The sequence below is a fragment of the Mesorhizobium sp. M2A.F.Ca.ET.043.02.1.1 genome (genome assembly GCF_003952405.1).
GTDB lineage: Bacteria > Pseudomonadota > Alphaproteobacteria > Rhizobiales > Rhizobiaceae > Mesorhizobium.
This window is the reverse complement of the sequence record NZ_CP034445.1, coordinates 57493-113115: the sequence shown is the minus strand read 5'-3', so window position 1 is coordinate 113115 and position 55623 is coordinate 57493. Positions and strand designations below refer to the sequence as shown.

The following is a 55623-nucleotide window of genomic DNA, read 5'->3' as shown; positions in this document are numbered from 1 at the left end:
AGCGTCGCGCGGTTCTGCGACAACTGGTCGGCATGGGTCTGCATGAGGCCGCTGGCATTGGCCATATCGACGTCGAGCGCGCGCGAGAGTTCGGCGCGATGGCCGGTGATCTTCTGCGAATGATCGACGATCGCGCCCTGGATCGTGTTGAGATCGGCTTCCAGCGCGCGCTTGAGGATATCGCGGCCTTCGGCCAGCTTCTCGACCTGGCCGGCGACCAGCCCGTCGATGCTGGAGCGGCTCTCCGCCAGCTTGGCGAGATCGTCTTCGAGCGACTTGGACAGCACCGAACGGTCCTGAACGAGCCGGTTCTGATGTTCGGCAACGGCGCCGCTGACATTCTGAAGGTCATCCTCCAGGGCTCTCGATAGGGCCGAGCGGTCTTGCGCCAGCTTGTTCTGATGATCGGCAATGGCGCCGCTGACGGCCTGCAGATCGGCTTCGAGGGCCTTCGACAGTTGCGAGCGATCCTCCAGCACCTTGTCTGAGTGTCCCGCAATGGCACCCTTGATGGTGTTGAGGTCGGCCTCCAGGGCGCGCTTGAGGATATCGCGGCCTTCGGCAAGCTTCTCGACCTGGCCGGCGACGAGGCCGTCGATCGAGGCACGGCTTTCAGCCAGCTTGGCGAGGTCGGCTTCCAGCGTCTGCGACAGCAGGCCGCGATCCTCGGCGAGCTTGCCGGCGTGGCTGTCGATCAGGCCGCGGATGCCGCTCAGATCGCTTTCTAGCGCGCGGCTCAACTCGCCGCGGTCCTCGGCGAGCTTGGTCGAATGGGTCTCGACCAGGTTCCTGATGCCGATGATGTCGGTTTCGAGCGCCTTGGCCAGCACGGCGCGGCCCTCGGCGATCTTCTCGACCTGGCTGGCGACGAGGCCGTCGATCGAGGCGCGGCTGTCCTGCAGCTTGCCGAGATCGGCTTCCAGGGCGCGCGCCAGGATATTGCGGCCCTCGGCCAGCTTCCCGACATGGCCGGCGACCATTTCGTCAATCATCGTGCGGGCTTGAACGAGTCTGCCGGAGTCTTCGTTCAAAGCCTGGGACAGCCGGTTGCGACCCTCTTCGAGCTGCTCCAGATGGCTGCCAAGCGATGCATCGATGGCGGCGCGCGACTCGTTCACCTTGCGCAGATCTTCTTCCAGCGCCCGCGAGATCAAGCCGCGGCCTTCCGCCAGCTTCTGCACCTGGTTGGTGACGGCCGCATCGATTGCCGCGCGGCCCTCGGCGAATTTCGCCAAGTCCTCCTGCATGGCGGCAGCCATGCGTTCGCGGCTCTCGGAAAGCGAGCGGCTGTGGTTCTCGACGGCTTCCTCGATGCCGACACGGGCATCGGCAAGCCGCTGGATATCGGAATCGAAGGAGCGCGACACCACATGCCGGGCGGCCTCCATGCGGCCGGCGAAGTCGGTGGCGCGGGCTTCGAGCATGGAGGAGGTGGACGAGATGATGTCGGCCATATCGGCGCCGATCTGGGTCTTGCCCTGATCGATCATCGCCGACAGCGTGTCCTTGCTCTCCGCGAAGGCATGGGCGATTTCCTTCGCGCGTTCCACCATCGTCTCGTTGATCTGGCGGGCGCGCGCTTCGAGGGCGGCGTTGAGCTTCTGCGTGCCGGTGTCGAGCGCTTCGGCGCGGGTCTGGAATTCGCTGATCAGCGCCTGGCCGCGTTCGGCCAGTGTCCGTTCGATGCCGCTAAGGCTCGCCTCGAATTCGGAGTTCAGCGTGCGGGCGGCGCCGCCGAGCAGCGAGACCATGCCATTCGTGCGGTCGTCGAGCAGGTCGGTCAGCGAGCGGGTAAGGCCGTCCGTGGTGTCGGTAAGCTTGGCGATACGGGTATCGAGCAGGCTGGCGAAGGCCTCGCCGGAGGTCGAAAGCCGATCGGTGATGTTGTCCAGGCGCGATTCGACGGAATCGAAGATCGACGTCGAGCTTTCATTGATGCGATCGATCAGCGTGTCGCCGGAATTGTTGATCGTCATCGACAGCTTGGTCGACGCGTTGAGGATCGAATCGCGGATGATGTCGCTGGCCGCGCCGATCTCGTCGCGCAGCGTCTCGTGGGCGCTGGCGATGGAGGCGCGCACGCGCTCGGCATGGGTGACGACCGCCTCGCGCTCGCTGCCCAGACCGTCGACGAGAGACCGGATGCGGGCCTCGTTTTCGGAATAGGAGCGTTCGATCTGGGTGACTTCGCCATGGACCAGCGTCTCGAGCTCGACGGCGCGGGCCAGAGTGCGCTCGATGCCTTCGCCCATCGCCGCCACCTCGCGGCGAACGGCCTGGCCGATCATCATGACGCGGTCCTGGGCAAGGTTTTCAGGCTCCGCCAGGCGGAAGGCGACCTCGGTCATCGACTGCGCGGCGATGCGCATTTCCTGTGCGCGCCGAATCATGGCGGCGAAAGCCCAGAACAGGATGACCGGAACGATCGCGGCCACCGCCAGGCCGATCAACTCGGGACGGGCGAAGAACTGGTCGAAGGTGCGGATCTTCCAGATGCCAGGACCGAACAGGAGGTTGGCCAAGCCGCCGGCGCCGGCGATCCAGGCCAGCGAGATAAAGGCGATCACCCAGTAGACGGTGCTCGATGCACGCCGGTTGAGGCTGTGCAGCAGCGTCTTGTAGTCCTTCTGGCGGTCGTCATTGGCGGGCGTGAAGCCGGCCGGCTGTCCGTTGCGCGGCTCGACCGGGCGCAGGTCGGCCGGCTTAGCCGCGGGCGCCCTCGGAGGCTGGGGGGCGGCGGGCTGAGGGTTGTTCGCGGGCTCTGTCCGCTGGCTGCGGCCTTCGCGCGCCAGCTCGTCGGCAGCTGCCGATATCTGCGCTTCGAGATCCTCCATCGACGCCGCCATGTCGAGCCCGCCTTCGTCGCCGGCCAGGTCAAGGTCGAGCGCCTTTTCCAGTTCCGCGGCTACGTCATTCTCGAGAGACTTGGTCGTCGTTGGTTTCTTAGCCATGCCTTCGCTACCCTGTACTAGCTGCCGCGGGACTTATGATTTTGGCCGGATTCTGGCCCGATTCTAGCTTGTCTATCCCGAGCAGGAGGCTGAAAAATGGACCTTCGTATCGTAATGACACACAGGGGTAAAGAAAACATGCATTCCCGGCGATACGTAAAACTTTAAATATAAGGTTAACGGAAGCGTGATCCGGCCGCCTCCCTGACAACATTTTTCCCCTCCAATCGTTAACCCGTTGGCGACCGGAAACGCCTATTTTCTCGGGCTCGTCTGCCCGCTTGATGGAGTTGCAGTGCGTATGCGTGGCGAAAGTGGTATTGCGTTTTCCATGCCGGGGGGAGATGCCTCCGGAACGGCTCGAGCCCGACCTGTGGATCTCGGCCATCTGGCGCGCCAGACAATGGGCGACCGCGACCTCGAACGGGAGGTGCTGGCGCTGTTCGTGCAGCAGTCGCTCAATGTTCGTGACCAGATCGCGGACGCCGACACCAGGCAGAGGGTACTTCTGGCGCACGGCTTGAAGGGCTCGGCGCGCGGCATCGGCGCGTTCGCGGTCGCCGAATGCGCGGCGATCATCGAGAAGCAGCCGGAAGACGTCCGGGCGCTCAAGCGGCTCGGCATGCTGATCGAGGAAGTGCGCGACTTCATCGCGGGCATCAGCCGCTAGCACTATCTTTCTGAAAAACGTCATTTCGTGGCGCTTTCGCGCCGCAGTTGACTTGTCCGGTGGAGTGATTATCTCCGTCGCGACTCCTCAGGTGACTTAATGACCAAGCTGACTTACATCGCCCATGACGGGACCCGATTTGACGTGGAGGCCGAAAACGGCTCGACCGTCATGGAAAACGCCATCCGCAACGCGGTGCCCGGCATCGAGGCCGAATGCGGCGGCGCCTGCGCCTGCGCGACCTGCCATGTCTATGTCGACGAGGCATGGACGGCCGAGGTCGGCGAGCCGGAGGCGATGGAAGAGGACATGCTGGACTTCGCCTACGACGTCCAGCCGAATTCTCGCCTCTCTTGCCAGATCAAGGTGCGCGACGCGCTGGACGGGCTGATCGTGCGCGTGCCCGAACGCCAGGGCTGAAGCCAGCTTCCAGTTTTCTTCGTGCTGGCTGCTTGGCAGCAGGCAATAGCTCATGCAGTCTCGCTCCATTCCCAGAAGGGGCGCAGCGCATGAGCAATACCACCAAGACGGACGTTCTCATTGTCGGCGCAGGGCCGGTCGGCCTTTTCGCCGTGTTCGAGCTCGGCCTGCTCGACATGAAATGCCATCTCATCGACATTCTCGACCGTCCCGGCGGCCAGTGTGCCGAGCTCTATCCGGAAAAACCGATCTACGACATTCCGGGCTGGCCAACGATCTCCGCGCAAGGCCTGGTCGACAAGCTGATGGAGCAGATCCATCCGTTCAAGCCGGAGTTCACTTTCAACCGCATGGTCTCCAACCTGGAAAAGCTCGACGACGGCAGCTTCCGCGTCGCTACCGACGAGGGCGAGCTGTTCGAGGCCAAGGTGGTGGTAATCGCCGCCGGCGGTGGCTCGTTCCAGCCCAAGCGCCCGCCCATTCCGGGCATCGAGGCCTATGAAGGCAAGAGCGTCTTTTATTCGGTCCGGCGCATGGAGGAATTCCGCGGCCACGATCTCGTCATCGTCGGCGGCGGCGATTCGGCGCTCGACTGGACGCTTAACCTGCAACCGATCGCCAACAGCGTGACGCTGGTGCATCGCCGCCCGGAATTCCGGGCGGCACCCGACAGCGTCAACAAGATGTATGCCTTGCAGGAGATGAAGCAGCTCAAATTCCTGGTCGGTCAGGTCAGCGGGCTTGCCGGGACCGACGGCCAGTTGTCATCGGCGACCATCAAGGGCGGTCCGGACGGCGACGTTGAGGTGCCATGCACCCGCATGCTGCCCTTCTTCGGCCTCACCATGAAGCTCGGACCGATCGCCGAATGGGGCCTCAACCTCAACGAGAACCTGATCCCGGTGGACACCGAGAAGTTCCAGACCTCGATCCCGGGCATCTTTGCCGTGGGCGACATCAACTGGTATCCCGGCAAGCTCAAGCTGATCCTGTCAGGCTTCCACGAGGTGGCGCTGATGGCACAGGCCGCCAAGCGCATCGTCAGCCCGGGCGAGCGCATCGTCTTCCAATATACGACCTCATCGACCAGCTTGCAGAAGAAGCTCGGCGTCCAAGACTGAGTATGTTGAATTCAGGCGATGCCGGCCGGACCTGAATCTCAACGCACCTCGGAGAGATTACTCCGCAAGCACCGGCGCGGCGTGCTCGTCGCGGCCGCGCAGTTCCTTTTCCGGCATGAGCGCCAGCACGATCAGCGCAGGGACAAGCGTGATCCCGGTGGTGAGGAAAATCATCACGAACGGCAGCGCCGATGACAATTCGATACGCGTCGCGGCGCCTTCGGACGACAGCGGCAAGCCGTAGCCGAGCGCCACCGCGCCAAGGATTGCCACGCCGAGCGCGCCGCCCAGCGTGCGCAGGAAGGTCAGCACGCCGGTCGCCACGCCCAGGTGAGCGCGGTCGACGGCGTTCTGGACCGAGACGGTGGCGACCGGGAAGGTCGTTCCGCTGCCCAGGCCCGTGAGCGTGGTCAGGATCAGGACTTCGAGCAGCGAGGCGTGTCCCGCAATGGCACTGAGCACGCCAACGCAGACGATGGCAAGGCTGACGCCGATCATGGCGATGCGCTTGTAATGGACAAAACGCGGGATCAAACGGCCGCTGAGGGTGGCGCCGGCGACCGTGCCGAGCAGCAGGCCCAGCATGGCCATGCCGGATTCGCTGACCGAAAGCCCGACGATCGACTGCAGGTAGACCGGCAGGTAAACCGACGCGCCGATGTTTGCCGCCTGCAACAGGAACATCGACAGCGTGCCGGCGAGCACGATCGGGTTGCCCAGCACGTCGAGGGAGATCAAGGGCTCGGCCGCTTTCAGCAGCCTCAGCGCGAAGAAAGCCCAGAACACGGCCGAGCAGGCCACCAGCGCAAGGATTTCGCGGGAGAACCAGGGATAGGCGCTGCCGCCCCAGTTCAGCGCCAGGAGCAGCAGCGACGTAGCGATGACCAGCAGCACGGCGCCGAGCCCGTCGATGCGATGGTTCTTGGCCGCGATCGGCAGCTTCTTCAGCGGGTTGTTGATGATGGCCATGGCAAGGAAGCCGATCGGCAGGTTGATCCAGAAGATCAGCGACCAGTGCAAATGCTCGGCAAAGACGCCGCCGAGCAGAGGGCCGGCGACGCTGGCCACCGCCCATGTGCCGGAGATCCAGGCCGAGTAGCGGGCGCGCTCGCGCGGCGGCACGAGATCGCCTATGACCGTCTGGGCCAGCGCGAAGAGACCGCCGCCGCCGGCGCCCTGGATGGCGCGGCCGATGACCAGCACCAGCATGTTGGGCGCGAGCGCGCTGACCAGCGACCCGAGCAGAAAGACCATAATGGCGGCGTAGATGACGGAACGGCGACCATAGACATCCGAGATCCTGCCGTAGAGCGGCGCCATCGCGGTCGCAGTCAAAAGATAACCGGTGACAATCCACGGCAGATACTCGGCATAGCCAAGCGCGAGCGCGATCGTCGGCAGCGCGGGGGCGACGATTGTCTGGTCAAGGGCTGCCAGCAGCATCGACAACAGCACGCCACCGATGATGGCGTTCTTCTCGCTCTCGCTCATCGGCGCGGCTTTCTGCGCCATCGTCTCGACGGTCTGGTCCATGCATCATTTCTTTCAAAGGCAGGTGCTTGGCGCGCCAAGGTGGCTTTGGCTGGTCGCGCCTGTCATTTCCCATCGTGGATAGGGGGTGTTTCGAACCCGCTATATGTCGTTCGATATAGGCCGTTTTCGACCGTCCTTCGAAAGTTTTCCCCGTCGGGCACCATGCTTGGGCGAAATTGGCCTCGGATGCGGCTTGCTTCGGGTCAAGGCGGCGGCAGCTGGCCGGCTTCAATGCGCTGCATCCGATAGCGCATCAGCCGAAGGATGCGGCTTTCGAAATTGGCGCCCTCGACCCGGTCGAAGCGCACCTGGTCCTGATCGTGCCTGGCGAGCTCGGCTGCCTGGATCGACGCGGCCTCCGCTTTTGCCTGTTCGCACGTCTTTTGCGTGGGGCTGGCCTTCAGCGCGTCCTCGAGCGAGCGCGCATGGTTCTTGGCGATCTCGACATGGCGTTCCTCATGCCGTTTGATGTCGGCCGAGAGCGTGTCCCAGAACAGCCTAACGTCGGGATCGGCTTTGCGCGGGCGCCGCCACTCGGGGAGGATCACCTTGACCTTCACGGTGACGGCCGCATCGGCGATGCGGCAGGACTGCGCGCTCTGGGCGTAGCTGATACGGGTCGTAAAGGCCATCTGCGTGGCGCCTGGATGTCGCGATCCGGTGCTCTTCACTTCGGGGCCGTTTCTCGACAGCTGGTTCTGGATATCGTCGAGCGTGCGGCCGCCGACGCTGAAATAGCTGTAGGTCTTCACCAGATTCGCGGCGACCGCCGGCGTGGCGGCGAGCGCGAGCATCAGGGCGCAGAGCAGGGGACGCTTCATCATATTGCCTCTTCACGCACCTTGCTTTAGGGCCGTCGCCAGCGCAACGGAATTGATTTCCGGCGGATCACGCATGGTTGATGGACAATGACGACAAGGCGATGGCAGTTGGCGCATGGGCGCTATCTCGACCTCGGTCCGAAGGCGGTCGTCGTCGGCATCCTCAACGTGACGCCTGACAGTTTTTCGGACGGCGGTTTGTTCATCGCGCCGGGAAAGGCGCTGGAGCAGGCGCGCCGGATGGTGAAAGAGGGCGCTGCCGTGATCGATGTCGGCGGGGAATCGACGCGGCCGGGTTTCGCTCCGATCACGGCTGAAGAAGAGCAGGGTCGCGTGCTGCCGGTCATCGCGGCGCTCGCCGCTTCCGGCGAGGCGCTGATCTCGGTCGACACCTATCGCGAGGACACCGCGCGGCGCGCAGTCGCCGCCGGCGCCCATATCGTCAACGATGTCTGGGGGCTGCAGCGGGAGCCCGGCATCGCGCGCGTCGCCGCCGAAACCGGCGCCGGGCTCATCATCATGCACACCGGCCGCGAGCGGCAGAAACTGCCTGATGTGATCGACGACCAGTTCCTGTTCCTGCGCAAATCGCTCGAGATCGCGCGTGCGGCCAACGTCGCCGACAGTCAGATCGTGCTCGATGCAGGCTTCGGCTTCGCCAAGGAAACGGCGGCGGAGAACCTCGACCTGATGGCGCGGTTTTCGGAGCTTCAGGCGCTCGGCTACCCGCTGATGGCGGGAACCTCGCGCAAGCGCTTCATCGGCACCGCGACCGGGCGCGAGCCTGGCGATCGGGCCGCCGGCACGGCGGCGACGAGCGTCATCCTGCGCTTGAAGGGGGCCGACCTGTTTCGCGTCCACGATGTCGCAATCAACGTGGACGCGCTGGCGCTGACCGATGCTATGCTTGCCCGCGAAACCGAGCCTCCCCCCGGACCCTGATCATGTACGTCATCCGTATGAAGAATTGCGCCTTCTTCGCCCGCCACGGCGTGCTTGACGAGGAGGAGACGCTTGGCCAACGTTTCTATGTCGATGCCGAGCTGACCGTCGAACCCAGCCGTCCGCTGACGGAGGATTCCATCGAGGATACCGTCAACTACGGCGTCGCCTTCGCGGTCATCGAGAAGATCGTGACCGGACATCGCCGCTTCCTGATCGAGGCGCTGGCGCTGGAGGTCGCAAAGGCGCTGACAGCGCGCTTCTCGCAGATCAGGAAGGCCGCGATCACCGTGCGCAAGCCGAACGCCCCGGTGCCCGGCGTGCTCGATTATGTCGAGGTGACCGTTGTCTGGCCAGAATAGCGTCGTCTATCTCAGCCTCGGCGGCAATCTCGGCGATCCGGCGAGGTCCATGGGCGCGGCATTGCGCATACTGGATGGCGACGACGCGACGCGCGTCACCGCGGTCTCGTCGCTCTACCGCACGCCGCCCTGGGGCAAGCTCGACCAACCCGATTTCCTCAACGCCGCCGCGGCGATCGAGACGGCGCTCTCGCCGCGCGCGCTGCTCGACCTTTGCCTCGACGTCGAGAGGCGATTGAAGCGCGTGCGCGAGGAGCGCTGGGGGCCGCGCCTGATCGACATCGACATCCTAGTGTTCGGCGACCGGGTTATTCACGAGACCGGGCTCGAAGTGCCGCATCCGCGCATGCTGGAGCGCGCCTTCGTGCTGGCGCCGCTGGCCGAGATCGCGCCGGGGCTTTCGATCGGCGGCAGGAGCGTCTCGGAACGGCTCGGCGCCGTCGACACATCAGGGATCGAGCGGCTTCCGTCCGGCCGGGAGTGGTGGTTGGCTTAACGTCGCCTAGTTCTCGACAACGAAAGTGCCGCCGGCGTCTTGGTAGACGAACAATTCGACAGCGTCGTACTTTTGGCGGTCAGTCGATATCGCCAGGAAATCATACTCGCCCAAATGCAAGATGACCTCTTGTTTGGTCGATGTAACGCGCTCGATTCTTGCCGCTGTATCGCTCATGCGCAGAGACACCTCCGTATGGATAGCGAGCCCAGTGCCGTCGGTGAAAAGAACGCTGATCCCAAACCCCGGTTCGTTCTTTTCGACAGAGCGGATTGACTTGCCAATCATTCGCGCTTCGAAGCTTCTCACAATACGATTCCCAATTTGTGGTTAACCGGCATCAACCGGAAAAACCGCCGCCGTCGAGAAATGTCTGTTCCTCGGGCGTCGTCTCTCGACCGAGCAACCTGTTTCGATGCGGAAAGCGACCGAAGCGCTCGATGATTTCCAGATGCTCCTCGGCATATTTAAGATCGTTCGCGGCTCGCGCGGCGGTGAGTTCCACTGAACGCTTCTGATCGCCAAGCGATTCCGAATGCTCGAATGGAAGGTAGAGGAAGACGCGCAGAGCCTCGTCGAGTTCCAGATCCTGTCCGGCGGCGATCGCCCGGTCGGCAAAATGCCTTGCCAGCGGGTCGGTCGCGTACATGTGGCCGGTGCCGCGGAAGCAGTTGCGCGGGAACTGATCGAGCAGGATCATCAGCGCCAGCGATCCTTCAGCATGGGCGTTCCAGTCGTCGCATTCGCGCCGCGCGGCTGCGTAATGCAACTCAAGGAAGCGGCTGCGGAAATCGGTGTCGAAGGCGTCGTTCTTCTCGAACCAGGCGTCCTCGCCGGCGTCACGCCAGAATTTGGTGACCGAAAGCGCCCGCGCGTCGAGCTCTGCCATGCCTTGCCCCTCAGTTGTTGGTCTCTGCCTCGTTCAGCACAACGGCTGTTTCTTGGTTCAGCGCGCGGCCGGCCCGGCGCGGTTGCGTGAGCGGCGTCGGGATCGGCGTGCCGATGTTGCCCTTGAGGAAACGCTGGCCGGCGCGGATGCCCTCGGCAAGCTGCGTTTCGAAGCGAGCGGTATCGCGACGGCGCACGTCCTCGATGACCTCGGCAACCTCCTCCGGATCGACGCCCAATGCCTCCAGCGCCGAGCCGCCGAAGACGAGCGCCGATTCGAAGGTTTCGCGCAATTGGTAGTCGACGCCGGCTCGAATGAGCTGCAGCGCCGTGCCGCGGTCGTAGGCGCGCGCCAGCATGGTGACCAGCGGGAATTCGGCCTTGATCAGCTGCGCGATGCGCACGGCGGCGTCCGGCTTGTCGACGCAGATCAGCACCGCGTGGGCCCGCCCGGCGCCGGCCGCATGCAGGATATCGAGCCTCGTGCCGTCGCCATAATAGACCTTGAAGCCGAAATTGGCCGCCGCCTGGATCATCTCCACCTCGTTGTCGATGATCGAGACGTCCAGCCCCCGCAATAGCAGCGGCTGGCTTGCGATCTGGCCGAAGCGGCCGAAACCGATGATCAGCACGCTGCCGGTGAGGCCCTCGGCGATGTCGACGCCGTCGAGCGACTGCTCGTCGCGCGGGGTGAGGTAGCGCAGCGCCAGGATCGCGAGCGGCGTCAGCACCATCGAGATGATGACGATGGCGGTGAGCGTGGCGTTGGCCTGGCCGTCGATGATGCCGACCGCGGCAGCGGACGAATAAAGCACGAAGGCGAACTCGCCGCCCTGCGCCATGAAGACGGCGCGTTCTAGCGCCTCGCGATGGCCGCTCTTCAGGATGCGCGCGACGATGTAGATGCCGAGCGCCTTCATGACCATGTAGGCGACGACATAGATGGCGACGAGCCGCCAGTTATGGGCAACGACGCTCAGGTCGAGCGACATGCCGACGGCGAGGAAGAACAGGCCGAGCAGGATGCCGCGAAACGGCTCGATATCGGCTTCGAGCTGGTGACGGAAGGTCGATTCCGACAGGAGCACGCCGGCGAGGAAGGCGCCCATCGCCATCGACAGGCCGGAGAGCTGCATGGCGAGAGCCGATCCCAGCACCACTAGGAGGGCCGCGGCGGTCATGACCTCGCGGGCACGCGCGTCCGCCAGGACGCGGAAGAGCGGATTGAGCAGGTAACGGCCGGCCACGACCAGTCCGATGATCGCGGCGATGCCGATGCCGACTTCGCTCAGCCGCTCCGAAATACTGGTTTCGGCGCCGCCCGGCGCGAGGAAGGCGACCAGCGCCAGCAGCGGCACGATCATCAGGTCCTCGAGCAGTAGGATGGAGACGATGCGCTGGCCTTTCGGCGTGGCGATCTCGCCGCGCTCTTCCAGCAGTTGCATGACGATCGCCGTCGAGGTCAGCACGAAGCCGGCGCCGGCAACGAAGGACTGGGCGATGGGGAAGCCTCCGGCCAGTCCGACGAGGGTGAGCAGGACCGCGCAGACGCCGACCTGGAGGGCACCCAATCCAAAGATCTCGCGACGCAGGCCCCAGAGCCGCGACGGCTGCATTTCCAGCCCGATGATGAACAGGAACATGACGACGCCGAGCTCGGCGACGTGGAGGATCGATCCCGATTCGGAAAAGACGCGCAGGCCGAACGGGCCGATGACCACGCCGGCGGCAAGGTAGCCGAGGATCGAGCCCAGCCCCATGCGCTTGAAGATCGGCACGGCGATGACGCCGGCCGCGAGCAACGCCACCACCTGCACCAGATCGCTGCTCGACGCTTCAGCTGCCATGGCTGTCATCCTGTTGCTGAAAAGCGCGTTCGCCTGGAAAACATTCAGGTGGACGCGCTTCAGGTCTTTGCTTGATGCATGTCGTTATCCCAGAACCGCTGCGCACTTCTGGGCGACATGCATTAGAAGCACTCCTTGCATGCACCGGGAGGGAGAGGCAAGGGCGGGAGGCCTGCCAGCAAGGGTAGGCGCCGTCGGAGGGACCTTCGCTTGCCTGTCGGACGTTCGGCATCTATAATGGCGAAATGTCTGACTATTCGTCCCACCCGCTTCCGGATATCCCGATGGATGCGCTTAGCGAGGTCCTGCAAGACTTTCGCTTGAGTGGCGTCAACTATGGCCGCTGCGAGCTGCGACATCCGTGGAGCATCGCCTTTCCGGAACAGAAGCTGCTTCGTTTTCACTTTGTCGGCCAGGGTCCGTGCTGGATCTATACCGAAGCGGAAGGGTGGCAGGAGTTGCGTGATGGCGATCTGGTGCTGCTGCCGCAAGGCATAGCCCATCGGCTGGCCAGTGCGCCGGACGTTGTCGGCGACTCGCTCGAGGGATGCCAGGTGACCAAGTTGGGCGGCAATGTCTGCGAAGTGGTCAGGCAGGGAACGGGCGCGACATGCACCCTTTTCTGCGGCTCGATGGCATTGGGTTCCTGCGCGCTCAATCCATTGATCACGTTGATGCCGCCGATCATCAAAGGCTGCGACGTGGCCGGCAATGACCCGGTCATGCGTCCTTTGCTGGCGGCCATGACGGCCGAGGCCGCGCAACCGCAGATGGGCAGCGCCACGATTCTGTCGCGCATGGCGGACTTGCTGACAGCCCGGCTCATCCGCTGCTGGGTCAATTGCACGGGAGCCGCGACCACCGGTTGGCTTGCCGCTATCCGCGACCCCCATATCGGGCGTGCGCTGGCGGCCATGCACCGAGACCCCGGCCATAACTGGACCTTGGAAAGCCTTGCCGGCCTGGCAGGCCAATCGCGCTCGATTTTCGCCGAACGCTTCAGCGCCGTGCTAGGGGAGGGCGCTGCCCACTATCTCGCTCGTCTGCGTATGCAGCTTGCCCGCGAGTTGCTGGGGCAAAACGGCTTGTCGGTTGCCGAAGTCGCTACCCGTTTGGGCTATGACAGCGAAGCGTCCTTCGCCCGCGCGTTCAAACGCATCACCAATGTCTCGCCTGGCGTTGTGCGTCGCACAATTTCCGGACGAACGGATATGAATTTCGGATTTTAGGATACATATAATCCGAAAGGACTCGTCTATTGAAGGCCTCCATTCCTTGGAGATACTTCCGGTGACAGACACAACATTACAGCTTGAAGACGAGGCATTAGACCTCGATACCGCCGCGCCAACCACGTGGAACGCAGCCACCTGGTTCTCGGTCATTTCATTGGCGGCAACCAGCTTTGCCCTAGTGTCAGCCGAATTCCTGCCGGCAGGTCTGCTGACGCCAATGGCGCGCGATCTCGGCATCAGCGAAGGAACGGCCGGACAGGTCGTCACCGCCACCGCTTCCGTCGGCGCCGTGACGGCCATGTTGAGCAATGTTCTCATCGGCCGATTGAACCGCAAGACGGTGCTGGTTGGCCTCAGCGCCTTGGCGGTCGGTTCCAACCTCCTTGCGGCGCTGGCGCCCAATTTCTGGTTGCTGCTGTTGGGCCGGGCAGGGCTCGGAATTGCTCTCAGCGCCTTCTGGGCACTCTCGGTTGCCGTCGTGGCCCGGCTGGTTGGCGCCAATGCCACAGGTCGGGGCATGGGCATCGTCACCCTCGGCGTCTCGCTTGCCACCATTGCCGCGCCATCGGCGGGTGCGTTGATCAGCGACTGGCTGGGATGGCGCAGCGCCATGGCCTTGACGGCGGGGCTGGCCGTGATTGCCCTGCTGCTGCAGTTGCTTAGCCTGCCGACCCTGCCTGCCACAGCCAGCAACAGTCTTGCGGATGTATTTCGGCTGACACGGCGGCGTGGCATTCAACTCGGCATGCTGGCCATCCTTTTGCTGATGACAGGGCATTTTGCCGGCTCGGTCTATGTGCGCCCCTTCCTCGAACATGTGACGCTCCTGGCAACCGGGCCAATTGCCATGGCCCTGCTCGGATTTGGCATCGCCGCTGTCATCGGCAATATTGCTGGCGGCCGCATGGCCGACGCCAATATCCACATGGCTCTCGTGGGCACCGCGGCGCTGATGGGGTTTGCGGCTCTGGCATTGGTGATTTGGGGCGTGCACGTCGTCGTTGCCTTCGGATTCGTTACGCTTTGGGGCCTGGCATTCGGCATGGCGCCGGTGGTGCTGCCGACCAATCTGTCGCGCGCGGCGCCTGATGCGCTGGAAGCGGCCGGTAGCCTGATGGTCGTCTCTTTCCAGGTTGCCATCACCATCGGCGCGGTTGTCGGCGGCTATGTCGTGGACACCTATGGCGCCTCAGGACCTTTGACTCTTACCGTCGTCCTTGCCGCATCGACAGTCGTGCTGGCGCTGTTGCAGCCTCGCGGGTGACCTTGTTCCAGTTGACGTAGAGCGTCTTACCGTTTCATGAAAACGGTGAGACGCTCTATCTCTTTGTTTTTTGGATGGAAAACCGCTTCACGCCTTTCCTGGAATTGCCCTGAAGCGCGTCGCGCCTGAACGGCTTGGTGCGACGCGCTTTAGATTGTTGTTTTACATGCATTGGGCGGCCTGAATTCGGGACGCCGCGATATTGCAGCCTGGTTACACAAGTTTACGCAGCCCGGTTGTTGCGCGCCGCCACAATCAGCGGTTATGGCACGCTCGGCTTCGGCCATTGGAGGCAGCCGCGATGGGCGGCTGCCTTTTTTGAGGAGATGATTGACATGAAGAAGTTTTTGCTCGTCGCCGTAGGTGTTGCGGCGTTGGCCGCCTCGGCTTGCTCCAAGGGGCCGGAATGCACTCAGGAAATAGCCGCCAAGAAGGCGCAGGACATGGCTGCCGCCCTCCAGGAAGCCATCACCCAGGATCCGAGCAAGGCGGCCGATCTGACCGCCAAGGTGCAGGCTGTGACCGCCAAGTATCAGGGCGCGACGACGCTTGACGAAGCCTGCAAGGCCTATGACGAGCTGACGGCCACCATCAAGGGTTGATCTCAGCTATCGATGAACACGAAGGCGGTGGCCAAGCGGCCGCCGCCTTTTTTTGCGGAGGTCGGCGCGTCGGGTCAGTTCTTGGTGATGGCGCCGACTTCGACCGAGTCGACCCGCTTCAGGCTCATGCCGATCACCGGCACCAGCTGTTTGTCGACACGCACGGCCACCGTCACGGTCATCGAATTGTCGTCGGGCACGCGGGCCTGCATGACGCCGTTCAACTGGTTGCGGTTGATGGTGAAGACGACCTTCTGGGCGTCGACGACGTTGCCGCCGACAATATCCATGCCGTTGCCGGTCGAGCCGCCCATGAAGGCGCCCCGGTAGCCGTCGCGACCCTTGCGCTCGACGGTCGCGGACATCTTCTGCGTGAAGACGCCGACCCGGCAGTTGCCGTCCAACGTCATGCCGACCTTGCCGTCAGGCGTCGAGCCGTTGAAATCGCAGGTGAATTTGGTGCCCTTGTACTTGCCGGCGATGATCTCGCCAGGGCCTACCCATCGGCCCTCGACGGACCGGAAGAACTGCTTGTCCGGCTCGGCGCCAAAGGCTTTTTCGACCAATCCGAGCGGCGCGGCAATAGCAACGGTCGCAGGCAGCACGCAGGACAGGATTACGCTTCTCATGGACGACACCCGGCACGACAGAGTCTATTCTTGGGACCTGATCGACCATGGCGAAGATTGGTTAATGCTTCGTCACTGGAGGTGGCTTTCGCGTTTACCCTGTTACTCCGCCTGACCGTCTTTTTTGGCCGCGAACGAGGTCAGCGCCGAGAGGAAATCGCCAAGGCCCGGGCGCTTCACGGCAATGAACGGCAAGGGGCGGGCGGTTTCCATCGCCGCGATGCCGATGCGCGCCGTCATCATTCCGTTGACGACCCCTTCGCCGAGCTTCGCAGAGAGTTTTGCGGCAAGCCCATGGCCGACGATCTGCTGCACGAAACTGTCGCCCACTGCGATCGAGCCAGTCACCGCCAGATGCGCGAGCACGCCACGCGCCAGCCGGAAGAAGCCGAGCGTGCCCGGGCGTCCGCCATAGAGTTCGGAAAGGCGCCGGATCAGGCGGCCCGCCTCGAACACGACATAGGCGATGTCGACCAGCGCGCGGGGGCTGACCGCCGTGATCAGGGAGACGCGCTTGGCGGCCTCAAGGATCATGATCTTGGCGCGGGCATCGAGCGGCGACAGGATCTCGGTCTCGGCAAGCCGCACCAGATTGGCGCCGTCAATGATCTCGCCGCGCAATTCGGCGAGCGAACGGCGTCCGGCGGCGGTCTCGGGTTTTGCGGCGACGAAGGCCGAGAGCTCATCAACGAGGGCGCGCGCGGCCTTGGGATCGTCGCGTGCCACGGCATCCAGGGCCCGCTTCTGCATCTTCTCGACTTCGGCAAGGCGAGCAATGGCCAGGAATTCGCGGATAAGGATGACGAGCAGCGAGAGTAGCGCGATCGTCGCCATGCCGGCCGCCAGCCAGCCCAGCCATTCGGCGCGCGCGAACAGGTCGCGGATCAGCTGGTCCGCCCACAGGCCGACCGCCAGCGAGACGAGCACGCCAAGGGCGCCGAAGAACAGCCGCGCCAGCAGCGAACGCTTTCGCGGCGCTGTCGCCGGTGGCGGGGCCGCGGCCTCGATATCCGGCTCGTCGAAAACGTCGACCTCCGAGGGGATCACGACCGCCACGTCGGCCCGCGCGGCGCGCGGCCTGCGCGCCGGCTGCTCCGCGGCGACGCGGCTCTGGGTGACTTGCGACTTCGGCTCGGTCTCGGGCTCGATGCGGAAGGCCGCCGGTTTGCGGGGCGCGGTCATGCCAGATGATCTCCGATCAGGAACTGCAGCGCGCGATCGAGCCGGATATGCGGCAAGGACAGCGTGACGCCTTCGGCGGTACGCTCGAGCTTCGGCGGGCGGAAACGCACGAAGCGGATCGCCGGCTCGGCGTTGTCGGGCGATGATCCGGAAACGTCGAACACCGCATTGACCTTTTCCGGCAAATCGCCCGGGAATATGGCGGTTTCGGTCTTTCCGTCGAACGTCTCGCCGTTGATTGTCTCGCCCTTCAGCGGCGTGCCGATGATGACCGGCAGCGTCTCGCGGCCTTGCTTCACCGTGCCCTCGCGGGTCGAGCGGACCGCGGCCATGGCGACGACATCGACGGCGGCGCCGCTGAAGTTCGCCCGCGCCACGGCGCGGTCGGTCAGCCGGCGTACGATCGCCTGCAGCCGGTCGTGGCTTTCGTGGTGCAGATGGTCTGCCTTGGTCGCGGCGACCAGGATGCGATCGATGCGACGCGAGAAGAAATCGGTGAGGAAGTTGCCGCGTCCGGGCCGGAAGCAGGACAGGATCTCGGTGACGGCGCGTTCCAGATCGGCCATGGCGGCCTGGCCGGCATTGAGCGCCTGCATGGCGTCGATCAGCACGATCTGCCGGTCCAGGCGGGTGATGTGCTCGCGAAAGAACGGCTTGACGACATGCGTCTTGTAGGCCTCGTAGCGGCGCTCCATCATCGCCTGCAGCGATCCGGAGCGCGTCTGGCCCTGGGACAGTGTCATCAACGGCGCGAAGGTGAGCGCCGGCGAGCCTTCGAGGTCGCCCGGCATCAGGAAGCGGCCGGGCGGCAGCGTCGACAGGGCGCGTTCGTCGAGCTTGCAGGCCTTGAGATAGGTGGCAAAGCTCTCGGCCAGGCGCCGCACCGTCATCTCGTCGGCATCGGCATCGGGATTGACGGTGGAAGCCAGCTCGCGCCAGGCCTGAGACAGGTCGGAGCGGACGGGCAGGGTAGCCAGCTCGACCGACTCGCGCGAAAAATCGGCGAAGGATTTGCCGAGCAGCGGCAGGTCGAGCAGCCATTCGCCGGGATAGTCGACGATATCGATGGACAGTTTTCCGGCTGAGAACAACCGGTTCCAGCCGGAAGCCGACTCATATTCGATGGTGAGCCGCAGTTCCGAGATGGCGCGCGTGGAGTCCGGCCAGACGCGGTCGTTCACCAAAGCCGCGACATGGTCCTCGTACTGGAAACGCGGAACGGCATCGTCCGGCTGCTCCTCAAGGAAGGCGCGGGCGATGCGGCCGGATTTCTGCGCTTCGAAGAGCGGTAGGCGTCCGCCATGAATAAGGTTGTGGACGAGGGCTGAGATGAACACCGTCTTGCCGGCGCGGGAAAGTCCGGTGACGCCAAGACGCAATGACGGCGAGAAGAGCCCGGCGGCACGGCCCGACAGCGTGTCGAGCGCAATCCTTGCCTCGTCGGTGAAAGTCGTCAGCGATGATGCCAAATCAGGCCTCTGGTTGCGCGTCCGCGCCCGATATAGGCGCTGGGCCGGGCGTTTGAAATGGCCTCAGAGATCGGCGGGCGTGAGAAAGGCTTCGAGGTAGCCGCTCCCCTGCGCCGCTTCGGCAAGATTGCCGGGAAAGCGCACCACGGCGAGGCCGGAGGTTGGAAAACCGTGGTTCATCATGCCGCGCGCCGCCTCGTCGCCGTCGCCCGACACCGCCATGGCCAGATCCTCGGTCATGGGATTGTGGCCGATCACCAGAAGCTGGTCGGCGCCGGCGTTCTTGCGGATGATGTCGAGATAGCCGGCCGCATCCTCGCTGTAGAGCGTGTCGAAGAACAGCACCCGGCCGGTGTCGGTGCGCCCCGCCAGGCCTTCCAGCGTCTGCCTTGCCCGTTTGGCATTGGAGCAAAGCGTGACGTCAGGCACGTAGTTGCGGGCCCGCATGGCCTCTCCCATCGCTTCGGCGTCAGCCTTGCCTGATTCGTCGAGCGGGCGGTCGAAATCGCGCACGCCGGGCAGCGCCCAGCCGGCCTTGGCATGCCGCAACAGATAAAGTCTGCTCAACCGTTTCCCCCATGGCGCTGCCTGACAGGCAAAGCGCGATTAGTCACCAGAACCACGTCATGCACAATGGCCGGCGCGAGCACCTGCAACGAATCATATGCGAATTCGTTTTATGCCGTTGAAACAACGTCGTTGCCGGAGCTGCCGATGCGAGACTAACAATTGCGTGAAACTGTCGTCGATACCGCTTGTGCGGGCTCTTGTCCCCGAATATATAGGCGCCAAATTTGGGGTTGTTGGGTGAGTCGAATGAACGACATCGTTACCGCCGATTACGTACCCTCCGAAGACGAGCCGTTCATGAACGAACGGCAAAAATCGTACTTCCGCCAAAAGCTTATCACCTGGAAGAACGACATTCTGCGCGAAGCGCGCGAGACCCTAGAAATCCTGCAGCAGGAAAACGCCAACCACCCAGATCTTGCCGATCGCGCCTCCTCCGAAACCGACCGCGCCATCGAATTGCGCGCCCGCGACCGCCAACGCAAGCTCATCTCGAAGATCGACTCCGCGCTCCAGCGCATCGACGAAGGCACCTACGGCTATTGCGAGGAAACCGGGGAGCCGATCGCGCTGAAGCGGCTCGACGCGCGTCCGATCGCGACGCTGTCGATCGAAGCGCAGGAACGCCACGAGCGCCGCGAAAAGGTGTATCGCGACGACTGACGCGAGCTGAAAGCAAAAACGTCAAAAATGGCCGGTTTTCCGGCCATTTTTGTTTTCAGCTCCTGAGCTGCGGAGAGTTCGCGCGTTCCGGCAAGCTGCCGCTAAAGCGCGTCGCGATCTTTCAGATTCGCGCCATGCGCTTTTAGGTTTTGATTTTACGCATGTCTTTATCCCGAAACCGGTTCCCACTTCGGGAGACATGCTTTAGGTCAGCGCTTGTGGTTGCCCAGTTCGCCAAGCAGCTTGGCCATCTCATCATCGAGCGAGGGCTTGGGTGCGGGTTTGCTTGGCGCTGCCGGCTGGGAGGGCGTCTCGTCGAGAGAGGTCTCGAGCTCGTGCATCAATGTGTCGTCGACGGAATCGTTTGAGGGCGGCGGCGTGTATCTGGCGCTGCCGTTGGTCGTTCCGTTGCTCGGCAGGGGCGTGACCTTGGCGGTCGGCTGACTCGGTGCCGCCGGCGCGCGCGGGCGTGCGGCGGCAACTGGCTGGGCGGCAGGCGGCGGTTGCCTGACGGGGCCGGGGGCGGGCGGAGGTGCCGGTTGCGGCGCGCGCGGGCGCGCGGCGGCGGTTGCCTGTGGCTGGCCGCTGTCGCCGGTAAGCGCCGGCCGGCGCGGCGCCGCCAGCCTGATATCGCGCTCGACCACGACATCGGTCGGCCCGCCGATCAGGATCAGATGCTCGATGTCGTCACGGCGCACCAGCACCAGCCTGCGATGGCTGTCGACGGCGGTCGCGTCCATGACCGCGAGGCGCGTCTTGCGGTTCCTGCCGCCGGCCACGAAAGTGCCGAAGGTAAGATTGCGGACAACCTTGATGACGAGCAGGATGACGACGAGCAAAATGAGTGCTGCAAACGTCCACAGGATTGCGGCGACATAACCCGGACCCGCCACGCTATCCAGCCACTGCAGCATCGGTGCACCCAATCGCCTCTTGAGGTCAGGCGACACTAGACCGCGGTGGCGGCCCGCCGCAAGTTCACATCACCCATCGTGAACAGTTTGAAACATGAATCATTGATTTTATCGGACATTTGCCGCCGGGGCCTTTTCCGTTACAGGAGAATGTGATTCAACCGGCCGTCCGCGCCCGTCGGACACCGGAATCACGAGCAGGGGGAACATGGCCAAGGAAGCGCGCGGCGATTTCTATCCGGTACCGATCGTCGACCAGAACACGCGTCCGGGCGCCGTCACCAGGCTCATCGTCTTCATCGTCGTGTTGACCGGCGCCGCGATCGTCTTCGGACTTTTCCGCGAGCGGCTCGGCGATCCTTTTCTGCTCGGCATGCTCGGCGTGCTCGCCATGATCGGCGTCGGCTTCCTGTTCGCGACCGCGATCGGCTTCGTGCAGATCGCGCCGCGGTCGACCGGTGACGAACTGTCGAAAGCCTTTGTCGACTCGATGTCGCAGGGCCTGCTGGTGACCGACACCAAGGGCCGCGTCGTTTATGCCAATCGCGCCTATGCCGACATGACGGGCGCCGCCTCGGCGGCCGATCTCAAGACCGTCGAAGGTCTCTTGTCTGATGTTCCCGAGGCCTCTATGACGATCTACAGGCTGGCGTCGGGCCTGCGCGACGGCCAGGCGGGCGACGGCGAGTTCCGGCTGGCGCAGTCGATCAAGCCCGGCGCCGAGCCCGGCGCGCGCTGGTACCGGGCCCGCGCCCGCGCCTTCAGCATGCCCGGGCAAAGGCTGCCGATGCTGGCCTGGCAGCTTGCCGACATCTCGCAGGAACGGGCGGAGCAGGAGCGTTTCTTCCTCGACCTGCAAAAGGCCATCGACCATCTCGACCATGCGCCGGCCGGGTTCTTCTCGGCCGACCAGGAAGGCCGCGTCACCTATATCAACGCCACGCTCGCCGAGTGGCTGGGCATCGACCTTGCCTCCTTCACGCCGGGCGCCATCACGCTGCCGGAAATCATCGCCGGCGACGGCATGGCGCTGGTCCGCTCGGTCAAGGCCGATCCCGGCACGACCCGCAATGCCGTCATCGACCTCGACCTCACCACCATGAGCGGCCAGGCGCTGCCGGTGCGCTTCATGCACCGGGTTTCGGCAAGCCGCGAGGGCGTGAACGGCCCGACCCGCACCATCGTGCTCAACCGTACCCAGGGCGAGGACGCTTCGGCGGAACTGCGGGCCTCCGAGGTTCGCTTCACCCGTTTCTTCAACTCGACTCCCATGGCTATCGCGGGCGTCGATGCGAGCGGGCGCATCCTGCGCACCAACGCGCCGTTCCTGCAGCTGTTTTCATCCGTGGTCGACCGCGACGCCGTCGACCGGCGGGTGCGGTTCGAGACCATCGTCCACGAACGCGACCGGCCGGCCTTCGCCGCCGCCTTCGAGAAGGCCAGGCAGCGGCAGGCCAATATCGAGCCGATCGACTCCGTGCTGCCCGGCAATGAGGAGCGCCATATCCGCTTCTACGTCAACGCCGTCGCCGACAGCGCGGGCAGCGAGGGCGCCGAGGAATCGGCCATCGTCTATGCGGTCGAGACCACCGAGCAGAAGGCGCTCGAGGGCCAGATGGCGCAGAGTCAGAAGATGCAGGCGGTCGGTCAGCTTGCCGGCGGTATCGCGCATGACTTCAACAACGTGCTCACCGCCATCATCATGGCGTCCGACCTTCTGTTGACCAACCACCGTCCGTCGGATCCGTCCTTCCCCGACATCATGAACATCAAGCAGAACGCCAATCGGGCGGCTTCGCTCGTGCGGCAATTGCTGGCCTTCTCGCGCAAGCAGACGCTGCGGCCGGAAGTGCTCAACCTGACCGATGTCCTGGCCGATCTCCGGATGCTGCTCGCCCGCCTTGTCGGCAACGACATCAAGCTGAAGATCGACCACGGGCGCGACCTGTGGCCGGTGAAGGTCGACATCGGCCAATTCGAGCAGGTGGTGGTCAACCTCGCCGTCAACGCCCGCGACGCCATGCCGAGCGGCGGTGATCTTACCGTGCGCACCCGCAACGTCACGACGGAAGAATGCAAATCCTTCGCCTATCGCGAATTGACGCCGGCCGACTATGTGCTCGTCGATGTCGAGGACACCGGCAGCGGCATTGCGCCCGACGTTCTCAAGAAGATCTTCGAGCCGTTCTTCACGACCAAGGAAGTGGGCAAGGGCACCGGCCTCGGCCTGTCGATGGTCTACGGCATCATCAAGCAGACCGGCGGCTTCATCTTCTGCGATTCCGAGGTCGGCAAGGGCACGGTGTTCCGCATCTTCCTGCCGCGCCACATCGCCGAGATGAAGAAGCAGGCCGAGCCCGGCGCGGCGCCGGCAGCCGTGGCGGCGGCTCCGGCCAAGCCGGCCGATACGGCCAAGGACCTGTCCGGTTCGGCCACCGTGCTTCTGGTCGAGGACGAGGACGCCGTGCGCATGGGCGGTGTGCGGGCGCTGACGTCGCGCGGCTACACCGTGCATGAAGCGTCGTCCGGCGTCGAGGCGCTGGAAGTGTTCGAGGCGCTCGGCGGCAAGGTCGATATCGTGGTGTCCGACGTGGTGATGCCGGAGATGGACGGGCCGACATTGCTCGGCGAGCTGCGCAAGCGTCAGCCGGACATCAAGTTCGTGTTCGTTTCGGGTTATGCCGAGGACGCCTTTGCCAAGAACCTGCCGGCCGACGCCCATTTCGGCTTCCTGCCGAAGCCGTTCTCGCTGAAGCAATTGGCGACGATCGTCAAGGACGTGCTGGAATCCTAGAGCACTGACGCAATTGGGACGGACGACGCAAGGCGAAGGCGCTGGTGCCTGACCGCCTTACAGCTCGCTGGAATTGCTTCCAAATGAGCTATCGCTTGCACATTGCGACGGCCCTGCCATGATGGTCGCCGGATGGGTCTATCGGAGGGTAGTAGCGCGTGACGCCGCATATCGAGGCGGACAGGGGCGATTATACCGAAACGGTGCTGTTGCCGGGCGACCCCGAGCGCGCCCAATGGATGGCGGAGACCTTTCTCGAGGCGCCTCGCTGCGTCAACCGCCGAAGGGGCGCGCTGGGCTTCACCGGCCGGTTCCGCGGCAAGCCGGTCAGCATCCAGGCGACCGGCATCGGCGTTTCATCCTTCCTGATCTACGCGCACGAATTGCTCGACTATCATGGCGTGAAGACGCTGATACGCACCGGCACCAGTGGCGGCTTGTCAGACGATGTGCCCTTGCGCGGGCTCGTCGTCTCCAGCGAAGTGCGGGCGGAGAGCGCGATTAGCGGACAGGTGTTCGGGCTGTACCAGCCGGCGGGACCGGATCCGGCGCTGCATGCGCTGGCGCTGCGACGCGCGGCTGATCTCGGCATCGCCTGCAGCGCCGGGCTGACAATCTGCAGCGACGTGTTCCACCATCCCGACGGCCGCGCGCGGTTCGACGAGCCGAGGGCGCTCGGGGCGCTGGCGGTCGATATGGAGACCAGCGCGCTCTATCGGATTGCCGCGCAGTTCGGCGCCCGGGCCCTGTCGCTGCTCACCGTGGTCGATCATATCGCCACCGGCGAGCTGACGGACTATGCGGAGCGTCAGGCCCTCTTCACCGACATGACCCGGCTGGCGCTCGAAGTCGCGGCAGAGAGTTAGGCGGCTTCCCGCTTCAACGCAGCCTGTTCCTCGGCATTGGGCCGGTGGCCGCGCAGATAGAGCGCGCAGGTCGTGCGCAGCATGGAGGCGAAGTTCGGGATCTGGCCGTTGATCTCGATCGCCTCGTCATAGAGCTTCGAGATGAATTTCGGTGTCGTCAGTCCCTGGCTGTCGGCGATCTCGTCAAGCAGACCCCAGAATGTCGCCTCGAGCTGGATGCTGGTCGAATGACCGTCGATGCGAATCGACCGGTTGATCTGCCGGTAGCCTTCCGGGTCTTGCCCGGCGAAGACTCTGCACATCAGTACCTCCCGTTTTGTTTGTCTTGGGCGCCGATTGAGCGAGCCGGCGCCTTTTTGAACACTGCCTGCGTTTGTCATCTTCGATCCAACGGCCGGCAACGGCAATCAGACTTTCGTCCTTAGGCGCGCCCATCCTCGCCCGCGCCGGGAGACTAGCCATTTCCAAGCCGCATGCGTGGTAATCGGCTGCCACCACCTTTTTTCGCCAGCACGCATAATCGGCTTCGAAATCAAGAAAGCTGCGGAGTCCGATTTGGCGAAGGCGATCCATTCCATGATCAGGGTTCTCGACGAGGCACGGTCCGTCGATTTCTACAACAAGGCCTTCGGCCTCGAGGTGGCGCAGCGGCTCGATTTCGAGACCTTCACACTGATTTATCTCAGCAATGCGGACTCGCCCTTCGAGGTGGAGCTGACCGTGAACAAGGGGCGCACCGAGCCCTATGCGCTGGGCGACGGCTACGGCCATCTCGCCGTCTCGGTCGCCGATCTCGACAGCGAGCATGATCGGATCGGCGCGCTCGGCTTCAATCCGAGGAAGATTGTCGAGTTCAATCACGACGGGGTGCGGATTGCCCGCTTCTTCTTCATCGAGGATCCCGACGGCTACAAGATCGAGGTCCTGCAGCGAGGAGGGCGCTTCCAATAGGGGACATTCCGCCGCGGAGAGGCGCGGCGCCAGCAACGGCGCCCTCAGGGGCGCGAACAGCAAGCAGGGAGGAAATCATGGTTACAGTTTATGAGAATAAAGCCGGGCTTTCGCGGCGAGAGCTTTTCTCAAGCGCGGCGGCGCCGGCGCGCTGCTCATCATCTCCGGCAGCGCCGTCATCAGCCCCGAACACGCTTGGGGTCTCGAAACCTCGGCGCTGAAACCCGAGACGATGGCGACGCTGATCCAGGTGGCGCGCGACATCTATCCGCACGACCAGGTGCCCGACAAATACTACGCCATTGCCGTCAAGGGCCATGACGAGACGGCGGCCAAGGACCCGGCCCATAAGGAACTGATCGAGAAGGGCATCGCCGAGCTCGACAAGAAGGCCGGCAAGGGCGGTTATCGCGGGATCGGCTGGGAAGAGCAGCGGGTCGCGCTGCTCACCGGCATCGAGAAGACGCCGTTCTTCCAGGCGGTGCGCGGCGGCCTTGTCGTCAGCCTCTACAACCAGAAGGAGCTGTGGCCGATCTTTGGCTACGAAGGCGAGTCCTATTCCAAGGGCGGCTACATCGCGCGCGGCTTCAACGACATCGAGTGGCTGTAGGCCGCTCTGTCCTGAACCGCATTTCGACGGATTTCATGGGAGGAAACCATGGCAGCATCATTTGATCTCAAGAACGATGGCGTGGTCGTCATCATCGGCTCCGGCGCCGGCGGCGGCACGCTCGGCAACGAGCTGGCGCAGAAAGGCATCGACGTCGTCATCCTCGAGGCGGGCGCACGCCACGAATATGAGGATTTCATCAATGACGAGTGGGATTCCTTTGCCCAGCTCGCCTGGAAGGACAAGCGCACCACCTCGGGCGACTGGCGCGTGGCCAAGGATTTCCCGAACCTGCCGGCCTGGATCGTGAAATCGGTCGGTGGTTCGACCACGCACTGGGCGGGCGCCTCGCTGCGCTTCCAGGAGCATGAATTCAAGGCGGCCACGACCTACGGAAAGGTCAAGGGCGCGAACCTCCTCGACTGGCCGGTGACGCTGGCCGAGATGGAGCCCTATTACGCCAAGGCCGAAGCCAAGATGGGTGTCACCGGCACCAACAATTGGCCGCGGCTGCCCGGCAACAACAATTTCAAGGTGCTCAAGGCCGGCGCCGACAAGCTCGGCTACAAGGAATGCCACACCGGCAACATGGCGATCAATTCGGTGCAGCGCGACGACCGCAACTCCTGCCAGCAGACCGGCTTCTGCTTCCAGGGCTGCAAATGGGGCGCCAAATGGTCGACGCTCTATACCGAAATCCCTAAGGGCGAAGCGACCGGACATCTGGAGGTCCGGCCGAATTCGATGGTGATCAAGATCAACCATGACGCTTCCGGCAAGGTGACCGGCGTCGTCTATGCTGACAAGGACGGCAAGCTGCAGGAACAGAAGGCCCGCATCGTCGCGGTGGCCGGCAATTCGATCGAGAGCCCGCGCCTGCTGCTCAATTCGGAATCGAGCAAGTTCCCGCACGGGCTCGCCAACTCGTCGGGACAGGTGGGCAAGAACTACATGCGCCACACCACCGGCTCGGTCTACGCGATCTTCGACAAGCCGGTGCACATGTATCGCGGCACCACCATGGCCGGCATCATCCGCGACGAGGCGCGCCACGATCCGTCGCGCGGCTTCGTCGGCGGCTACGAGATGGAGACATTGTCGCTTGGCCTGCCGTTCATGGCGGCCTTCCTCAATCCCGGCGGCTGGGGCCGTTCCTTCACCACGGCGCTCGACCACTACGATCATATGGCGGGCCTGTGGATCGTCGGCGAGGACATGCCGCGCGAGGAGAACCGCATCACGCTGCACAAGGACGAAAAGGACGAGCACGGCATGCCGATCGCCGACGTCCATTTCGACGATCACCCCAACGACACGGCGATGCGCGACCATGCCTACAGCCAAGGCCAGGCGCTCTATGCCGCTGTCGGGGCGACGCGAACCTTCCCCACGCCGCCTTATCCTTCCACCCACAATCTCGGCACCAACCGGATGAGCGAGAAGCCGGAGGACGGAGTCGTCAACAAGCACGGCCAGTCGCACGACATCAAGAACCTGTTCGTCTCCGACGGCAGCCAGTTCACCAGCGGCGCGGCGGAGAACCCGACGCTGACCATCGTGACACTGGCGATCGGCCAGGCCGACTACATCGCGGCGCAGATGTCGGCCAAGACTATCTGAAGCGGTTCGGCGTCACCGCCGATCCGCTCCAGCTATTTTTGTTTGACGCAATTCCGGACGGAAAACCGCTAAGCACTTTTCCTGGAATTGCGTTCATCCTCCCGACTGCCTGCTGGCGCGGGACCCGAAAGGGTTCCGCGCCTTTTTATGCGGAGCCGGCGGCTATCTTCTGGTGCAGGTCGAGGCGGTGAAGGCGCCGTCCTGCTGCTTCATGATGATGTCGAAGGAGGGGCCGCTCGGGTCGTCGAGCGTCGCCTGGGTCATCGAGATCGAGTTGCCGCCGCTGGTGTAGCCGCCGAGCGGCCCGAGCCAGGTGATCTCGCCATTGGGGTTCATCTGGTAGTCGTAGGCTTGCGGCGTGGCGCCGAAGGTCACCGGGCCGCTATAGAGGTTGCTCTTGATGGTGATCACGCCGAGGTCGAGGAACAGGCCGAGCAGGTAGACCTCGCAGTGATAGGCGCCGTCGGGCAGCTTGCCGTCGGTGAAATCGGCATGCGCGCTTCCGGCGGCGGACAGCAGAAGCAGGAAACTCAGGATCGTTCGCAGGGTCATGACGTCGCTCGTTTGCGCGGCGACCTTGCCCCATTTCGCCATGGCCCTGCAACAGGGCCGATCAGCCAGCCTTTTGTCTGCATGATGAAATTTAAGGCATTTTTACCAATTGGGCAGAATCTAGGCAGTGCTGCGTAAACTTTTCTCAACTTGGTCGCGTGGCAGTGGATCTAAAAGTTTCCCGGCTACTGGATAACCGGCTGTAATCTCATCGTTATCCCGCAATTCCGTTGCGCGCATTCCCGTCTGGCACGTCGCTTGCACGGTCTATGTGGCGGTGCAAACAACCAAGCTTGGGAGCGTGTCATATGAGGGGTAACTTCGCGAAAATAACAAAGATCCTGTCGGCGGGCGTCGTCGCGGCTGGCCTGCTGGCGTCGGCTTCCGCGAAGGCGGCGGAAGACACGATCAAGGTCGGTATTCTCCATTCGCTGTCGGGGACCATGGCGATTTCGGAGACGACGCTGAAAGACGTCATGCTGATGCTGATCGACGAGCAGAACGCCAAGGGCGGCCTGCTCGGCAAGAAACTGGAAGCCGTGGTCGTCGACCCGGCGTCCAACTGGCCGCTGTTCGCGGAGAAGGCGCGCGAGCTGATCTCGAAGGACAAGGTCGCGGCCGTGTTCGGCTGCTGGACCTCGGTGTCGCGCAAGTCGGTGCTGCCGGTGTTCTCGGAGCTCGACAACATCCTGTTCTATCCAGTCCAATATGAGGGCGAGGAGAGCGAGCGCAACGTCTTCTACACCGGCGCTGCGCCGAACCAGCAGGCCATTCCGGCCGTCGATTACCTGATGAGCGCCGATGGCGGCTCGGTGAAGCGCTGGGTGCTCGAGGGCACCGACTACGTCTATCCGCGCACCACCAACAAGATCCTCGAAGCCTATCTGAAGTCGAAGGGTGTGCCGGCCGAGGACATCATGGTCAACTACACGCCGTTCGGCTTCTCCGACTGGCAGACCGAGGTCTCGGCGATCAAGAACTTCGGCTCGGCCGGCAAGAAGACCGCGGTGGTCTCGACCGTCAACGGCGATGCCAACGTGCCGTTCTACAAGGAACTCGGCAACCAGGGCATCAAGGCCGAGGACATCCCGGTCATGGCCTTCTCGGTCGGCGAGGAAGAGCTCGCCGGTCTCGACACCAAGCCACTGGTCGGCCATCTCGCCGCCTGGAATTATTTCGAGAGCGTCAACACGCCCGAGAACAAGAAGTTCATCGCCGACTGGCACAAGTTCATCAAGAACAACAAGCGCACCACCAACGACCCGATGGAAGCTCACTATATCGGCTTCAACATGTGGGTGAAGGCGGTTCAGAAGGCCGGCACCACTGATCCGGACAAGGTCATCGACGCCATGGTCGGCGTTTCGGTGCCGAACCTGACCGGCGGCTATTCGGCGATGATGCCGAACCATCACATCACGAAGCCGGTGCTGATCGGTGAAATCCAGGCCAATGGCCAGTTCCAGACGGTCTCGAAGACGCCCGGCCTTGTGATGGGCGACGAATGGTCCGACTACCTGCCCGATTCCAAGGACCTGATTTCCGATTGGCGCGCGCCGCTCAGCTGCGGCAACTTCAATGTCAAAACCGGCAAGTGCGGCGGCAAGGGCACCAACTGATCCTCCCCGGGCTGGACCATCAGGTCCATGCCCAAGACTGCGCGCGTCCGGACGGTTTCCTCCACCGTCCGGACGCCCATTAAACCCTTCAAGGGTCGCCAAATACCGATGAAGATCTTCCGTGCGATTGGCCTCACGCTTTTGTTCCTGCTGACGACGCTGTCCTCCTCGGGCGCTGCGGAAGCCGATCTGCGTGCCATCATCGCCAAATTCGCGACAGCTGCGGACTTTTCCGAGACGGGAGTTATCGTTCGCGAGTTGGCAGCCACAGGCGATCCGGCTGTCGAACGGCCGCTTGCTGCATTGGCGGAAGGCAATCTTTACAGTCGCGCCGCCGACTCGATGGTGTTTGTCGGCAAGGAAGGCAGCGACAGCATCCAGCTTTTCGACCCGCTGAGCGGCGAGGCAGCGGGCGAGGCTTCCGCAGATGACTTAACCCAGATCGGCGTCAACAACACCTTGCGCCGCACTATCCGCGATGCATTGGGCACGCTGACGCTTGGTTCCAAGGATCCGACTGTCCGCATCGCCGCCGCCGACACCATGTTCAAGACACCTGATGCCGCCAACATCGAGCCGCTCGACGCGGCGATCGCCAGTGAAACCGTGGCGAGCGTCAAGGCTTTGCTGGAGCAGGCGCGTGGCGCTTCCATACTGGTTTCGGACAAGCCCGATACGGACAAGCTCGCCGCAATTGCCTTGATCGGCGCCCGCGGCGACCGCGACGCGGTCTCGCTTCTCACCTCCGTCGAGGCCAACGCCTCCGGAGCGGTCAAGGAAGCGGCGACGGCCACAATCGCGAGTATCAATTCGACGCTGGCATTTTGGGATGCGGGGCAGAACATCTGGTACGGCATCTCGCTCGGATCGGTGCTGCTGCTCGCAGCAATCGGCCTCGCCATCACCTTCGGCGTCATGGGCGTCATCAACATGGCGCATGGCGAGATGGTCATGCTTGGCGCCTATACGACCTTCGTCGTCCAGCAGGTGATCCGCACCTCGTTTCCCGGCCTGTTCGACTGGTCGCTGGTGATCGCGCTGCCGCTCGCCTTCCTAGTCGCGGCGCTTGTCGGCCTCGCGATCGAGCGCGGCATCATCCGCTTCCTCTATGGCCGGCCGCTCGAGACGCTGCTGGCCACCTGGGGCGTTTCGCTGATCCTGCAGCAGGCGGTGCGCACCATTTTCGGGCCGACCAACCAGGAGGTGGGCAATCCGTCCTGGATGTCCGGCTCGTTCGATATCGGCCAGCTCGCGATCACCTGGAACCGGCTGTGGATCCTGGTGTTCGCGCTAGCGGTGTTCGGCGTCCTGCTCTACGTCATGAAGCGCACGCCCTGGGGGCTGCAGATGCGCGCCGTGACCGCCAACCGGCGCATGGCGGCCTCCATGGGCATCAAGACGCCTTGGGTCGACGCGCTGACCTTCGCGCTGGGCTCCGGCATTGCGGGCATCGCCGGCGTGGCGCTCAGCCAGATCGACAACGTGTCGCCCAATCTCGGCCGCGGCTACATCATCGACAGCTTCATGGTCGTGGTGTTCGGCGGCGTCGGCAATCTGTGGGGCACGCTGGTCGGCGCCTTCTCGCTCGGCATCGTCAACAAGTTCCTCGAACCCTATGCCGGCGCGGTGCTCGGCAAGATCGTCGTCCTGGTGCTGATCATCCTGTTCATCCAGAAGCGCCCGCGCGGCCTGTTCGCGCTGAAGGGCAGGGCGGTGGAAGCATGATCGCGCAGCGCTTCTTTGCCGCCGATCGCCGGATTGGCGTTACGATCTTCGCGCTGCTCGCGGCAGCCATCATCGTGCCGCTGCTCAACCTCGCGGTGTCGCCGCAAAGCGCTTTCTACATCCCGCCTTACATCGTAGCGTTGGTCGGCAAATATCTCTGCTACGCGCTGCTGGCCCTCGCGCTCGACCTGGTCTGGGGCTATTGCGGCATCCTTTCGCTCGGCCACGGCGCCTTTTTCGCGCTCGGCGGCTATGCGATGGGCATGTATCTGATGCGCCAGATCGGTTCGCGCGGCGTCTACGGCAATCCGATCCTGCCCGACTTCATGGTGTTCCTGAACTACAAGGAGCTGCCCTGGTTCTGGTACGGCTTCGACCATTTCTGGTTCGCGGCGCTGATGGTGTTGGCCGTGCCGGGCCTGCTTGCCTTCGTCTTCGGCTGGTTCGCCTTCCGCAGCCGCGTCACCGGCGTGTATCTGTCGATCATCACGCAGGCGATGACCTATGCGCTGCTGCTGGCCTTCTTCCGCAACGACATGGGCTTCGGCGGCAACAACGGCCTGACCGACTTCAAGGACATACTCGGCTTTAGCGTGCAGGCGGACGCGACGCGCTCGGCGCTGTTTGCCGCGAGCGCCGTCACGCTCGCGCTTGCAGTCTTCGTAACCGCGGCCATCGTGCGTTCCAAATACGGCAAGCTGCTGATGGCCGTGCGCGACGCCGAGAGCCGCACCCGCTTCCTTGGCTGGCGGGCGGAGAACGTCAAACTGTTCGCCTTCACCGTCTCGGCAATCATGGCCGGCATAGCCGGCGCGCTCTACGTGCCGCAGGTCGGCATCATCAATCCCGGCGAATTCGATCCGGCCAACTCGATCGAGGTGGTGATCTGGACCGCCGTCGGCGGGCGCGGCACCATCGTCGGCCCGATCATCGGTGCGCTGCTCGTCAATGCCGGCAAATCCTGGTTCACCGGCGTGCTGCCGGAATTCTGGCTGTTCGCGCTGGGCGGGCTGTTCGTCGCCGTCACGCTGCTGCTGCCCAAGGGCATCGTGGGTATGTGGGACGGCTGGCGCGGCAAGGCCAAGGCGCTGCGCGCGGCCTCGCTTGCCGCGGAAGCCGGCGCCGATCCAGAGATGCCGCAGCCGAAGATCGTTCGCTCTGCGGCACGGACGCCGGGCGCCTGGTCGGCTACCGGGTCCGAGCCGCAGCCGGCGGAGTGAGCGAACATGAACAAGTCGAACACCATCCTTTATCTCGACGGCGTCTCGGTCTCCTTCGACGGTTTTCGCGCCATCAACAATTTGTCGCTGGTGCTCGACAAGGGCGAGATGCGGGCGATCATCGGGCCCAACGGCGCCGGCAAGACGACGATGATGGATATCGTCACCGGCAAGACGCGGCCGGACGAGGGCGAAGTCTTCTTCGACGGCCAGGTCGATCTCACCCGCCATGACGAGGCCGAGATCGCCATGATGGGCATCGGCCGCAAATTCCAGAAGCCGACCGTCTTCGAGAGCCACAGCGTCGAGGACAATCTGATGCTGGCGCTGAAGGGGCCGCGTTCGATATTTCCGGCGCTGTTCCATCGCCGTTCCGCCGCCGAGGCGCGGCGCATCGACGACATACTCGGCATCATCCGTCTCGGCGACAAGCGCGACGAGCTCGCAGCCAATCTCAGCCACGGCCAGAAGCAGTGGCTGGAGATCGGCATGCTGTTGGCGCAGGACCCGAAGCTGCTGCTCGTCGATGAGCCGGTCGCCGGCATGACAGATGCCGAAACCGAGGAGACCGCGCGCCTGCTCAAGGACATCGCCCGCGACCATTCAGTGGTGGTCGTCGAGCATGACATGCATTTCGTGCGCGAGCTCGGCGTCAAGGTCACCTGCCTGCATGAGGGCTCGGTGCTGTCGGAGGGCACGCTCGATTTCGTTTCGGCGGACGAGCGCGTCGTCGAAGTCTATCTGGGGCGCTGAGCATGGTCTGGCGGGTTCCGTTCTACCGTTTCGATTTCGCTTTCCTGAAGCGCTGGAGAAGGGGCTGACCATGCTCGAAGTCTCCAATGCCACGCTTCACTATGGCGCCGCCCAGGCGCTGCGCGGCGTTTCGCTGAAGGCGGGCGCCGGCAAGATTACTTGCGTGCTCGGCCGCAATGGCGTCGGCAAGACCAGTTTGATGAGATCGATCGTCGGCCACCACCGGCTGACGAGCGGAAGCGTTGCCTTCGAGGGGAAGGCGCTCGACCGGAGCGCGGCGTATGACCGCGCCCGGTCGGGCATCGCATTCGTGCCGCAGGGCAGGGAGGTTTTTCCCCTGCTGACGGTGCGCGAGAACCTGGAATCCGGTTTCGCGCCGCTGCGGCGCGCGGACCGCAACATCCCGGCGCATGTCTTCGAGCTGTTTCCGGTGCTGAAGCAGATGCTCGGCCGCCGCGGCGGCGATCTCTCCGGCGGCCAGCAGCAGCAGCTCGCCATCGGCCGGGCGCTGGTGATGCGGCCGAAGCTCCTGGTGCTCGACGAGCCGACCGAAGGCATCCAGCCGTCGATCATCAAGGATATCGGCCGCGCCATCCGCTATCTGCGCGACCAGGCGGAGATCGCCGTGCTTCTGGTTGAGCAATATCTCGACTTCTGCCGCGAGCTAGCCGACGAGGTCAACATCATGGATCGCGGCCAGATCGTGCATACGGGTCCGGCGGAAGACCTCGACAGGGCGGATGTGCGGAAGTTCCTCACGGTGTAAGTCGCGTCGTCGTCATCCTTGGGCGAAGCAAGGAGCGAAGCGACGCGGCGCAGACCCAACCATCCATGCCGTGACGTCGGCCGCAGAGTGCTGCGCTACAGAATAGGGTTCTTTGCGCAGCGCCATTCCAACTTCCGCACCATCAGTAACGCTTCCAAGTAACGGCATAAATCCTCGGGTCTTCGCTCCGCTTCGCGTCGCTGCGCCCAAGGATGACGAAGTGTTCGACGGCTCTGGCGCGCTCAATACTCCATGCTAGTCTTTTCTTGGCCTTGGTGAGTCGGCCGCTTTCCGTACCAGTCGCGCGAATGAGGGGGGAAGGCGCGGACACCGCCCGCAAGTTCCACGCAAGCGAGCCCGCTTAGCTTTCCCCGCAGTGATTGTCGGTCAATGCGTCCAAAAAGACTCTTGCCAGGGGATGGCGATGGAACGTTTTGTCGAGGACTATCAGAAGCGGCGCCTCACGGAGCGCGTCGATATCATGACCGCGATCAACATCCTGATGTCGCAAGGCTATGACGAGGATGATCTGCTCGGCGAAATGACCAAGGTTTTTTATGTCGACCTTGACGCCTTCAACGACGTGATTGCTCACCACTGAGAGTGAGCAGGAGGCCCCGAAAAGGTCATCCGGCGAGGCGGAAGTCCAGGACGCGATTGCGGCCGGCGCGCTTGGCGGCGTAGAGCGCCTTGTCGGCGGCGCTGAGCACTTTGTCGAAGCTCATGCCGTCCGTGCTGCCGAAGGCGAAGCCGGCGCTGACCGTGCAGCGCAGCGGGCCGGTTTCGGTCTCAATCGTGCGCGCGGCGAAAGCGGCCCTGACACGTTCGGCCGTTGCTCCAGCCACCTCGGGCAAAATGCGCCTCAACACCATGGCAAATTCCTCGCCGCCCATGCGCGCGGCGGAGTCGTTCGGGCGCAGACCGGCGCAAAGCACTTCGGCAAAGACCCTCAGCACCTCGTCGCCGGCGGCATGGCCGAACTGGTCGTTGATCGCCTTGAAGCCGTCGAGGTCGAACACGACCACAGCGGTGAAGGCGCTGACCGGCGTCTTGCCGTGCAGGTCGAACAGAGCGCGGCGGTTGAGCAGGCCGGTCAAGGCATCGGTTTGCGCCTCGCGCTGATGGTGGCGGGCGAGCCGACCCTGGTTGAGCGCCAGCGACAATGCGCCGATGCCGGTCATGGAAGCGATGACGATGACGAGGCTCAGATCCTCCGCCCAGTTGCTCGGCGCGTGACCGAGAACCAGTTTGCCATCCCACGCCAGCACGGCCGCGCACAGCACGAAGGATGCCGCGGTCAGTGAATAGAGCAGCGACACGCCGATGAGATGGACGGGCGCCTCCGCGCGGCCCCGCCAATATTCATACGCCGTGCCGAACAGGAGCAGCGCGGCCAGGGCATTCTCCAGCATGAAGCCCAGGCCGTCATAGCCGAGCGCCATGGGAGGCAGCGCCAGGGCACAGGAAATGCCGACGCCGAGCGCGATCAGCGGCAAGGGCGAGCGCCTGGTCCTGAACTGATGGGCAGCACCGAGCATGACCGAGAAGCCCAGCAGCAGCACCGCCAGCGTCAGCACGCCAAGGGCCGTTCCTGGCGCCTTAATATAGGCGTCGTAGGCAAAGACTTCGCACACCACGACCAGAACGCTGACTGCCCATGTCAAAAGGAACTTGTCGGAACGGGCGGCCATCCAGGTTCCGAACAGGGTGAGGCTGAGGCAAGCGGCGGAGAAGCCGACGGCCAGAAGCAGTGAGTTGTAGTCGAGCAGCATGCGCGTCCTTGCCGGCGCCAGGCTTCTGCAACCTGACGTAGGTCCATTAATGGAGCAAGGAAGTATCGATTACGTTACGATCGCCGCGAAGATGCGAGGATTCCTGCGCTACAGGATCATTACCGACAATAGCAGGACAAAGCCGATCGCCATCATCGCCAGACCCGGCCAATTCTGCGACAGGCCGAGGAAACCGAGCCCACGGCGCCGCGGCTCCAATGTCGGGCCCGATGTTGCCAGGTTCGGCGCCGGACGGGGTGCTGGATCACTTAGTCGTCCGCGCCTCAGAGTGGCGCCCGCCATGTACACGACGCCTGCAACGGTAAGCAAGGCACCGACGATGACGATCATCTTTCCTCGCTCCTTTCCGACGCTGCGGGACTTCGCAAGCGATTCGCGAGATGGCTGCGTCCCGTTCCGACCTTCGGCAGCTGTTGCGACTTCGCAGCGGTCTCCTGCGGTCGGCGGCTGAGACAGAACGGTCAAGGCGGCCGGCAGGTTCCGACAAGCCACCGGCCGACCAGCGTCGCATGGCGCGCCGAACAAAACTCTGGCGTTTGATTTATGGCCGCTGTGGAGGTCCGCAGCTCTAGGCTGTCACCCGCTTCATCAGCGCCATGGCGCCGAAGGGCGCGCGCACTTTGCCTTCGCTGATGAAGTAGGCGAACACGTCGCGCGGCTTGACCGGCGCATCGGTCTTCGGGTCGGCGCGCGGCAGGTCGGCGGGTTGCTTACCTTCGGCCCAGGTCTTCACACGTCCCGCCCATTCGTCGAGGCCTTTCGGCGTGTAGCAGTCGGGGTTGTCGTCGCTGCCGGTCTGCAATCGCGCATAGACGAAGTCGCCGGTGACGTCGGCGATCGCCGGATATTTGGCGTGGTCGGCATAGACGATCGCGGCGTTGTATTTGCGCGCCAATGCGGGGAACTCCGGCACGATGAAGCTGTCGTGGCGCACTTCGAGCGCATGGCGCAAAGGCACGCCGTCCTGCTTCTCGGGCAGAAGCTTCAGGAACGCTTCGAAATCGTCGGCATCGAATTTCTTGGTCGGCGCGAACTGCCACAGAATTGGGCCGAGCTTGTCGCCGAGCGCGGTAACGCCGGAGCCGAGGAAGCGCATCATCGATTCGCCGGCCTCGCCGAGCACGCGGCGGTTGGTGACGAAGCGGTTGCCCTTGAGCGAGAAGACGAAACCGTCCGGCGCGTCGTTGGCCCATTTGACGAAGGTCGGTTCCTTGAAGCTGGAATAATAGGTGCCGTTGACCTCGATGGTCGGCACCTGGCGGCTGGCGTAGTGCAGTTGCTTGGCCTTGGCGAGCTTCTCCGGATAGAAGGAGGTGTCCCAGGGCTCGAAGGTCCAGCCGCCCATGCCGGCGCGGATCTTTCCTTGGGCAGTCATCGTCTTTCTCCTCCATTCGAATTTGATCAGGCCGCCTGGTCGACAGGCTTCGCCATGTCGACCAGCGTCCATCCTGGCCGGTACGGATTGGCGCGGCGACCCGTTTCACGATAGCCGTACGCCGCATAGAGCGCGATGTTCCGCGCCATGCGCGAATTGGTGTAGAGCCGCACTTCCGGCACTCCCCATGACCGAGCCTGCTTGTCGGCGAAGTCGAGCAATCTGATGCCGAGCTTCCTGCCCTGGAAGGCCGGCGAAACGGCGACGCTGAAGATCATGGCGTGGTCCGCATGACGTTCGAGCACGATCAATCCGGCGAGGTCCGAGCCTTCTTGCAACAGCCAGACCTCGCCGCGCCCGATGTGCGGCGCATAATCCTCGGTGACGGGGATCGGCGGTCCACCGAAAATGGGCGTGTAAGGCGCATAGGCATCCGCGGTCAGAGCGACGATGGCGGCGAGGTCTTCAGGGCGGGCCGGCCTCATGACTGGTCTACTCCGGCAGCGGTCGCGACGACCTTTTGCATCCCGGCAGCTATGGCCGCGACAGCACCGAAGCGGCTTTCGACGGAGACGAGGCCGTTACCTGCCATCACTCCGCCGCTTCGCGTTTACCCCCAGGCCGCCGCTCCAGAAGCTCCTTCAGGAACTTGCCGGTGTAGCTGCGCTTCTCGCGCACGATCGCTTCGGGCGTGCCTGATGCCACAAGCTCGCCGCCGCCGTCGCCGCCCTCGGGACCGAGGTCGAGCACCCAGTCGGCGGTCTTGATCACCTCGAGATTGTGCTCGATCACCACCACCGTGTTGCCCTGGTCGACAAGCTCGTGCAGCACTTCGAGCAGCTTGGCGACGTCGTGGAAGTGCAGGCCGGTGGTCGGCTCGTCGAGGATATAGAGCGTCTTGCCGGTCGCCTTGCGCGACAGCTCCTTGGCGAGTTTGATGCGCTGCGCCTCGCCGCCCGACAGCGTCGTCGCCTGCTGGCCGATATGGATATAGCCGAGGCCGACCTGGTTCAGCGTCACCAGCTTGTCGCGCACGCCTGGCACCGCCGAGAAGAACTCGACGCCTTCCTCGACCGTCATGTCGAGCACGTCGGCGATCGACTTGCCCTTGAACAGCACGTCGAGCGTCTCGCGGTTGTAGCGCTTGCCGTGGCAGACGTCGCAGGTGACGTAGACATCGGGCAGAAAGTGCATCTCGATCTTGATGACGCCGTCGCCCTGGCAGGCCTCGCAGCGGCCGCCCTTGACGTTGAAGGAGAAGCGCCCCGGCTGGTAGCCGCGCGCCTTGGCTTCGGGGAGTCCGGCGAACCAGTCGCGGATCGGCGTGAAAGCGCCGGTATAGGTCGCCGGGTTGGAGCGCGGCGTGCGGCCGATCGGCGACTGGTCGATGTCGATGACCTTGTCGAGGAATTCCAGCCCCTCGATGCGGTCGTGCTCGGCCGGATGCTCGCGCGAGCCCATGATGCGGCGCGAGGCCGCCTTGAACAGCGTCTCGATCAGGAAGGTCGACTTGCCGCCGCCCGACACGCCGGTGACCGCGGTGAAGGTGCCGAGCGGGATTTCGGCCGTGACGTTCTTCAGATTGTTGCCGCGCGCGCCGACCACCTTGATGCGCCGGTTCTTCTTGGCTTCGCGGCGCACCGCGGGCGTCGCCACTTCGAGCTCGCCGGACAGGTACTTGCCGGTGATCGAGGCGGGCGTCGCCATGATCTGCTGCGGCGTGCCTTGCGCGATGATGCGGCCGCCGTGGATGCCGGCGGCCGGGCCGATGTCGACGACATAGTCGGCATGCAGGATGGCGTCCTCGTCATGCTCGACGACGATCACCGTGTTGCCGATATCGCGCAGGTGCTTCAGCGTGTCGAGCAGACGCGCATTGTCGCGCTGGTGCAGGCCGATCGACGGCTCGTCCAGCACATAGAGCACGCCGGTGAGGCCTGAGCCGATCTGCGAGGCCAGCCGGATGCGCTGGCTTTCGCCGCCGGACAACGTGCCGGAGTTGCGCGACAGCGTCAGATAGTCGAGGCCGACATCGTTCAAGAAGCGCAGCCGCTCGCGGATCTCCTTGAGCACGCGCACCGCGATCTCGTTCTGCTTGTCGTTGAGCTGCGCCGGCAGGTCGGTGAACCACTGGTCGGCCTTGCGGATCGACAGCTCGGTCACTTCGCCGATGTGCTTGCCGCCGATCTTCACCGCCAGCGCCTCCGGCTTCAGCCTGTAGCCGTTGCAGGCGGGGCAGGGCGTGGCCGACATGAAGCGCTCGATCTCCTCGCGCATCCAGGCCGATTCCGTTTCCTTCCAGCGCCGGTCGAGATTGGGGATCACGCCCTCGAAGGTCTTGGTGGTCTTGTAGGAGCGCAGGCCGTCATCATACTGGAAGGTGATCTCGCGCTCGCCGGTGCCATGCAGCACGGCTTCTTTTGCCTGGGCGCTCAGATCCTTGAACTTGTCGCCGAGCTTGAAGCCATAGGCCTTGCCCAGCGCTTCAAGCGTCTGCGCGTAATAGGGCGAGGTCGACTTCGCCCACGGGCTGATGGCGCCGTCGCGCAGCGAGACGTTCTCGTCCGGCACGACGAGGTTGGGATCGATGGCGCGCTGGCTGCCGAGGCCGTCGCAGGTCGGGCAGGCGCCGAACGGGTTGTTGAAGGAGAACAGCCTCGGTTCGATCTCGGGAATGGTGAAGCCGGACACCGGGCAGGCGAATTTTTCCGAGAACAGGATGCGCTCATGCGTCTCGTTCTTCGACTTGTTGACCGAGTCCTCGCCGGTCAGGCTGGAGTCGAGCGGCCGGTCGGCGAACTCGGCCACAGCAAGGCCGTCGGCGAGCTTCAGCGCCGTCTCCATCGAATCCGCGAGCCTGGTGGCCAGGTCCCCGCGCACGACGATGCGGTCGACGACGACGTCGATGTCGTGCTTGTACTTCTTGTCCAGCGCCGGCACGTCGGCGATCTCGTAGAAGGTGCCGTCGACCTTGACGCGCTGGAAACCCTTCTTCTGCAGCTCGAGCAGTTCCTTGCGGTATTCGCCCTTGCGGCCGCGCACGATCGGCGCGAGCAGATAGAGGCGGGTGCCTTCGTCCAGCGCCAGCACGCGGTCGACCATCTGGCTGACCGTCTGGCTCTCGATCGGCAGGCCGGTGGCGGGCGAATAGGGGATGCCGACGCGCGCGAAAAGCAGGCGCATATAGTCGTAGATCTCAGTGACGGTGCCAACCGTCGAGCGCGGGTTGCGCGAGGTGGTCTTCTGCTCGATCGAGATGGCGGGCGACAGGCCGTCGATCTGGTCGACATCCGGCTTCTGCATCATCTCTAGGAACTGCCGGGCATAGGCCGACAGGCTTTCGACGTAGCGGCGCTGGCCCTCGGCATAGATGGTGTCGAAAGCGAGCGACGACTTGCCGGAGCCCGACAGTCCAGTCATGACGATCAGGCTGTCGCGCGGCAGGTCGAGATCGACGTTCTTGAGATTGTGTTCGCGCGCCCCGCGAATGGAAAGATATTTATGGTCGGCCATCGCCGGTCGCCGCCTCAGATCTGGAATTTGCTGGATTGGGCGGGTTTGTCCCGGCCATCCCCTATGTAGGTATTTTTGCCGCCACGTCGAGAGACGCCACAATCTCGACGGAACAAGCCGATTATGGGTTTAACCGCCTTTCGCGCGAGCGGGCAAGCGGAAAGAACAAAGGCCGAACACGCTCCTGACAAAGCGTTGTGGAAACATTCGCGTCATGCGCTGTGCAAACAGTTGCTCGAAGCCTCGTGAAGACAAGTGTCGCCGATGCCCGCCTCGTCGATCCACGAGCCACTCGGCTTACCCGCACGTAACCTCCCGGCGATCACATTTTTCGGTAACCGGCTATTCAACGGTTGACGACGGCGACTCACGGGGGCAGTCTCAAAGGCGTCAACGAAGTCGGCTGTCTTTCGATGGCCTCGCCGCCCAACAGGCGGCCTGCGAGACGCCGCAGGCGATAGCGATTAGCGCTTCGAACGACATTGTCGCAACGGACCCAGGAGCGGAGCATGACGCCACCGGACAGTCCCTTGAGGCTCCACACGGAGATGGAGCCGCGGCGGGCATAAGTGCCAGGGCAGACTTGAAACGCCGGCCCGACAAACCGTGACTTGCCGATTCCCTACAATCAGAGACCATAGTCGGATCGTCGGCTGAACGCCGCGTTGCATCCGAAACAGAACGCCGGCAGTCCACTCCCGGCCAAAGTTGGATTTCAGATCCATGAAGCCCCATCCGTCTGCACAGCAGGGATGGGGCTTACATTTTGTGGGGCGCTCAACCCGCGACCGCGATCAGTGGTTCGGTAGCTTCATGCCGCCCGTTGCCATGTCGATCGTTATGCTGCCGCCGATCCTGACATCGGTGTTGCCGATCTTGAACGAGCCGTCGCTGCCGGCGGGCTGCGCGTCATCGGGTTCCGGCTGCGGCGCCGGTTTGGCGATGCGATAGTCGCCGCTGACGCCGGGCAGTTTCTGCGACTGGCTGTCGTCGGCCAGTGCGGTGCCGGCCATCAAGGCGCCGGCAAGAGCGGCGAGGGCGGCGCATAAATGTCTGGACTGAACGGACCTGATCATGCGCGGACTATAGGGACGCGGCTGAAGCGATGCCAGACGCGCGGCGATCAAATTGCCGCGCGCCTACTCCGCTATATCAGGCCGCTTTCTTGCGCGTGTCATACACGTGGTCGACGAGGCCCCAGTCCTTCGCTTCCGCGGCGCTCATGAAGTAGTCGCGGTCGAGCGTGCGCTCCACTTCCTCGTAGGTGCGGCCGCAATGCCTGGCGTAGAGCTCCGTCATATGCTGCTTGGTGCGCACGATGTCCTCGGCGTGGCGCTGGATGTCGGAAGCCTGGCCCTGGAAACCGCCAAGCGGCTGATGCAGGACGATCCTGGTGTTGGGCAGCGCGATGCGGCGTCCCGGGGAGCCCGCCATCAGGAGAAACGAGCCCATCGAGGCGGCGAAGCCCATGCAGACCGTCGACACCGGACAGGAGATGTATTGCATCGTGTCGTAGATGGCGAAGCCGCTGGTCACCATGCCGCCGGGCGAGTTGATGTAGAGCGAGATCTCCTTGTCGGGATTGTCGGATTCCAGCGACAGCAGCTGGGCACAGACCAGCGCCGAGACATTGTCGTTGATCTCGCCATTGATGAAGACGATGCGCTCGCGCAGCAACCGCGAAAAGATATCGAAGGAACGTTCGCCGCGGCTCGACTGCTCGATGACCATCGGCACCAGATTGGCAATGCTCATGACGGGTTTCCTCTTATCAGGCCGCGCGCAGCATCATGCAGGGCGCATTGGCCGCGGTCGGGGTCTTGCGCGCATAAAGCGAGAGCCCGCAGCCGGCGCCGGCAATGGCCAGAACAGGCTCAGCCACCGGCACGAAGCCATCATGCACGATCCGAAGATGCGTGCCTCCGGAGGCTGTCCGGGCCAGCGTGAAGGTGACGATGCTGTCAAAGGCAGGAAGCTGGTCGGCATCCTTGTCGGCCGGCCGCTCGCGCCAGGAATAGCGCAGCAGCCGGCCAGGCTCGGCTTCCAGCACCTCGCATTCGATCGGCGCATCCGGTCCGGCAAAGGTGAAGCAGCTGCCAGCTTCCGCCTTGATGTCGTTCGGCATCATCCAGGCGGCCAGCAGTTCCGGCTCGGTCAGCGCCCGCCAGACCTTTTCCGGCGGATCGGCAAGCTCGCATTCGAAGCTGAGCGGGGCCTCTGCCGCTGTCGGATTCTCTGCCTTGGTCATTGGTCCATTCCCTTCAGAACCGTCTTCAACTTCTCGATGCCTTCCGGCCAGAAGGCGCGGTAGCGTTCGATCCAGCCGAGCAGCGGGTCGAGCCCCTGCGGATCGGCGCGGTAGTAGGCGTTGCGGCCAGCGCGCCGCTCGACCACCAGGCCGGCGCCGCGCAGAATGGCGAGATGCTGCGAGACCGCCGGCTGCGACACGCTCATGCCGGCGCGCAGCTCGGTCACTGTCATCTCGCTGGCGGTCAGCCGCTCATAGACGGCGCGACGGGTGGGGTCGGCGAGCGCCCGGAAAATCTCTGCTTCGATCATGCGGAAAGCATAAGTCGATACTTATAGATTTGGCAAGCGCTGTTTTTATGATGTCCAGCGCTTCACCGGATTCGCGGCTCCGTCGAAGCTTGCTTCGAAGATCGGCGATGCGAGCACGGCATGGATGTGGAGCATGCCGGACCCAATGTTGCGAAAGCCATGCCTGCGATGCGCCGGGATGATCAGCGACTGCCCCGCAGTCAGTACTGCTCGCCTGTCTTCGATCCACATTTCGGCCTCGCCGGCAATCACTGTCAGCACTTCCTCCACCGAATGCGAATGGGTCGGCGCCCCGGTTGCCGGTTCGACCCACTGTTCGAATATGCAAAGCTCGGCCGCGCCGTTGGCGGCGGCAACACGCATCCGCGTCTCCACTCCGGTCCGCCAAAGTTCGCGCGGCTGATCCTCATGTGTCAGGGTGTTCATTCGGAGATATCCCCTTTCGTTTCCCACACCAGGACACTACCTCTTGCTGACATTCCTTGACAGAAGCATCGGTTATGCTAGAACGAAAGAGGAACAAAAACCTTGTGGGAAAAGCCAGCCTTTACGGGCGTGGGCGGCCCTGAGGCTGTAAGGTGAGCGACTTAAAATTTGTTTCGGATGAGCGCGGAGAAGTACGATGGCGGGTAGCGTCAACAAGGTCATTCTGGTCGGCAATCTCGGGGCGGACCCTGAAATCCGCCGCCTGAATTCCGGCGATCCGGTCGTCAACATCCGCATCGCCACCTCGGAAAGCTGGCGCGACAAGAATTCGGGCGAGCGCAAGGAAAAGACCGAGTGGCATAATGTCGTCATCTTCAACGACCAGCTCGCCAAGGTGGCCGAGCAGTATCTGAAGAAGGGCATGAAGGTCTATGTCGAGGGCCAGCTGCAGACCCGCAAATGGCAGGACCAGACCGGCAATGACCGCTACACGACCGAGGTGGTGCTGCAGAAATTCCGTGGCGAGCTGCAGATGCTCGACGCGCGCGGCGAGGGCGGTAGCGGCCAGGTCGGTAACTATTCAGGCGGCAGCAGCCGTGGTTCCGATTTCGGCCAGTCGGGCCCGAACGAAGGTTTCAGCCGCGGTGGCGGCGGTTCCAGGGGCGGCGGTGGCGGCGGCGCGTCGCGGGAGCTGGATGACGAGATCCCGTTCTAAGCGTCTCGACATGGTCGTTTAGAGGAAGGCGATGTCGCTCGGACCGCTTCCGTCGGCGCCGCCTCCAATCCCATGGCATGCCTTCGCGGCCTTTGCCGCTTTAGCCATCCATCCTTCGCCGGCAGTAACCTTCATAGAGCGGGACACTTGTGAGGGCTTCGGCCGGCGTAGGCCGGTTCTCGGAACCCGCCATTTTCTGCGCGGCCTGACCTGAATCTCAACAGGCCTTAGCGCGGACCGGAATTTCTCAAGGAAGACCACCGTGAAAGCACGCGTCAAATGGGTCGAGGAACGCACCTTTGTCGGCGAATCCGGCAGCGGGCATAAGGTCGTGCTGGGCACGGCGCATGGGCCGGATGGGAAGACGCCTGGGCCGAGCCCGATGGAACTGGTGCTGATCGGCGCCGGCGGCTGCTCGGCCTATGACGTCGTGCATATCCTGGAGAAAGGCCGCGAGGCGGTCGAGGATTGCGTGGTGGAGCTCGACGCCGACCGGGCCGAGACCGACCCGAAAGTGTTCACCCGCATCCATATGCATTTCATCGTCAAGGGCCGCGCGCTCTCGCATGACAAGGTGAAACGGGCGATCGACCTGTCGATCGAGAAATACTGCTCGGCCAGCGCGATGATGGCGAAGACGGCGACGATCACGCATGATTTCGAGGTGGTCGAGACGGGGGCGCAGTAGGGCAGTAGGGCAGTAGGGCAGTAGGGCAGTAGGGCAGTAGGGCAGTAGGGCAGTAGGGCAGTAGGGCAGTAGGGCAGTAGGTGGGCTGCTTCGCAGCCTCTTAGGCTGCCATGAGCGCCCTGACGCCGTCGGCCACGAACTGGACCGCCAAGGCCGCCAGGATCACGCCGAGCAACCTGGTCAGAATCGAGCGGCCGGTCTGGCCGAGGATGCGGTCGATGCGTTCCGACAGCACAAACACCAGATAGGTGATGACGAGGCAGAGGAAGATGATGCCGACCAGGGCTGCCTGCGCGGCAAAGCCTTCGAAATGTCCCGACAACAGCACGGTCGCCGAGATCGCGCCAGGGCCGGCGATCAGCGGGATCGCCAGCGGGAAGGCGGCGATGTTGTGGATCATGTCCTTGGTGATGGCGACGTCGCCGATCTTCTCCTTGCGGTCCTGGCGGCGCTCGAACACCATTTCGAAGGCGATGAAGAACAAGAGAAAGCCGCCGGCGACGCGGAAGGCCGGCAGCGTGATGCCGAACACCGACAGGATCGAGGCGCCGGCAACCGCGAACAGCGCCATGACCAGAAAGCCGATCACCGAGGCGCGCACCGAGACCTGTTGGCGCTCCTCTCGGTTCATGCCGCGCGTCACGGCGAGGAAGAGCGGCGCCAGCCCCGGCGGGTCGATGGTCACCAGTATGGTGACGAAGGCGTTGAACAGGCTGTCGAAACTCGGCATCGCTGGCCCCTCCCGCCAGGCGAAGCCCAGCCTCTGCAATTGGTAAAGCAAAGCCCAGGCGCTGGAAACAGGCGGGAAGATGGTTTCGCGAACCTGGTGAAGCCCGGCGGCGCAAAGGATGGCTACGGCTCTTGTTTTGTGCCGCTGCGATCTTCGGTAGTCATCAGCTCTCACCCACCCGCCGGGCCAAAAACTCCACCTCCATGCGCCAGGTCGCGCCGCCGTCATGCGAGCGCTCGCCCAGCCAGCGGAACGAGTTTTCGGTAATGCGCGAAAAGCTCCAGCGTACCGACGCGCCGGTTCCGTCGGCGCCGACCTGGACGATCGTGTCGCCCTCGGCGCTGCCGAGCTGCCGGCTGTAGTACTGATTGCGCGGGTCGCTCCAGAAGATGTGCCAGGCGTCGGCGCCGGGATCGTAGACGCGCAATGTCGTGCCGTAGAAGGTCCACGGTCCGAGCGACGGGGAGGGACCCGCGTCGCGGGCGGGCAGTATCCAGACGTCCTGCAAGGCCCTGCCTTCCAGAACCCAGCCGAAATGCACCTCGCCGCGACCGGTGAGCTTTGTGCCGTCCTCTAGAATGCGCGTGGCATCGAATGTCCAGGCGCCGATGAAGCGGCCGTAGAGCTTCAGCTTTTCGGCGAGATCCGGAATGGGGTCGTCGCTGTGCAAGGCTTCGGCAAAGGGATTAGTCATGGTTGCTGCCTCGTTTGTCAGGAGAGGGCAAGCAATAGGGGCAGGCGGGGTTCGCCGCTTGGGAAAAATTGCTATCGTTCGGGCATGACAACAGCGCAGAGAACTCTGGCTTCCGGATCAGGCTGGCAGGTGTCCGACGTGGTGTGTACCGCCGCCGCGGGCGACAGGCCGTTCGAGGAAGGACATCGCGGCTTCTGCGTCGCCGCGGTGGCCAGCGGCACGTTCCGCTACCGCACGCGCCAGGGCACGGCGATGCTGGCGCCGGGTGCCATCCTGCTCGGAAATCCCGGCGCCTGCTATGAATGCGGGCATGAGCACGGCGCCGGTGACCGCTGCCTTTCCTTCCATTTTTCGCCAGCCTATCTGGAGCGCGTCGTGGCCGAACTGCCGGGCGCGAAGCGGCTGGGCTTCGCCGATCCGCGCCTGCCGCCCTTGCCGGCGCTCGCGCCTTTGCTGGCCGAGGCGGAGGCTGCGCGCGAAAGGAGCGACAACGAGGCGTTCGAGGAACTCGGCCTACGCCTTGCCGGCGCGGTGGTCGCGGCTGCCGCCGGTTCTTTCAGAACGGCGCGGACACCAAGCCGCCGCGATCAGAAACGCGTTGCCGAAGCGGTGCGGCTGATCGAGCTCAATGCCGAGCGGCCGCTCTCGCTGGCCGAGCTCGCCGGCGCCACGGCGACGAGCCCGTATCATTTCCTACGCATCTTCCGGCATGTGGCCGGCATGACGCCCTATCAGTTCCTGCTCAGGACAAGGCTGCATCGGGCCGCCGTGCGGCTGCGCAACTCGGACGCGACGATCTCGACAATCGCCTTCGACACAGGCTTCAACGATCTGTCGAGCTTCAACCGTCGGTTTCGGCGCGAGATGGGAGAGGCGCCGGGCGCCTATCGCGCCCGGCGCGTTGGCTGAAAAAGCCTGCCGCTGCCCGTCGGGGGTCGTTCATGGCATGCTATCCTGTTCCTTGAGCTGCGGTTTCCCCGGACCAAGTGATTTGATCGCCGCGTCGACGCAGTGGAAAATGCGCTCAGCGCCGACGATGTCGGCGATGCCGAACCGCTTGAGCGCCGCTTGGGCGCGCAGCGATTCCATGCGCGCGATAGCAAAGACCGCACCTTTGTCGCGACAATGGCGGATGGTGTCGATCAGCGCCTGAGCGGCGGTATAGTCGATCTCGACGATGTTGCTGGCCTCCAGAACCACCAGCTTCACGCCCTCGCTCCTGGCGTCGATCAGGTCGCTCAGACCGCGCTTGAAACGGTCGGCATTGACGAAGGAAAGCGGCGCCTGGAACGCCACCACCAGCACGCCGGGGTGCCGATCGCCCGGGCTGGAACCGCTCGGCGGCCACCAGACCGACGTGCCCGGTACCTGCGCCAGCTCGATCGGCTCGGTGCGCGTCGAGCCCCAGATGCCGTGCAGCAGCGACAGACCGATGCCGATCGCGACCCCGGTTTCGATAGGCAGGACGACGATGGCGATCATGGTGATCAGGATCAGCGCGAACTCGCCGAGCGCCTGGCGATATACGTTAACGGCGATCCTCCAGCGCAGGATATGCTGGGCCACGAACATCAGCACGCCGGCAAGGGCCGCTTGCGGCACGTTGGCCAGCAGGCTGCCGCCGAAAGCGCCGAGCCCCAGCACGATAGCCGCCGCGATCAGGCCCGACAGCTGCGAGCGGCCGCCGGTCTGGGCGACGATGGCCGTGCGCGGCGGGCTGGCGTTGACGGCAAAGGCGCCGAACAGGGCGGCCACGATGCTGCCCGCGCCGACGCCGACAAAGTCGCGATTGACGTCTGGCGCTTCGCCGTTTTGGGAAGCAAACGAGCGGCTCGTGGCCGCTGTCTGCACCATGACGACGATGGCGATCAGCAACGCCAGCGGGACAAGAGCCTGTGCGTCGTGGAAGTGGACGGTCGGCATGCCGAGAGGAGGCAACCCGTTCGGCAAGGCGCCGAGCACCTCGACGCCACGGTTCCTCAAATCGAAGGAGACGACGCCAAGCGTCGCCAGGACCATGCCGATCAACGCCGCCGGGATCCGCGCGCTGACCTGTCCGGCGGCGAAGACGATGGCGAAGACACCGAGGCCGATTGCCAGGCTCCAGGGATTGGTGAGGTGGATATTGGCGGCTATCTCGCCGACTCGCCGCACGGTCTCGCCTCTTTCGGCCGGCAGGCCGAGCAAGGAAGGCAGTTGCGAGACGATGATATGGACCGAAATGCCGGCGAGGAAACCCGTCGTGACCGGCACGGACAGCAGATCGGCGATCCAGCCGAGACGGAAGACGCCGCTGAGCGCCACCAGCAGCCCCACCATCAGGGCCAGCATGGCCGCCAGCGCCAGGTAATGCGGCGAGCCCGAGGTGGCGATCAGCGCCAGACCGCCGGCGAACAAGGGCGTGATCGTCGAATCCGCGCCGGCCGACAGCTGGCGGTTGGCGCCGAGCAGCGCGAAGGCGACAGAGCCGGCGACGAAACTGAAAAAGCCGATCTGCGGCGCGAAACCGCCAAGGCGCGCCGTCGCCATCTGCTCGGGAATGGCGATCGCGGCCAGCGTGATGCCGGCCGCCAGATCGCCGTTGAGGTCCTTGACGCTCCAGCCGCTGAGGGCCCGCATGGGTAGCCATGAGGCCAGCTTCACAGCAGTTGCGGTTTTTGCCCGATCCATCGCCGACCTTGCCGCATGACGGCGAAAACGACGGTGGCCATATCGTCGCAATCAGCGGTATCCATTTGAAATTACCATCAAAATTGTCTCTGGAAAAGTCCGGCCGACATTGGAGTTTCGGCAAGGCTTCCTATATAAGCATGCAGTGATTCCCGACTGGATTGTGACCTGATTTGACCGACCAGAAGACACCGCGCGGGCCGGACGGCGGCCCCACCGGCATCGAGCCGATTTCGATCATCGAGGAGATGCAGCGCTCCTATCTCGATTACGCCATGAGCGTGATCGTCAGCCGCGCGCTGCCAGACGTGCGCGACGGCCTGAAGCCCGTCCATCGCCGCATCCTCTACGCCATGCAGGAAGGCGGTTACCACTGGAACCGCAAGCATGTGAAATCGTCGCGCATCGTCGGCGACGTGATGGGTAAATACCATCCGCATGGCGACGCCTCGATCTATGACGCGCTGGTTCGCATGGCGCAGGACTGGTCGCTGCGCGTGCCTCTGATCGACGGGCAGGGCAACTTCGGCTCCATCGACGCCGATCCGCCCGCGGCCATGCGCTACACCGAGTCGCGGCTCACCAAGGTCGCGCATGAACTCCTGGAGGATATCGACAAGGAAACGGTCGATTTCCAGGACAATTATGACGGCGCCGAACAAGAGCCGAAGGTGCTGCCGGCGCGCTTTCCCAACCTTCTGGTCAACGGCTCGGGCGGCATCGCCGTCGGCATGGCCACCAACATTCCGCCGCACAATCTGAGCGAAGTCTGCAACGGCGCCATCGCCCTCATCGACAACCCGGCCATCGACCTGCCGGCGCTGATGGAGATCGTGCCCGGCCCGGACTTCCCGACTGGTGGCATCGTGCTTGGCCGTTCCGGCATCTACAGCGCCTATTCCACCGGGCGCGGTTCGATCGTCATGCGCGGCCGCGTCAATATCGAATCCCGCGGCAACGACCGCGAATCCATCGTCGTCACCGAGATTCCCTATCAGGTGAACAAGGCGGCGATGATCGAGAAGATGGCGGAACTGGTGCGCGAAAAGCGCATCGACGGCATTTCCGACATTCGCGACGAAAGCGACCGCCAGGGCTACCGGGTCGTCATCGAGCTGAAGCGCGAGGCCGTCGCCGACGTCATCCTCAACCAGCTTTACCGCTTCACGCCGCTGCAGACCTCGTTCGGCGCCAACATGGTGGCGCTCAACGGCGGCAAGCCGGAGATGATGACGCTGATCGACATGCTGAAAGCCTTCGTCGCTTTCCGCGAGGAGGTGATCAGCCGCCGCACCAAATACCTGCTGCGCAAGGCGCGCGAGCGCGCGCATGTCCTTGTCGGCCTTGCGATTGCGGTCGCCAATATCGACGAGGTGATCAAGCTCATCCGCACCGCGCCCGATCCGCAGACGGCGCGCGAGCAGTTGATGGAGCGGCGCTGGCCGTCGCACGACGTCGCGCCGCTGATCAAGCTGATCGACGACCCGCGTCACCGCATCAACGAGGACGGCACATATAATCTCTCCGAGGAACAGGCGCGCGCCATCCTCGACCTGCGCCTGCAGCGCCTGACCGCGCTCGGCCGCGACGAGATCGCCGACGAGTTGAACAAGATCGGCGCCGAGATCATTGATTTCCTTGACATTCTGTCGTCGCGCGCGCGTATCCAGCAGATCGTCAAGGACGAGCTGATCGCGGTCCGCGATGAGTTCGGCACGCCGCGCCGCACCGAGCTCTCCGACGGCGGGGCGGACATGGAAGACGAGGACCTGATCCAGCGCGAGGACATGGTGGTCACCGTCAGCCATTCCGGCTACATCAAACGCGTGCCGCTGTCGCTCTACCGGGCGCAGCGCCGGGGCGGCAAAGGCCGCTCCGGCATGTCGACCAAGGAAGAGGATTTCGTCACTCGGCTGTTCGTCGCTAACACACACACGCCGGTGCTGTTCTTCTCCTCGCGCGGCATCGTCTACAAGGAAAAGGTCTGGCGGCTGCCGATCGGCAACCCGCAATCGCGCGGCAAGGCGCTGATCAACATGCTGCCGCTCGAGCAGGGCGAGCGCATCACCACGATCATGCCTCTGCCGGAGGACGAGACCAGTTGGGGGGATCTCGACGTGATGTTCGCCACCACGCGCGGCACCGTGCGCCGCAACAAGCTCAGCGACTTCGTCCAGGTCAACCGCAACGGCAAGATCGCCATGAAGCTGGAGGAAGAGGGCGACGAGATTCTCGGCGTCGAGACCTGCACCGACAATGACGACGTGCTTTTGACGGCCAATTCCGGCCAGTGCATCCGTTTCCCGGTCTCCGACGTGCGCGTCTTCCAGAGCCGCAATTCCGTCGGCGTGCGCGGCATAAGCATGGCCGAGACCGACCGCATCATCTCGATGTCGATCATCGAGCACGTCGATGCGTCACCCGCCGAGCGCGCGGCCTATCTGAAGCGCGCGGCGGCCGAGCGCCGGCTTGTCGCCGGCGAGGAAGAGGAGATCGCGCTCACCAATGAGGAGGTCGGCGAGGAAGCCGAGCTTTCCGACGAGCGTTACGAGTTCCTCAAGGCGCATGAGCAGCTTGTGCTGACGGTGACCGAATACGGCTACGGCAAGCGCTCGTCGTCCTACGACTTCCGCCTGACGGGGCGCGGCGGCAAGGGCATTCGCGCCACCGACGTTTCCAAGACGGCCGAGATCGGCCGCCTAGTCGCGACCTTCCCGGTCGGCAATGACGATCAGATCATGCTGGTTTCGGACGGCGGCACGGTGATCCGGGTGCCGGTCAACGGCATACGCTTTGCCAGCCGCGCCACCAAGGGCGTGACGATCTTCAATACGGCCGAAGGCGAGAAGGTCGTGTCGGTGGAGCGGATTTCGGAGCCGCAGTCGGACGAAGAGGCGGAAGACGTGGCTTCGAGCGAGGCTGGTGCGGACGATACGGGCGGGAGCGAATAGATTTCGTCCGGCTCAACCGGCCCGTTGGACCGTTGGGCCGGTTCGATCATGACGGGGATATCAGTGGCGACGGTAGACGTTGTTGCGGTAGGCGAAACCATCGAGGCGCTTGGTGTTGGCCTTGACGCGCACCCGCGCTGCTTCCTGATGCAACCCGAAGGCGGTCGCGATGAGCATCACGATGGTCATTGCTGTGGCAAGCATGTAGATCAGCATTTGCGTGTTCTCCTGGGCTTACAACGATGAGATGGAGATTTTGTTTCGTCCATTGAAGCGGCAACCTAGTGAACGCTGCGTGAAACGTTCGTGATCCTCGCATTCATCTGTCGTTCATCGGGGTGAAAAGGTTCATGGCGGGAACTGTCGGATTTGCCTTTGTTTGAGAGGGTCGCTAAAGCGTTTCGCCGAAAACGGCGAACCGCTCTATCTTTCTCGTTTGCGCAATTCCAGACGGAAAACCGCTCACACTTTTCCTGGAATTGCTCTAGAAGCCTGCCATGACCGAACGCACCGCCCTTTACGCCGGCTCCTTCGACCCGCTGACCAACGGCCATCTTGACGTGCTCAAGGCGTCGCTGGCGGTGGCCGACACCGTCTATGCGGCGATCGGCATCCATCCGGGCAAGAAACCGTTGTTTTCCTTCGAGGAACGCGTGAAGCTGATCGAAGCCGCTGCCAAGGCCGAATTCGGCAAGGACGCCGGCCGCATCAAGGTCGTTGCGTTCGACGGGCTGGTCATCGACGCTGCCCGCAAGCGGGGCGCTTCGATCATGATCCGCGGCCTGCGCGACGGCACCGATCTCGACTACGAAATGCAGATGGCCGGCATGAACGAGACGATGGCGCCGGAACTGCAGACGGTTTTTCTGCCGGCGAGTCCCTCGGTGCGCACCATTACCGCCACACTCGTGCGCCAGATTGCCTCGATGGGCGGCGACATCCGCCCATTCGTGCCGGCGGCTGTCGCCGGGGCGCTCACCGCCAAGTTCACCAAATAGGTTTTCCCGGAGATCCCTATGCAGCTGAAGAAGCTCGCTTCGTTCCTTGTCGTGCTTGCCGGCCTTTTCGCGGCATCCCTTTTCTCGGCATCCGGGCCGGCCGTCGCCGCCGACAAGGAGAACACCATGATCATCACTCTCAAGGATGGCGACGTGACGATTGCGCTGCGCCCCGATCTGGCGCCCAAGCATGTCGCGCAGATCAAGAAGCTGGTGCGCGACGGCGCCTATGACAATGTCGCCTTCCACCGCGTCATCGACGGCTTCATGGCGCAGACCGGCGACGTCAAATTCGGCAACATGAAGAAGGGTTTCGACCCGCAAGCCGTCGGCACCGGCGGTTCCGATCTTCCCGATCTGCCGGCCGAGTTCTCGCAGAGCGAGCAATTCACGCGCGGCGTGGTCGGCATGGCGCGATCGCAGGACCCGAATTCGGCCAACTCGCAATTCTTCATCATGTTCGCGCCGGCGCCGAACCTCGACGGCCAGTACACCATCGTCGGCAAGGTGGTCGGCGGCATGGACCTCGTCGACAAGATCAAGAAGGGCGACGAGGCCGACAACGGCACGGTCAGCGACCCCGACCGCATGATCAAGGTTCGCATCGCCGCCGACGGCAAATAAACCCCTCAATTTTCAAAAAGGATTTCTGACATGGCTGAGATCAAGGATCGCGAGAACGCGCTGATCATGGAAACGACCAAGGGCAAGGTCGTCATTGAAATGTATCCCGAACTGGCCCCCGGCCACGTCGCCCGCATCAAGGAACTGGCGCGTGAGGGCGCCTATGACGGCGTCGTGTTCCACCGCGTCATCGACGGCTTCATGGCGCAGACCGGCGACGTCAAGTTCGGCAACTCCTCGAAGCCGACCTATGCGCCGTCGCGCGCGGGCATGGGCGGGTCCGACAAGCCGGACCTCAAGGCCGAGTTCTCCAACGCCAATCATGGCCGCGGCGCCTGCTCGATGGCTCGGGCGCAGAACCCGAACTCGGCGAATTCGCAGTTCTTCATCTGCTTCGACGATGCCGCCTTCCTCAACCGCCAGTACACGGTGTGGGGCCAGGTCATCGAGGGCATGGAAAATGTCGACAAGATCAAGCGCGGCGAGCCGGTGCAGGATCCCGACAAGATCGTGTCGCTGAAGGTCGCGGCCGACGTCAAGTAAGGGCATAACGATGATGGGCGCAGTCTGGTCCCTGCTCGGCATCCTGTCCGGCGCCTTCATCGCCATCCAGGCGCCGATCAATTCGCAACTGGCGCGCGGCCTCGGCCTTCCCGTGGCCGCCGCGGCGTTCTCGTTCCTGTCGGGCGCCATCGTCCTTGGCATCATTGCCCTCGCGGTGGTGAGGCTGCAGGGCATTTCGCTCGACTGGAAGGCGCCGGCGCCCTGGCTGTTCATCGCCGGCGGCATGCTCGGCGGCTTCTATGTCACGCTCTCCACCATTCTCACGCCGCGCATCGGCGCTGCGGCTCTCATGGCCTTCCTGGTCGCCGGGCAGTTGCTCGCCGGCATGCTGATCGACCGCGTCGGCTTCCTTGGCGTGGCGGTGCGCGAAATCTCGCTTGGCCGCGTCGCCGGCGCGGTAATGCTGCTCGCCGGGGCGCTGCTCATCCGGCTTTTCTGATGCGTGTCGACCTATTCGACTTCGAGCTGCCGGAGGAGCGCATCGCGCTTCGTCCGGCGGAACCGCGCGACAGCGCCAGGCTGCTGGTCGTCGAGCCGGGCGAACCATTGCAGGATCGCGTCGTCCGCGACCTGCCTTCGCTGCTAAGGCAAGGCGACGTGCTGGTGTTCAACGACACCAAGGTCATCCCGGCGCAGCTCAAAGGCATGCGCAAGCGCGGCGAGGCGGTGGCGCAGGTCGAGGCGACGCTGCATATGCGCGTGGCGCCGGACCGCTGGCAGACTTTCATGCGGCCGGGCAAGCGCATCGCCGCCGGCGACCGCATCCATTTCGGTCATGACGGCAGTTCCTGCTTCCTCGGCCAGCTTGACGCGACGGTGCTCGAAAAGGGCGAGGCTGGCGAGGCGCTGCTCGGTTTCGACCTTTCCGGGCCGTTCCTCGACGAGGCGCTGCACGCCTTCGGCCACATTCCGCTGCCGCCCTATATCGCCTCGAAGCGCGACGATGACGAGCGTGACCGCGCCGACTACCAGACCATCTATGCCAGGGAAGAGGGCGCGGTCGCTGCCCCCACCGCCGGGCTGCATTTCACGCCGGAACTGTTTGCCGCGCTCGACGCCCGGGGCATCGAGCGCCGCTTCGTCACGCTGCATGTCGGCGCCGGCACCTTCCTGCCGGTGAAGGCCGACGACACGGCCGACCACAAGATGCATGCGGAGACCGGCTCGGTAAGTGCCGAGACGGCGGCGGCGCTCAACGCCGCCAAGGCGCGGGGAGGGCGGATCATCTGCGTCGGCACGACATCGCTGCGGCTTCTGGAGAGCGCGGC

56 protein-coding genes and 1 pseudogene (2 of these 57 cut by a window edge) are annotated in these 55623 nt (G+C 63.9%); 30 read left to right on the top strand and 27 right to left on the bottom strand.

What is annotated here, in order from left to right; genetic code table 11:
* Positions 1-2951, bottom strand: the 5' end (the start) of a protein-coding gene (locus tag EJ068_RS00555) for a kinesin (protein WP_129554441.1). 3445 nt of this gene lie to the left of the window's left edge; only the first 2951 of its 6396 coding nucleotides appear in the window; the start codon lies at positions 2949-2951; the stop codon falls past the left edge of the window.
* 301 nt (positions 2952-3252) lie between these two features.
* Between EJ068_RS00555 and EJ068_RS00550 the strand changes: the two genes are divergently transcribed.
* The 3 genes from EJ068_RS00550 to EJ068_RS00540 all read left to right on the top strand — a co-directional run bounded on the left by EJ068_RS00550 (position 3253) and on the right by EJ068_RS00540 (position 5162).
* Entirely contained in the window at positions 3253-3621 is a 369-nt protein-coding gene (locus EJ068_RS00550) for an Hpt domain-containing protein (RefSeq protein ID WP_127253703.1), read from the top strand.
* A gap of 99 nt (positions 3622-3720) precedes the next feature.
* A complete protein-coding gene (locus EJ068_RS00545; RefSeq protein WP_127253704.1) occupies positions 3721-4041 on the top strand; it encodes a 2Fe-2S iron-sulfur cluster-binding protein in 321 nt (106 codons plus the stop codon).
* Between the two features lie 89 nt (positions 4042-4130).
* Positions 4131-5162 (top strand): NAD(P)/FAD-dependent oxidoreductase, encoded by a 1032-nt coding sequence (locus EJ068_RS00540; protein WP_128315236.1) that lies wholly within the window; start codon positions 4131-4133, stop codon positions 5160-5162.
* A 57-nt stretch (positions 5163-5219) separates the two neighbouring features.
* On the opposite strand, the gene EJ068_RS00535 is transcribed toward EJ068_RS00540, so the two are convergent.
* A complete protein-coding gene (locus tag EJ068_RS00535; RefSeq protein ID WP_127253706.1) occupies positions 5220-6695 on the bottom strand; it encodes an MDR family MFS transporter in 1476 nt (491 codons plus the stop codon).
* Positions 6696-6898: 203 nt separating this feature from the next.
* Positions 6899-7519, bottom strand: coding sequence for a DUF922 domain-containing protein (locus EJ068_RS00530; RefSeq protein WP_127253707.1), 621 nt, complete (start codon positions 7517-7519; stop codon positions 6899-6901).
* Between the two features lie 84 nt (positions 7520-7603).
* Between EJ068_RS00530 and folP the strand changes: the two genes are divergently transcribed.
* Genes folP through folK form a run of 3 tightly spaced genes read left to right on the top strand, consistent with a single transcriptional unit; the run spans position 7604 to position 9316 of the window.
* A complete protein-coding gene (gene folP, locus EJ068_RS00525) occupies positions 7604-8458 on the top strand; it encodes a dihydropteroate synthase (RefSeq protein WP_127253446.1) in 855 nt (284 codons plus the stop codon).
* Between the two features lie 2 nt (positions 8459-8460).
* Positions 8461-8820, top strand: coding sequence for a dihydroneopterin aldolase (gene folB / locus EJ068_RS00520; RefSeq protein WP_042647736.1), 360 nt, complete (start codon positions 8461-8463; stop codon positions 8818-8820).
* Positions 8804-9316: a 2-amino-4-hydroxy-6-hydroxymethyldihydropteridine diphosphokinase gene (gene folK, locus EJ068_RS00515; protein ID WP_126082547.1), complete on the top strand. Its 513-nt coding sequence runs from the start codon at positions 8804-8806 to the stop codon at positions 9314-9316. Before folB ends, folK begins: the two co-directional genes overlap by 17 nt.
* Before the next feature lie 6 nt (positions 9317-9322).
* On the opposite strand, the gene EJ068_RS00510 is transcribed toward folK, so the two are convergent.
* Genes EJ068_RS00510 through EJ068_RS00500 form a run of 3 tightly spaced genes read right to left on the bottom strand, consistent with a single transcriptional unit; the run spans position 9323 to position 12051 of the window.
* A complete protein-coding gene (locus EJ068_RS00510; protein WP_127256986.1) occupies positions 9323-9625 on the bottom strand; it encodes a hypothetical protein in 303 nt (100 codons plus the stop codon).
* Between the two features lie 31 nt (positions 9626-9656).
* Positions 9657-10205 (bottom strand): DUF924 family protein, encoded by a 549-nt coding sequence (locus tag EJ068_RS00505; RefSeq protein ID WP_127253448.1) that lies wholly within the window; start codon positions 10203-10205, stop codon positions 9657-9659.
* Between the two features lie 10 nt (positions 10206-10215).
* Entirely contained in the window at positions 10216-12051 is a 1836-nt protein-coding gene (locus EJ068_RS00500; RefSeq protein WP_127253449.1) for a monovalent cation:proton antiporter-2 (CPA2) family protein, read from the bottom strand.
* 245 nt (positions 12052-12296) lie between these two features.
* Between EJ068_RS00500 and EJ068_RS00495 the strand changes: the two genes are divergently transcribed.
* The 3 genes from EJ068_RS00495 (at position 12297) to EJ068_RS00485 (ending at position 15152) form a co-directional block, all read left to right on the top strand.
* A complete protein-coding gene (locus tag EJ068_RS00495) occupies positions 12297-13280 on the top strand; it encodes an AraC family transcriptional regulator (protein WP_189342145.1) in 984 nt (327 codons plus the stop codon).
* Positions 13281-13341: 61 nt separating this feature from the next.
* A complete protein-coding gene (locus EJ068_RS00490) occupies positions 13342-14550 on the top strand; it encodes an MFS transporter (protein ID WP_127253451.1) in 1209 nt (402 codons plus the stop codon).
* 239 nt (positions 14551-14789) lie between these two features.
* Entirely contained in the window at positions 14790-15152 is a 363-nt protein-coding gene (locus EJ068_RS00485) for a hypothetical protein (protein WP_245463306.1), read from the top strand.
* 74 nt (positions 15153-15226) lie between these two features.
* Here EJ068_RS00485 and EJ068_RS00480 read toward each other — a convergent pair whose 3' ends face one another.
* The 4 genes from EJ068_RS00480 to EJ068_RS00465 all read right to left on the bottom strand — a co-directional run bounded on the left by EJ068_RS00480 (position 15227) and on the right by EJ068_RS00465 (position 18999).
* Positions 15227-15781: a hypothetical protein gene (locus tag EJ068_RS00480; RefSeq protein ID WP_127386400.1), complete on the bottom strand. Its 555-nt coding sequence runs from the start codon at positions 15779-15781 to the stop codon at positions 15227-15229.
* Positions 15782-15883: 102 nt separating this feature from the next.
* Positions 15884-16963 carry a TIGR01620 family protein gene (locus tag EJ068_RS00475; RefSeq protein WP_127253830.1) on the bottom strand — a complete coding sequence of 360 codons (1080 nt, stop codon included), beginning with the start codon at positions 16961-16963 and terminating at the stop codon, positions 15884-15886.
* A complete protein-coding gene (locus tag EJ068_RS00470; protein ID WP_127253829.1) occupies positions 16960-18432 on the bottom strand; it encodes a YcjX family protein in 1473 nt (490 codons plus the stop codon). The genes EJ068_RS00475 and EJ068_RS00470 overlap by 4 nt, the downstream gene beginning before the upstream one ends.
* Before the next feature lie 63 nt (positions 18433-18495).
* On the bottom strand, positions 18496-18999 hold the full coding sequence (locus tag EJ068_RS00465) for a histidine phosphatase family protein (protein ID WP_127253828.1): 504 nt from the start codon (positions 18997-18999) through the stop codon (positions 18496-18498).
* A gap of 249 nt (positions 19000-19248) precedes the next feature.
* Here EJ068_RS00465 and dksA point away from each other — a divergent pair, with 249 nt between their 5' ends.
* Positions 19249-19665 carry an RNA polymerase-binding protein DksA gene (gene dksA, locus EJ068_RS00460; protein WP_040972254.1) on the top strand — a complete coding sequence of 139 codons (417 nt, stop codon included), beginning with the start codon at positions 19249-19251 and terminating at the stop codon, positions 19663-19665.
* A 209-nt stretch (positions 19666-19874) separates the two neighbouring features.
* Here the strand turns inward: dksA and EJ068_RS00455 are convergent, their stop codons facing one another.
* Positions 19875-20579, bottom strand: a complete 705-nt coding sequence (locus EJ068_RS00455; RefSeq protein WP_189512584.1) for a flagellar biosynthetic protein FliO — start codon at positions 20577-20579, stop codon at positions 19875-19877.
* Between the two features lie 208 nt (positions 20580-20787).
* Between EJ068_RS00455 and EJ068_RS00450 the strand changes: the two genes are divergently transcribed.
* Together EJ068_RS00450 and EJ068_RS00445 are read left to right on the top strand one after the other, a co-directional pair.
* Positions 20788-23373 carry an ATP-binding protein gene (locus tag EJ068_RS00450; protein WP_127253708.1) on the top strand — a complete coding sequence of 862 codons (2586 nt, stop codon included), beginning with the start codon at positions 20788-20790 and terminating at the stop codon, positions 23371-23373.
* A 158-nt stretch (positions 23374-23531) separates the two neighbouring features.
* Entirely contained in the window at positions 23532-24239 is a 708-nt protein-coding gene (locus EJ068_RS00445; RefSeq protein ID WP_127253709.1) for a purine-nucleoside phosphorylase, read from the top strand.
* Here EJ068_RS00445 and EJ068_RS00440 read toward each other — a convergent pair.
* Positions 24236-24541 carry a ribbon-helix-helix domain-containing protein gene (locus tag EJ068_RS00440; protein ID WP_127253710.1) on the bottom strand — a complete coding sequence of 102 codons (306 nt, stop codon included), beginning with the start codon at positions 24539-24541 and terminating at the stop codon, positions 24236-24238. The two genes, EJ068_RS00445 and EJ068_RS00440, sit on opposite strands and share 4 nt — an antisense overlap.
* A gap of 253 nt (positions 24542-24794) precedes the next feature.
* On the opposite strand from EJ068_RS00440, the gene EJ068_RS00435 reads away from it, so the two are divergent.
* The 3 genes and pseudogenes from EJ068_RS00435 to EJ068_RS00425 all read left to right on the top strand — a co-directional run bounded on the left by EJ068_RS00435 (position 24795) and on the right by EJ068_RS00425 (position 27420).
* The gene (locus tag EJ068_RS00435; protein ID WP_042642790.1) at positions 24795-25190 is read left to right on the top strand and encodes a VOC family protein; all 396 of its coding nucleotides are present in this window, start codon (positions 24795-24797) and stop codon (positions 25188-25190) included.
* A gap of 77 nt (positions 25191-25267) precedes the next feature.
* Positions 25268-25800: pseudogene (locus tag EJ068_RS00430) on the top strand (gluconate 2-dehydrogenase subunit 3 family protein).
* A 48-nt stretch (positions 25801-25848) separates the two neighbouring features.
* Positions 25849-27420 (top strand): GMC family oxidoreductase, encoded by a 1572-nt coding sequence (locus tag EJ068_RS00425; RefSeq protein WP_127253008.1) that lies wholly within the window; start codon positions 25849-25851, stop codon positions 27418-27420.
* Positions 27421-27582: 162 nt separating this feature from the next.
* Here the strand turns inward: EJ068_RS00425 and EJ068_RS00420 are convergent, their stop codons facing one another.
* A complete protein-coding gene (locus EJ068_RS00420; protein WP_126082562.1) occupies positions 27583-27972 on the bottom strand; it encodes a hypothetical protein in 390 nt (129 codons plus the stop codon).
* 308 nt (positions 27973-28280) lie between these two features.
* Between EJ068_RS00420 and urtA the strand changes: the two genes are divergently transcribed.
* The 6 genes from urtA to EJ068_RS00390 all read left to right on the top strand — a co-directional run bounded on the left by urtA (position 28281) and on the right by EJ068_RS00390 (position 34656).
* The gene (gene urtA, locus EJ068_RS00415) at positions 28281-29591 is read left to right on the top strand and encodes an urea ABC transporter substrate-binding protein (protein ID WP_127253007.1); all 1311 of its coding nucleotides are present in this window, start codon (positions 28281-28283) and stop codon (positions 29589-29591) included.
* 108 nt (positions 29592-29699) lie between these two features.
* The gene (urtB, locus tag EJ068_RS00410; RefSeq protein ID WP_127253006.1) at positions 29700-31316 is read left to right on the top strand and encodes an urea ABC transporter permease subunit UrtB; all 1617 of its coding nucleotides are present in this window, start codon (positions 29700-29702) and stop codon (positions 31314-31316) included.
* A complete protein-coding gene (gene urtC / locus EJ068_RS00405) occupies positions 31313-32536 on the top strand; it encodes an urea ABC transporter permease subunit UrtC (RefSeq protein WP_127253005.1) in 1224 nt (407 codons plus the stop codon). Before urtB ends, urtC begins: the two co-directional genes overlap by 4 nt.
* Before the next feature lie 6 nt (positions 32537-32542).
* Complete coding sequence (gene urtD, locus EJ068_RS00400; protein ID WP_127253004.1) at positions 32543-33289, top strand: urea ABC transporter ATP-binding protein UrtD; 747 nt, start codon at positions 32543-32545, stop codon at positions 33287-33289.
* A gap of 70 nt (positions 33290-33359) precedes the next feature.
* Positions 33360-34055: an urea ABC transporter ATP-binding subunit UrtE gene (urtE, locus tag EJ068_RS00395; RefSeq protein ID WP_127253003.1), complete on the top strand. Its 696-nt coding sequence runs from the start codon at positions 33360-33362 to the stop codon at positions 34053-34055.
* 424 nt (positions 34056-34479) lie between these two features.
* Positions 34480-34656, top strand: coding sequence for a hypothetical protein (locus EJ068_RS00390; protein WP_126060673.1), 177 nt, complete (start codon positions 34480-34482; stop codon positions 34654-34656).
* 25 nt (positions 34657-34681) lie between these two features.
* Here the strand turns inward: EJ068_RS00390 and EJ068_RS00385 are convergent, their stop codons facing one another.
* The 10 genes from EJ068_RS00385 to EJ068_RS00340 form a co-directional block, all read right to left on the bottom strand.
* Positions 34682-35827, bottom strand: a complete 1146-nt coding sequence (locus EJ068_RS00385) for a GGDEF domain-containing protein (protein ID WP_127253002.1) — start codon at positions 35825-35827, stop codon at positions 34682-34684.
* Between the two features lie 108 nt (positions 35828-35935).
* Complete coding sequence (locus tag EJ068_RS00380; RefSeq protein ID WP_127386380.1) at positions 35936-36178, bottom strand: hypothetical protein; 243 nt, start codon at positions 36176-36178, stop codon at positions 35936-35938.
* Between the two features lie 238 nt (positions 36179-36416).
* Positions 36417-37223, bottom strand: coding sequence for a DUF72 domain-containing protein (locus tag EJ068_RS00375; protein WP_127249464.1), 807 nt, complete (start codon positions 37221-37223; stop codon positions 36417-36419).
* Positions 37224-37249: 26 nt separating this feature from the next.
* Positions 37250-37708: a GNAT family N-acetyltransferase gene (locus tag EJ068_RS00370; RefSeq protein WP_127249463.1), complete on the bottom strand. Its 459-nt coding sequence runs from the start codon at positions 37706-37708 to the stop codon at positions 37250-37252.
* Positions 37709-37814: 106 nt separating this feature from the next.
* Positions 37815-40736: an excinuclease ABC subunit UvrA gene (gene uvrA / locus EJ068_RS00365; protein WP_127249462.1), complete on the bottom strand. Its 2922-nt coding sequence runs from the start codon at positions 40734-40736 to the stop codon at positions 37815-37817.
* A 794-nt stretch (positions 40737-41530) separates the two neighbouring features.
* Positions 41531-41812, bottom strand: a complete 282-nt coding sequence (locus EJ068_RS00360; protein ID WP_126082571.1) for a hypothetical protein — start codon at positions 41810-41812, stop codon at positions 41531-41533.
* A gap of 76 nt (positions 41813-41888) precedes the next feature.
* Entirely contained in the window at positions 41889-42491 is a 603-nt protein-coding gene (locus EJ068_RS00355; RefSeq protein ID WP_126082572.1) for an ATP-dependent Clp protease proteolytic subunit, read from the bottom strand.
* A gap of 16 nt (positions 42492-42507) precedes the next feature.
* On the bottom strand, positions 42508-42984 hold the full coding sequence (locus EJ068_RS00350) for an SRPBCC domain-containing protein (protein ID WP_126082573.1): 477 nt from the start codon (positions 42982-42984) through the stop codon (positions 42508-42510).
* Positions 42981-43295 carry a metalloregulator ArsR/SmtB family transcription factor gene (locus tag EJ068_RS00345; RefSeq protein WP_126082574.1) on the bottom strand — a complete coding sequence of 105 codons (315 nt, stop codon included), beginning with the start codon at positions 43293-43295 and terminating at the stop codon, positions 42981-42983. Before EJ068_RS00345 ends, EJ068_RS00350 begins: the two co-directional genes overlap by 4 nt.
* A gap of 45 nt (positions 43296-43340) precedes the next feature.
* Positions 43341-43721 (bottom strand): cupin domain-containing protein, encoded by a 381-nt coding sequence (locus tag EJ068_RS00340; RefSeq protein ID WP_245456450.1) that lies wholly within the window; start codon positions 43719-43721, stop codon positions 43341-43343.
* A 196-nt stretch (positions 43722-43917) separates the two neighbouring features.
* Here EJ068_RS00340 and EJ068_RS00335 point away from each other — a divergent pair, with 196 nt between their 5' ends.
* Positions 43918-44436: a single-stranded DNA-binding protein gene (locus EJ068_RS00335; protein WP_126082575.1), complete on the top strand. Its 519-nt coding sequence runs from the start codon at positions 43918-43920 to the stop codon at positions 44434-44436.
* Between the two features lie 262 nt (positions 44437-44698).
* Positions 44699-45124 carry an OsmC family protein gene (locus tag EJ068_RS00325; protein ID WP_128315354.1) on the top strand — a complete coding sequence of 142 codons (426 nt, stop codon included), beginning with the start codon at positions 44699-44701 and terminating at the stop codon, positions 45122-45124.
* A 100-nt stretch (positions 45125-45224) separates the two neighbouring features.
* Here the strand turns inward: EJ068_RS00325 and EJ068_RS00320 are convergent, their stop codons facing one another.
* A complete protein-coding gene (locus tag EJ068_RS00320; protein WP_126082577.1) occupies positions 45225-45854 on the bottom strand; it encodes a MarC family protein in 630 nt (209 codons plus the stop codon).
* 163 nt (positions 45855-46017) lie between these two features.
* Positions 46018-46548: a hypothetical protein gene (locus EJ068_RS00315; RefSeq protein WP_126082578.1), complete on the bottom strand. Its 531-nt coding sequence runs from the start codon at positions 46546-46548 to the stop codon at positions 46018-46020.
* 84 nt (positions 46549-46632) lie between these two features.
* Here EJ068_RS00315 and EJ068_RS00310 point away from each other — a divergent pair, with 84 nt between their 5' ends.
* On the top strand, positions 46633-47457 hold the full coding sequence (locus EJ068_RS00310; protein WP_127249459.1) for an AraC family transcriptional regulator: 825 nt from the start codon (positions 46633-46635) through the stop codon (positions 47455-47457).
* Positions 47458-47487: 30 nt separating this feature from the next.
* Here the strand turns inward: EJ068_RS00310 and EJ068_RS00305 are convergent, their stop codons facing one another.
* On the bottom strand, positions 47488-49167 hold the full coding sequence (locus EJ068_RS00305) for a SulP family inorganic anion transporter (RefSeq protein WP_245463305.1): 1680 nt from the start codon (positions 49165-49167) through the stop codon (positions 47488-47490).
* A gap of 224 nt (positions 49168-49391) precedes the next feature.
* Between EJ068_RS00305 and gyrA the strand changes: the two genes are divergently transcribed.
* On the top strand, positions 49392-52169 hold the full coding sequence (gene gyrA, locus EJ068_RS00300; RefSeq protein WP_127249458.1) for a DNA gyrase subunit A: 2778 nt from the start codon (positions 49392-49394) through the stop codon (positions 52167-52169).
* A 60-nt stretch (positions 52170-52229) separates the two neighbouring features.
* Here the strand turns inward: gyrA and EJ068_RS00295 are convergent, their stop codons facing one another.
* Positions 52230-52385 carry a hypothetical protein gene (locus EJ068_RS00295; protein ID WP_127249457.1) on the bottom strand — a complete coding sequence of 52 codons (156 nt, stop codon included), beginning with the start codon at positions 52383-52385 and terminating at the stop codon, positions 52230-52232.
* Between the two features lie 281 nt (positions 52386-52666).
* Between EJ068_RS00295 and coaD the strand changes: the two genes are divergently transcribed.
* The 5 genes from coaD to queA all read left to right on the top strand — a co-directional run.
* Complete coding sequence (gene coaD, locus EJ068_RS00290; RefSeq protein ID WP_127249456.1) at positions 52667-53167, top strand: pantetheine-phosphate adenylyltransferase; 501 nt, start codon at positions 52667-52669, stop codon at positions 53165-53167.
* A gap of 126 nt (positions 53168-53293) precedes the next feature.
* A complete protein-coding gene (locus EJ068_RS00285) occupies positions 53294-53791 on the top strand; it encodes a peptidylprolyl isomerase (RefSeq protein ID WP_245463509.1) in 498 nt (165 codons plus the stop codon).
* A 30-nt stretch (positions 53792-53821) separates the two neighbouring features.
* Positions 53822-54334 (top strand): peptidylprolyl isomerase, encoded by a 513-nt coding sequence (locus EJ068_RS00280; protein WP_042642653.1) that lies wholly within the window; start codon positions 53822-53824, stop codon positions 54332-54334.
* 10 nt (positions 54335-54344) lie between these two features.
* The gene (locus EJ068_RS00275) at positions 54345-54794 is read left to right on the top strand and encodes a DMT family transporter (protein WP_127249455.1); all 450 of its coding nucleotides are present in this window, start codon (positions 54345-54347) and stop codon (positions 54792-54794) included.
* Positions 54794-55623 carry the 5' portion of a tRNA preQ1(34) S-adenosylmethionine ribosyltransferase-isomerase QueA gene (queA, locus tag EJ068_RS00270; RefSeq protein WP_127249454.1) on the top strand. 259 nt of this gene lie beyond the right edge of the window, so the window shows 830 of its 1089 coding nt (coding positions 1-830); the start codon lies at positions 54794-54796; its stop codon lies off the right edge, out of view. Before EJ068_RS00275 ends, queA begins: the two co-directional genes overlap by 1 nt.

What these genes read in the sequence shown, in the direction of transcription:
- EJ068_RS00550 (WP_127253703.1), top strand. Translation starts at nt 3,253, where the DNA reads ATGCGTGGCGAAAGTGGTATTGCGTTTTCCATGCCGGGGGGAGATGCC.
- EJ068_RS00545 (WP_127253704.1), top strand. Translation starts at nt 3,721, where the DNA reads ATGACCAAGCTGACTTACATCGCCCATGACGGGACCCGATTTGACGTG.
- EJ068_RS00540 (WP_128315236.1), top strand. Translation starts at nt 4,131, where the DNA reads ATGAGCAATACCACCAAGACGGACGTTCTCATTGTCGGCGCAGGGCCG.
- EJ068_RS00535 (WP_127253706.1), bottom strand. Translation starts at nt 6,695, where the DNA reads ATGGACCAGACCGTCGAGACGATGGCGCAGAAAGCCGCGCCGATGAGC.
- EJ068_RS00530 (WP_127253707.1), bottom strand. Translation starts at nt 7,519, where the DNA reads ATGATGAAGCGTCCCCTGCTCTGCGCCCTGATGCTCGCGCTCGCCGCC.
- folP (WP_127253446.1), top strand. Translation starts at nt 7,604, where the DNA reads ATGACGACAAGGCGATGGCAGTTGGCGCATGGGCGCTATCTCGACCTC.
- folB (WP_042647736.1), top strand. Translation starts at nt 8,461, where the DNA reads ATGTACGTCATCCGTATGAAGAATTGCGCCTTCTTCGCCCGCCACGGC.
- EJ068_RS00505 (WP_127253448.1), bottom strand. Translation starts at nt 10,205, where the DNA reads ATGGCAGAGCTCGACGCGCGGGCGCTTTCGGTCACCAAATTCTGGCGT.
- EJ068_RS00500 (WP_127253449.1), bottom strand. Translation starts at nt 12,051, where the DNA reads ATGGCAGCTGAAGCGTCGAGCAGCGATCTGGTGCAGGTGGTGGCGTTG.
- EJ068_RS00495 (WP_189342145.1), top strand. Translation starts at nt 12,297, where the DNA reads ATGTCTGACTATTCGTCCCACCCGCTTCCGGATATCCCGATGGATGCG.
- EJ068_RS00480 (WP_127386400.1), bottom strand. Translation starts at nt 15,781, where the DNA reads ATGAGAAGCGTAATCCTGTCCTGCGTGCTGCCTGCGACCGTTGCTATT.
- EJ068_RS00475 (WP_127253830.1), bottom strand. Translation starts at nt 16,963, where the DNA reads ATGACCGCGCCCCGCAAACCGGCGGCCTTCCGCATCGAGCCCGAGACC.
- dksA (WP_040972254.1), top strand. Translation starts at nt 19,249, where the DNA reads ATGAACGACATCGTTACCGCCGATTACGTACCCTCCGAAGACGAGCCG.
- EJ068_RS00455 (WP_189512584.1), bottom strand. Translation starts at nt 20,579, where the DNA reads ATGCTGCAGTGGCTGGATAGCGTGGCGGGTCCGGGTTATGTCGCCGCA.
- EJ068_RS00450 (WP_127253708.1), top strand. Translation starts at nt 20,788, where the DNA reads ATGGCCAAGGAAGCGCGCGGCGATTTCTATCCGGTACCGATCGTCGAC.
- EJ068_RS00440 (WP_127253710.1), bottom strand. Translation starts at nt 24,541, where the DNA reads ATGTGCAGAGTCTTCGCCGGGCAAGACCCGGAAGGCTACCGGCAGATC.
- EJ068_RS00425 (WP_127253008.1), top strand. Translation starts at nt 25,849, where the DNA reads ATGGCAGCATCATTTGATCTCAAGAACGATGGCGTGGTCGTCATCATC.
- EJ068_RS00420 (WP_126082562.1), bottom strand. Translation starts at nt 27,972, where the DNA reads ATGACCCTGCGAACGATCCTGAGTTTCCTGCTTCTGCTGTCCGCCGCC.
- urtA (WP_127253007.1), top strand. Translation starts at nt 28,281, where the DNA reads ATGAGGGGTAACTTCGCGAAAATAACAAAGATCCTGTCGGCGGGCGTC.
- urtB (WP_127253006.1), top strand. Translation starts at nt 29,700, where the DNA reads ATGAAGATCTTCCGTGCGATTGGCCTCACGCTTTTGTTCCTGCTGACG.
- urtC (WP_127253005.1), top strand. Translation starts at nt 31,313, where the DNA reads ATGATCGCGCAGCGCTTCTTTGCCGCCGATCGCCGGATTGGCGTTACG.
- urtD (WP_127253004.1), top strand. Translation starts at nt 32,543, where the DNA reads ATGAACAAGTCGAACACCATCCTTTATCTCGACGGCGTCTCGGTCTCC.
- urtE (WP_127253003.1), top strand. Translation starts at nt 33,360, where the DNA reads ATGCTCGAAGTCTCCAATGCCACGCTTCACTATGGCGCCGCCCAGGCG.
- EJ068_RS00390 (WP_126060673.1), top strand. Translation starts at nt 34,480, where the DNA reads ATGGAACGTTTTGTCGAGGACTATCAGAAGCGGCGCCTCACGGAGCGC.
- EJ068_RS00385 (WP_127253002.1), bottom strand. Translation starts at nt 35,827, where the DNA reads ATGCTGCTCGACTACAACTCACTGCTTCTGGCCGTCGGCTTCTCCGCC.
- EJ068_RS00380 (WP_127386380.1), bottom strand. Translation starts at nt 36,178, where the DNA reads ATGATCGTCATCGTCGGTGCCTTGCTTACCGTTGCAGGCGTCGTGTAC.
- EJ068_RS00375 (WP_127249464.1), bottom strand. Translation starts at nt 37,223, where the DNA reads ATGACTGCCCAAGGAAAGATCCGCGCCGGCATGGGCGGCTGGACCTTC.
- EJ068_RS00370 (WP_127249463.1), bottom strand. Translation starts at nt 37,708, where the DNA reads ATGAGGCCGGCCCGCCCTGAAGACCTCGCCGCCATCGTCGCTCTGACC.
- uvrA (WP_127249462.1), bottom strand. Translation starts at nt 40,736, where the DNA reads ATGGCCGACCATAAATATCTTTCCATTCGCGGGGCGCGCGAACACAAT.
- EJ068_RS00360 (WP_126082571.1), bottom strand. Translation starts at nt 41,812, where the DNA reads ATGATCAGGTCCGTTCAGTCCAGACATTTATGCGCCGCCCTCGCCGCT.
- EJ068_RS00355 (WP_126082572.1), bottom strand. Translation starts at nt 42,491, where the DNA reads ATGAGCATTGCCAATCTGGTGCCGATGGTCATCGAGCAGTCGAGCCGC.
- EJ068_RS00350 (WP_126082573.1), bottom strand. Translation starts at nt 42,984, where the DNA reads ATGACCAAGGCAGAGAATCCGACAGCGGCAGAGGCCCCGCTCAGCTTC.
- EJ068_RS00345 (WP_126082574.1), bottom strand. Translation starts at nt 43,295, where the DNA reads ATGATCGAAGCAGAGATTTTCCGGGCGCTCGCCGACCCCACCCGTCGC.
- EJ068_RS00340 (WP_245456450.1), bottom strand. Translation starts at nt 43,721, where the DNA reads ATGAACACCCTGACACATGAGGATCAGCCGCGCGAACTTTGGCGGACC.
- EJ068_RS00335 (WP_126082575.1), top strand. Translation starts at nt 43,918, where the DNA reads ATGGCGGGTAGCGTCAACAAGGTCATTCTGGTCGGCAATCTCGGGGCG.
- EJ068_RS00320 (WP_126082577.1), bottom strand. Translation starts at nt 45,854, where the DNA reads ATGCCGAGTTTCGACAGCCTGTTCAACGCCTTCGTCACCATACTGGTG.
- EJ068_RS00315 (WP_126082578.1), bottom strand. Translation starts at nt 46,548, where the DNA reads ATGACTAATCCCTTTGCCGAAGCCTTGCACAGCGACGACCCCATTCCG.
- EJ068_RS00310 (WP_127249459.1), top strand. Translation starts at nt 46,633, where the DNA reads ATGACAACAGCGCAGAGAACTCTGGCTTCCGGATCAGGCTGGCAGGTG.
- EJ068_RS00305 (WP_245463305.1), bottom strand. Translation starts at nt 49,167, where the DNA reads ATGCGGGCCCTCAGCGGCTGGAGCGTCAAGGACCTCAACGGCGATCTG.
- EJ068_RS00295 (WP_127249457.1), bottom strand. Translation starts at nt 52,385, where the DNA reads ATGCTGATCTACATGCTTGCCACAGCAATGACCATCGTGATGCTCATC.
- coaD (WP_127249456.1), top strand. Translation starts at nt 52,667, where the DNA reads ATGACCGAACGCACCGCCCTTTACGCCGGCTCCTTCGACCCGCTGACC.
- EJ068_RS00285 (WP_245463509.1), top strand. Translation starts at nt 53,294, where the DNA reads ATGATCATCACTCTCAAGGATGGCGACGTGACGATTGCGCTGCGCCCC.
- EJ068_RS00280 (WP_042642653.1), top strand. Translation starts at nt 53,822, where the DNA reads ATGGCTGAGATCAAGGATCGCGAGAACGCGCTGATCATGGAAACGACC.
- EJ068_RS00275 (WP_127249455.1), top strand. Translation starts at nt 54,345, where the DNA reads ATGATGGGCGCAGTCTGGTCCCTGCTCGGCATCCTGTCCGGCGCCTTC.